The organism is Ralstonia psammae (genome assembly GCF_958405935.1).
In the GTDB taxonomy this organism is placed as follows: domain Bacteria; phylum Pseudomonadota; class Gammaproteobacteria; order Burkholderiales; family Burkholderiaceae; genus Ralstonia; species Ralstonia psammae.
Genome location: NZ_CATZBU010000001.1, coordinates 336,023 through 393,693, shown reverse-complemented (window position 1 = coordinate 393,693; position 57,671 = coordinate 336,023). Strand labels below are relative to the sequence as shown.

Below are 57,671 nucleotides of genomic sequence, written 5' to 3'. Positions count from 1 at the left end.
AACACGGTGACGATGCCAGCGGCCATGAAGGTGAGCGTGGCCACCAGCGAGCGCACCGAGCCGCGCGACAACCCGCACACACCATGGCCGCTTGTGCAGCCGCCCGCGTAGCGCGTTCCGATGCCGACCAGGAACCCCGCCGCCAGCACTTCGCCCCAGCTGGCGGCAATGTCCGGCACCACGGGGTGGCCAAGCAGTGCGGCAATCACCGGTGCCCCCATCAGGCCGATCAGGAACGCGATGCGCCAGTCCATATCGCCGCGCGGGCGCAGCAGCAGGCCGCCGACGATGCCGCTGATGCCGGCAATGCGGCCGGTGCCCAGCACCAGCACGGCCGCCGCCAGTCCGATGATCAGGCCGCCAACGAGGGCAATGCCTGGAGTGAAATGTGCGAAGTCGATCGACATGGCGAAGGGGCGGAGCTGAGAATAATTAAGGTCCGAATAATATATAAATTTATAGATTGTTTGTCATGTGCCGAGGCAAAGAAGTGTCAAGCCACGGTGCGTGGCGCCATGGAGGCCGTGGCCTCAAAGTTGGATGACCTAGCCAGCGCCCAAGACGTAGACAGGCGAGATGGAGCGGCAGCGCCTGCTCGTCCTGGCGGCGACGCCTGACGTGGCTTGATGCTGCGGCATGAGAAATGGTGTTGCCCGATGGGGACACGCGCGTTCAAACAGGGGTGTGAACCGATTGTCCGGGCGGCGCGTCCTCGCTAGGCTGGGACTTTGCTGTGGAGGGTTGCGCGATGAGCTGGCAGAACTGGGTCGTCTCAAGGATGGTGCGCAACCAGGTCAAGAAGCCGACCGAGCGGGAGCCCTTCGACCCCATCGCCACGCGCCTGCATGCCGAGAAGCGCAAGATGCCTTCGCCGGTAGCGCTGCCACCGGATTGGCGCATCGTGCCGGCCAATGGTGTCAACGGCGACGGCCTCACCGGCGAATGGATCGAACCCGCCGATCCCGACCTCCATGACGATGCGCCCGTCGTCCTTTATCTGCATGGCGGCGGCTATTTTTTCTGCAGCCCCCGCACACATCGCCCGATCACCATTGGCCTCGCCACACATGCGAGGGCGCGCGTGTGCGTGCCCGACTACCGGCTGGCACCTGAGCATCCGTTCCCGGCACCCGTGGAAGATGCGCTCTTTACGTATCGCACGCTGGTGGCACAGGGCGTGGCGCCATCGCGCATTGTGGTGGCGGGCGATTCTGCGGGCGGGGGGCTGGCGTTGGCGCTGCTGGTGGCCTTGCGTGATGCGTCTGACCCGCTGCCGGCCGGCGCGGTACTGTATTCGCCTTGGACGGACCTGGCGGCCACCGGCCAGAGCCTCATCGACAACGATGAATCCGACGTGATGTTTCGCGGCGCGTGGATGGCGCACGGTGCAGCGCTGTACCTGGGCGATTCGGGCGCACCGACGGACCATCCGCTCGCCTCCCCGCTGTATGCCGATTTCACGGGCCTGCCGACGCTGCACTGCTATGTCAGCACCAGCGAAGTGCTGCTTGACGATACCCTCCGAATGGCCGAGCGCGCGCGGGCCGCCGGGGTATCCGTTTCGGTAGAAATGGGGCGACGGCTTCCGCACGTCTGGCCGATCTTCTATCCTTTCCTTCCAGAGGCGCGCGTAGCGCTCAAACGATCGGGCGAGCAGATCAGACGACTGGTTGCCGCCCAGCATGAGAACCGAGAACCGGTGGAACTGACACCGGCATGACGTGACCGGCGGCGCCCTGCGTAGCCTGGTCAGGATGCGCAAACGGGGAGCCCAGCATGCGTCGGGTGGTGGTATTGGGTGTGGTGCTGGCCGTGGCGGTCGGCGCCTGGCATTGGAGTCGGCTGCATCGGCTGAGGCTGGCAGATGTGCGTTTTGCGCCGATCGAAAACGTAGCCGCCGCGACCGGCACGGCGGGCGCCACGGGGCTCAATGCCAACAAATCGCACTGGCTCAAGGCGTGCGACCAAGCCCTCGGCCCGATGCGCGTGGAGGTGCGTGCCACCGAAACGCCGCTGTCCTTCTCCAACGACCGCTCGGTCGATCAACTCACTGCCGAGGCGCCGCCCTACGACCGCTCCGCGCGCGTGCTGGGCAAGACGTATGCGACGCTGCTGGCGCGCTTCGACGTCAACAGCCGCTACATGGCCATCGCCACACAGCCGCCCACGACGTGTCTGCGGCCGTCCATCTCAGTGGAGCTGGTGCTGAACAATTTTCGGGTCACGGTGGCGCGCGAATTTGCGCCAGGCACTTGCGCGTACAACGCCATCCGCGAGCATGAGTTGCGGCATGTGGCCGTCAACCGAGCGGTGCTGCCGCACGCCGCCGAGGTGATCCGCAAGGAGATCGAGAGCGAATACGGTGGCCGGCTCTACTTTGGAGATCCGGACCGCATTGCCGCCGATTTGCAGGCGGCGCTCACGCGCCATTGGCTGCCGCGTGCGCAATCGCTGATCGAACTGGGGTTGCAGGCGCACGAGCAGATCGATACGCCGCGTGAACAGGAACGCATGAGCCGCGTGTGCAACGGGGAGGTGCAAGCCGTGTTGCAGCAACTCACACACAGCTAGCGCTTGAACAGAGGCGAGTTCAGGCCGCCGGGCGGTGCGCGGCGCGTGCCTGCAGTTGCGTGACAGCCTCATCCACGATGGCGTCGGGCGGCAGCGCGATGTCGACGATGACGGCGTCGGTCGGCTCTTCCAGCGCGTCGAACTGGCTGCGCAGCAGGTTCGGGTTGAAGAAGTGGTCTTTCCGTGCGGCGAGGCGGCCTTGCAGCAGATCGAAATCGCCCTTCAGGTAGACGAATTCGGCGTTGCCTGCCGGACCGCGCAGCACATCGCGGTAGCGCTGCTTGAGGGCGGAGCAGGCAACCACCAGCGATTGCCCGTTGCTCGTCTTCTCGTCCATGTAGGCGCGAATGGATTCGAGCCAGGGTTTGCGGTCGTCGTCGTTCAGAGGGATGCCGGCGTGCATCTTGGCGCGGTTGGCGTCGGAGTGGAACTCGTCGCCATCACGGAAGGCGCAGCCCAGCCGCTCGGCAATCTTCTGGCCCACCGTGGATTTGCCGCAACCCGAAACACCCATCACTACTACGATCATCGTCATTCCCTACGTGCAAGAAAGCGGAAAACGTCAGGCCGGCATGTTAGCGCGTTGACGAGCGCGGCCGCCGATTTTTGCTGCTGCAGCGCAGCAATTGTTCCGCGTCATTGTTCGTCCGGGAACGGATTGCCAAATACGTCAAGCTGCGTCAAATTGCGGTGGAAGCAGTGGTTACAAATCATTCAGAACAAGGCCCCAAAAAGGCCAACGTTGATTGGAGGAGACATCCATGGCTGGTGAGGTTTTCGACGCGCGACCGCGCAACGGTGCGTCGTATGTGGTGGGCGATACGGCGGTGCCGCTGGCACACGTGACGGTCTCGGCGTTGCTGGCGGACACGGTGCGCCGCTGTCCCGACGACGAGGCGGTCGTGTTCCGCGAGCAGAACGTGCGCTGGACGTGGCGTGCCTTTGCTGAGCAGGTCGATGCGCTGGCCGCCGGCCTGCACGCGTTGGGGCTGGTACGGGGCGACCGCATCGGCATCTGGTCGCCCAACCGCGTCGAATGGATACTCACGCAGTTCGCGACTGCTCGCCTGGGGCTCATCCTCGTCAACATCAATCCGGCGTATCGGCTATCGGAACTGGAATACGCGCTCAACAAGGTCGGCTGCAAGGCCATCGTCGCGGCCGAGGCCTTCAAGACCTCGCGCTACCTGGAGATGCTGCAGACGCTCGCGCCAGAACTGGCGACCGCGCAGCCCGGTGCGCTGAACGCCGCCAAGCTGCCGGCGCTGCGCTGGGTCATCCGGATGGGCGAGGCCAATACGCCTGGCATGCTCAACTTTGCAGACGTCGTTGCGCGTGGAAAAAGCGTACCCGTTGATGCGCTGGATGCCATCACGGCCACGCTGTCGCCCGACGACGCGATCAACATTCAGTTCACCAGCGGCACGACCGGCGCGCCCAAAGGCGCCACGCTCACGCACGTGAACGTGGTCAACAATGCGCGCTTCGTTGCCATGGCGATGAACCTGCGGGGCGGCGACCGGCTGTGCATTCCCGTGCCGCTGTACCACTGCTTCGGCATGGTCATGTCGGTGCTCACTTGCACGGCCACCGGCGCGTGCATGGTGTTCCCGGGCGAGGCGTTTGATCCGCTGGCCACCCTGCGCGCGGTGGCAGAAGAGCGTTGCACGCAACTGCACGGCGTGCCGACGATGTTCATCGCACAGCTCGACCATCCGGATTTCAAGCGCTTTGACGTATCGACCTTGCGCGGCGGCATCATGGCCGGATCGCCGTGCCCCATCGAGGTGATGAAGCGCGTCGTGTCGGAACTGAACCTGCGCGAAGTCACCATCGCGTACGGCATGACCGAGACGAGCCCGGTGTCATTCCAGAGCGCCGTGACAGACCCGCTGGACAAGCGCGTGACCACGGTCGGCCGCATCCAGCCGCATCTGCAGGTCAAGCTGGTGGACGGCGCAGGCGATGTGGTGCCGGTGGGCGAGAAGGGCGAGCTGTGCACCAAGGGCTATTCGGTCATGCTCGGCTACTGGGACGACGAAGCCAAGACCGCCGAGTCCATTCAAGACGGCTGGATGCGCACGGGCGATCTGGCAACGTTCGATGCCGAGGGCTACTGCAACATCGTCGGCCGCGTGAAGGACATGCTTATCCGCGGCGGCGAGAATGTCTACCCGCGCGAGATCGAAGAATTCCTCTTCCGGCATCCGAAGGTGCAGGCCGTCAACGTGTTTGGCGTGCCAGACCCGAAGTACGGCGAGGAGGTCTGCGCGTGGATCGTCCTCAAGCCCGGCCAGCAGGCGACGGAAGACGAGATCCGCACGTTCTGCCAGGGCCAGATCGCGCACTACAAGATCCCGCGCTACATCCGCTTCGTCACCGAGATGCCGATGACGGTGACGGGCAAGGTGCAGAAGTTCGTCATGCGCGACCGCATGATCGAAGAGCTCAAGCTTACGGTGACTGCCACGGCTTGAGCCTGCGGTTTCGCGGTTGAAATGCGAATGGGTTGCGCGCGGTTTGTCATTGCCATGACGATGCTTGCCGCGTGCGGTTCCGTTCGCCTTCCTGTGCGACGCCCAAGGTAGAAACCGAGACACGTTTCCCGCATGTGTCTTGCCGATAGGGAGCACTCGCAGTCAAGCGATCACGCAAGGCCGCGTGCTCGCGATGCGCACATCATCGAAGCGCTGAACCCGATACGACGTGCGCCACGGGATGCTCACCCGCTGGCGGGCAACCGCTCAAGCAATGTGAGCGCCGATGCGTCGATGTATCACGCCTGAAACACCCAGCCAATCGCTCGTCTCAAACACCCAGGCTGCCCGCATGCGTGCGCGTGGCTGGCGTCTTCGCGCGACGGTCATGCATCTGCTAGCTGCCATCCGTGCTCTGGCGGTGTATCAGCGCTGCAACCGACAAGGCTCAAACGGGCCCAAAAAAATGCACCTTTCGACACGATGACGCGGCATGGTGCGCGCCCATGTAGGCGCGTGCCGGTGAAACTCTCGCGTTTTCAATCGCTTAGAACGGCCGCGTAAAGCGTGCCCGGAAGTTGGCACCGATTATGCAAACGAGCCGCCCCGGGGTGGGTCATGTTTTTCCCACAGGCAGAGCGCGCCGGCCCTACTGGCTGCGTTTCCAGCCGTCCCTCTCACCTTTATGGAGTGCGTTATGAAGAAGACCTTACTGGCCACCGCGATCGCCATGGGATTGGGGGTCTCTGGCGTTGCATTGGCCGACATCGGGAATACGGCGTCCGGGGCGGGTGATAAGACCCAAACCAACACCTCGACCATCACCAGAACGAACACCACCACAGACACGAGCACCGCAACAACGACAACCACAACGGCAACCGATAACTCGAATCAGCACAACAACCAAAGCCAGGGCAGCAACCGCGACAACAGCGGATGGGCCAACGCAGACGGCTATGGCACCGCTGCCGCCAACAATGGCGGCACGGCAACGGCCACATTCACCAACTCCTTCAACACCAGCAAGGCGATTGCCGTCTCCAAGCTGGATGGCACCGTCACCAACATCAGCGTGTCGGGCATCGGCAATGTGGCCACCAACAATGGCGGCACGGCCAATGGCGGCAGCGGCGGGCGTGGCGGATACGGCTACGGCGGCGCGGGCGCTGGCGGCAACGGTGGCGCTGGCGGTGCTGGCGGCAGCGGTGGCGCGGGTGGCAGCTCGGGTAGCGTCACGCACGGCAGCGCCACCAACGGCGGCGCGGTGGCCGGTAATGGCGGCAATGGCGGTGCCGCCGGCGGCAGCGCGGGCGGCGGCGGTAATGGCGGCAGCTCCGGTACGCTCTCGGCCAGCCTGGGCGCGGGCCTTGGCGGCGCAGCGGGCAGCACAAGTGCAGCCGGCGGCGGTGGCGGCGGTGCAGGTGGCGCGTCCAGCGCCAACGGTGGCGATGCGAATGGCCATGGCGGCGCCGGCGCGGCCACGGGCGGCGGCAGTGCCTCGGCAGGCGGTGCAGGCGGGGCTGGAGGCGCCACCACCAGCGGCTCGTCAACGGCATCGGCGGGTGCTGGCACGGGCACGAGCGCTGCCACCGGCACCAGCACGGGCGGCGCGGGAGCTGCAGGCGGTGCGGCGACCAACGTGGCCGGCAACGGCGGTGCAGGCGGCAGCGCGACCAACGGCAGCGCGACCAACGGCGCAGCGTCGTCCACGGCGGGCAATGGTGCGGTCGGTGCAGTCGGTGCGGCCGGCGGCGCGGGCGGTGTTGGCAATGGCGGTGTCGGCAATGGTGCGGTGGGTGGTACGGGCGGTGCAGGCGGCACGGTCATGGTGGACGCCGGCACGTTCAACATGTCCAACGCCATGACGAGCGTCGGCCAATCCGCAGCAGGCGTGATGGTGGCGAACCAGAACAGCGGCTTCGCTTCCCTCATCCAGCAAAGCATCAACGTGCAGGCCAACCTGAATGTCGGCAAGTAGCCCGGTATCAGGGATGAGCGGGGAAGTGCCGCCGCGCGTGCGGTGACGTTGCGCGCATGGCGGTGGAGAAGGCCGGACTGCATGCGTGGTCCGGCCCGCAGTTGGAGCGTGTAGGAGACATTCGATGCGATCCGACAGTAGAACCACAGCAGGATGGGCGGCATGGTTGTTGGCATGCAGCCTGGCAGTGTGGCCAGCGGCAGCAGCGATGGCGGCGGACGACGCGCTCATCGCAGACGGTGCGCAGACAACCCACACGGAAGCGGTGCGTCCCCCGGTCGCCGCGGCCGTGTCGGTGCCTGGGCTCGGTCATGCGGTGAGTGCAGATCGGCTCGATGGCTATCGCGGCGGCACGCAGGATCTCTACCAGACCGTCAATGACGCACGCCTGTCGGGAACCGTGAGCGACAACGCCGCTGTGAACGTGGCGACGGGGTCGAACATCGTGCGCGACGGCTCGTTTGCCAATGCCAGCGGGATCCCCACGGTCATCCAGAACAGCGGTGCGAACGTGCTGATCCAGAACGCCACCATCGTCAACGTGCAGTTCCGGCCCTGATTTTGTGAGGGGCGGAATGATGCGCAAGACGTCGGGTGCGGTGCTGATGGCGCTGGTGTGCGGGCCTGCGTTGGCGGGCACGGTCGACATGCTCGGCACGGGCGGCGGCACGTATGCCGTGCCGGTGACGAGCATGAAGGCCGCGCGCTACCTGCGTACCGTGCATCAGCGTTTCGACTTCAGTTGCGGGTCGGCCGCGGTAGCGACGCTGCTCACGTATCAGTACGGCTATCCGGTGAGCGAGCAGTCGGTGTTCCAGGCCATGTACGAGCATGGCAACCAGGAGAAGATCCGGCGAGAAGGGTTTTCGCTGCTCGACATCAAACGCTATCTGGAGTCGCAAGGTTTTGAGGCCGATGGTTTCGAGCAGCCGCTGGATGCATTGCAGGACGCCCACTTGCCGGCCATCGTGCTGTTGAGCGAGAACGGCTATCACCACTTTGTGGTGGTCAAGGGCGTGCAGCAAGGGCGTGTGCTGGTGGGCGACCCCGCCATGGGTACGCGCGCGATTGCGCGTGCGAGTTTCGAGAGCATGTGGGACAACCATTTGCTGTTCGTCGTGCACAACCGCGAGGCGGGGGCGACGTTCAACGCAGCATCGGATTGGCGCGTGGCACCGCGTGCGCCGCTGGAGGAAGGGATGGAGCGCAGCGGCCTGGGAAACATCGTCGTTCCCAAGCATGGTCCGTCCGACTTCTAAGCGTCGTTTGTGCGTGGCAGTCCGGCAGGAGAACATCATGAAGCGGTTTGGCAAGGCGGCGCGGGTCGTTGGATGGTTCGCGCTGGCTGCGGCCGGGCATGCCTGTGCGGCCGGCATGGACAGCATCGACAACAATCCCGTCCATGCCTGGCAGGCCGTATCCGAAGACAAGCTCGACGACATGCGTGGCGGGTTTGATGTGCCCTCACTCTCAGGGTTGCACATCTCGTTCGGCATCGACCGTGCGGTCTACATCAACGGCGATCTGGTGGCGAGCGCATCGGTCAACATCCCCGATGTGGCACGCATGACAGCCACGCAGGCGCAGCAACTGGCCTCGGTGGTCAACACGGTCAACCTCGTGCAGAACGGGCCGAACAATGTTGCGCCGCCTGATGTGGCGGCGGGTGCGGCAGCGGCGGCTACGGTCATCCAGAACAGCCTGAACAACCAGACGCTGCAAGCGGTGACGACCATCAACGCAGCGGTCAACAGCCTGCCGCAGTTCCGTCAGATGAATCTCGCCAACGTGTTGCAAGGCGCGTTGGCCAACGTCGTCACCATGCTGCACTGAGCTAGAACTGGATCGGCAGGCGCAGCGTGACGGTCAGGTCCGGCGTGTCGCGCGTCAGGCCCGCACCCACCGACAGGTTCAGCGTCATCTTGGGCGAGAGCCGGTACGAATAGCCGACCAGCAAGGTGCCCAGGATCGTGCGCACCGAGCCCGGCACACGTTGGCCGTTCTGCGTGGTCGGCGCGATGATGCTCTGGTCGTAGCCGATGGAGAACGATGCCTTCTCGTTCAGCGCCAGCCCCATGCCGAAATTCAGGCCGATGATGTCGCCCGCCTTCACGTTGCCCAGGAACTGCTTCGAGCCATCCACCAGGTTCAGGCTCACGTCCTTGCGCTCGAAGTTGTGCAAGTAGCTGATGCTGCCGAAGAACACTGCCGGGTCCGTTGGGAACAACCACGTCAAGCCCGGCTGAACGGCAAAGAAGCCCGATCCCGTCGGCTGTTGCAGGGGCAGGCCGGTGCCCGTGGTATTGCTCACGCAGCGCGTCACGCAATCGGTGGTGACGTCAAACGGATCCTTGCCGGTGCGTGTCTTGAAGCGCAGCCAGCCGATGTAGAACGGCTTGTCGACGCCGCCCGCGTTGATCTGGTAGCGCGCGGTCAGTTCCACATCGCCGATGCCGCGCCCGTGCGAGCTGAAGGCGTTGTCCGTCGCCGTGCCGGTGAACAACTCGCGGCTGACGGTGTCGCTCGCGCTGTAGACATAGGGCACGCGGGCCTCCAGTTCCCAGCGCCTGGCCAGTCCGTAGCGCAGTGCCACCGTGCCGGTGAGCGTGGTGGTCTTCACTTGCCGCACGTCGATCAGGCCGATCAGCAGCGCGGGGATGATGGTGTAGCCCACCAGCGCCACGCGGTCCGACGACGAGTACGCCATCTGCAATGACGGCTCGACGACAACCTTGCCCGGCGGTGTGAGCGCGCTGGGCTCGTCGAAGATCTGCGCGATGCGTGGTGGCCGGTCAGGAGGCTCCGGCGGTTTGCCCACAGGCGTGGCGCCGGGCTCGTCGCCCTGCGCAATCTGCGATGCGTCGCCCGCCGCGCCGGGAGCGCCGGCGCCGCGCACGGTGTCGAGTCGGCCCTCGCTCATGCCGAGCGCGCGCCGCATGCGCCGCAGATGGGTTTCCTGTTGCTGGATCGAGCGCTTGAGTTCCTGCAGGCGCGCCTGCGTATCGGCAAGCTCGCGCTGCAGCGCTTCCAGGCTGGGTGGTTTGTCGTCCACCGGCTCGTTGGTCTGCGCAACGACCGTCCCACTGCAGAGCAGCAGGCATGCGCACGTAACCGCATGGGTGGTCTCACCTTGCGGCCACCATGGCGTCTTCGTCATGGCAATGTCCCCCGTCGAGAGTGCCTTGTCCGCGAACAGCGGACGGACCCTTCACGATTCCCCCGGGTGGCTTACTGCGGATATCACTATAGGCGAGCGCGCGTGAAACGATAGGGCGTTGGCGTCCCCAAAACGGACGAGGCCGGAATGCCCGTTTGGCGGATCGCTCAGGCAAGAAAAAAGGCGCCCCGAGGCGCCCTGCGTGGATTGCGTAGTGTCAGCGCTTACTGACGCGCATTCCTCAAGTGGTCCGGCCACGGCGTGTTGTAGTTCGTGCGGAACGGGTTGATGTCCAGCCCGCCGCGCCGCGTGTAGCGCGCATACACCGCCAGCTTGACCGGCCGGCACTGGCGCAGGATGTCGGTAAAGATCCGCTCCACGCACTGCTCGTGAAACTCGTTGTGTTCGCGGAACGAGATCAAATACTTGAGCAGCGCTTCCTGGTTGATCGGCGCGCCCACGTAGCGGATCTGCACGCTGCCCCAGTCCGGCTGACCCGTTACAAGGCAGTTGGACTTCAGCAGGTGCGAAACCAGGGTCTCTTCCACCGGGCTTTCTTCCTCATCGGCATACAGCAGCTCGGGCGCGGGCTGGTAGATGTCGGTTTCGATGTCCAGGCGATCGAGCAGCACGCCATCGAGTTCGCCCATCTTCTGCCGCCCAAATTCCTCCTGCGGCACGATGCGCACCTGCACCGGCGCACCGCATGCTTCCGACAGATCGTGGTGGATCAACTGCTGCAGCGCTTCGTGCGACGCCACCTTCGTCTGGTTGAACGAATTCAGATACAGCTTGAACGACTTCGATTCAACGATGTTGGGCGAATCCGCCGGCACGATGACGGTACCCAGCGCCACCTGCGGCTTGCCGCGCAGGTTCAGCCACGACAGCTCGTACAGGTTCCACAGGTCGACGCCGAAGAAGGGCAGGGGCGTGCCGGCGCTCAGGCCGATCTCGTCGCGCTTGCCCTGGCGCGGAATCGGAAACAGCAGGCTCGGGTCGTACTCCGTCTTGTAGGCGGAAGTCTTGCCCAGCGGCGAATGTTCGGGTTGGTTGCTCATCACAAAAACAGGCTGTAGACGGGGTTCTCGCTTTCGTCCCAATAGGTATAGCCCAGCGTCGCGAGGAACGCCTTGAACTCGCGCTTCTCGTTCTTCGGTACCTGGATGCCGACGAGGATGTTGCTCGAGTCCGCGCCCTGATTACGGTAGTGGAACAGGCTGATGTTCCAGTTCGGGCTCATGCTCGAGAGGAACTTCATCAGCGCGCCCGGCCGTTCGGGAAACTCGAAGCGGTACAGATGTTCGTTCTCGGCCAGCGGAGAACGCCCACCCACCATATAGCGGATGTGCTGTTTGGCGAGTTCATCGTTCGACAGGTCCAGCGTCGGGAAGCCGTGCTTGCGGAAGTTCTCGGCGATCTTGTCACCCTCTGCGCGCGACGCAATTTGCACACCCACAAAGATGTGCGCAGCGTCCTTGCTGGCAATGCGGTAGTTGAACTCCGTCACGTTGCGCGACCAGCCGACCAGCTCGCAGAAGCGCTTGAAGCTGCCGCGCTCTTCCGGAATCGTCACGGCAAACACGGCCTCGCGCGCCTCGCCCACCTCGGCGCGTTCGGCCACGAAGCGCAGGCGGTCGAAGTTCATGTTGGCGCCGCTGGCCACGGCCACCAGCGAGTGGTTCTTCAGCTTGTTTTGTTCGGCATACTGTTTGAGGCCGGCCACCGCCAGCGCGCCCGACGGCTCCAGCAGGCTGCGCGTGTCCTGGAACACATCCTTGAGCGCCGCGCAGATGGCATCCGTATCCACGGTGATGATCTCGTCGACCAGCTCGCGCGTGATGCGGAAGGTTTCCTTGCCCACCAGCTTGACCGCCGTGCCGTCGGCAAACAGGCCCACGTCCTTCAGTTCGACGCGCTTGCCGGCGGCCACCGAACGCGCCATTGCGTCGGAATCCACGCTCTGCACGCCGATCACCTTGACGTCTGGGCGCACGGCCTTGACGTATGCCGCCACGCCGGAGATCAGCCCGCCGCCGCCGATCGAGCAGAAGATGGCGTGAAGGGGTTGCGGATGCTGGCGCAGGATCTCCATGGCGATGGTGCCCTGGCCGGCAATCACTTCCGGGTCATCAAACGGGTGCACGAAGGTGTAGCCGTGCTTCTCCTGCAGCTTGGCGGCGTGGTTGTAGGCGTCGGAATAGCTTTCACCGTGCAGCACGACGTCGACCCATTCGCCGCCGCGCGAGCGCACGCCGTCGATCTTCAACTGCGGCGTCGTCACCGGCATGCAGACCACGGCCTTGCATTCCATTCGGGCAGCGCTGAACGCCACGCCCTGCGCGTGGTTGCCCGCCGACGCCGTAATCACCCCGCGCTTGCGCTCGGCCGGCGTGAGCGAGGCCATCTTGTTGTAGGCGCCGCGCAGCTTGAACGAGAACACCGGCTGGTCATCCTCGCGCTTGAGAAAGACGCGGTTGCCGGTGCGCGCCGACAGGTTGGGCGCGAACTTCAGCTCGGTTTCCAGCGCGACGTCATAGACCTTCGCAGTCAGGATTTTCTTGAGGTAATCGATGGCCATGGGGCGGACCGGGTTGGACGTGAACAGAGCCCGTAAGCCTATCACGCGGCGCCTTGCCCGCCTTGCCCGCCTTGCCGGACGGGCGTGCCGGTCGGTACACTGCCCCGGCCGTACCCGGGCGGGCGCGGCGCATCATCGGCGAGAGGCCTCCATGAACACCCCGTCGTCTTCCTCCGCGCGTGCCGGGCGTGCACGCCGGGGCCGCAAAGTCTGGTCCGGCACGCAGCACGTCATTGCCTACGGCATGCCCCCGCTGGGCTGGCGCGACCTCTATCACCACGCGCTGGAGGTCAACTGGCCGACCTTCTTCGCGCTGCTGGCCACGATGTTCCTGGCGCTCAATGCGGTGTTCGCGGGGCTGTATTCGCTGGGCGAGGCGTCCATCGCGAACCAATCGCCGCCGGGGTTCGTGGGGGCATTCTTCTTCAGTGTCGAGACGCTGGCCACCGTCGGCTACGGCGACATGCACCCGCAAACGCTCTACGCCCACGTCATCGCCACGCTGGAGATCTTCATCGGCATGTCGGGGATTGCCATGGCGACGGGGCTGGTGTTTGCGCGGTTCTCGCGCCCGCGCGCCAAGATCATGTTTGCGCGCAACGTTGTCGTGCGGCCGCTCAACGGCAAATCCACGCTGATGCTGCGTGCCGCCAATGCGCGCCAGAACGTCATCGCCGAGGCCACCGCCCGGCTGCGCCTGATGCAGGACGAGGTCTCGCCCGAGGGCTACTCGATCTACAAGATTCACGACCTGAAGCTTGAGCGCAGCGAGCACCCGATCTTCCTGCTGGGCTGGGTGATGATGCACGTCATCGACGAATCCAGCCCGCTGCATGGCGCCACCGCAGAATCGCTCGCCGCGGGTGACGCCTTGCTGCTGCTCACCATCGAGGGCGCCGACGAGACCGCTGCGCAGACCGTGCAGGCGCGCTATTCCTGGCGGCACGATGAGATCCGCTGGAATCATCGCTATGTCGACCTCATTCGCGACGAAGGCGGCGTCACCTCGGTCGACTATGACAACTTCCACCGGATCGACCCGATCGAGACGCCGCCGCAGGCACAATGACCGGCTTATCCGACTCCAACGCGCAACCCCCGTGGCCCTGAACCTCGTCTGGCTCGCCTTCTTCCTCGTTGCCTTCGTCACCGCATGCGTGCAGGTGGTGCAGGGCGACATGGAGGTCTTCTCTCGCATGCTGACCGGCATGTTCGATGCCGCGCGCACCGGCTTTGAAATCGCGATCGGCCTGACCGGCATGATGGCGCTGTGGCTGGGCATCATGCGCGTGGGCGAGCGCGCCGGCGTGGTCGATCTGTTCGCGCGGCTCGTGAACCCGCTGATGCGGCATCTGTTTCCCTCCGTGCCTGCCGGCCACCCGGCCAATGGCGCGATGATGATGAACGTGTCCGCCAACGTGCTCGGCCTGGATAACGCGGCTACGCCGCTGGGCCTGCAGGCCATGCGCGAGTTGCAGCAGATCAACCCGCAGCCGCAGCGCGCCAGCGATGCGCAGTTGATGTTCGTGGTGCTCAACACGGCGGGCGTGACACTGGTGCCCACGTCCGTCATCGCCATCCGTCAGGCGATGGCGGTCAAGCAGGGCCTGGTCGGTTTCAACGCGGCAGACATCTTCCTGCCGACCTTGCTGTCCACGTTCATCGGCTTCTGCGCGGGCATTGCGGCGGTGGCGTGGTATCAGCGCATCAACCTGTTCAAGCCTGCGCTGCTGGCGTATTTCGGCGGCTTTGTCGCGGCCATGGGGCTGCTGTTTGCGTGGCTGCGCCAGTTTCCGCCGCAGCAGATGGCCGCGTGGATCGGTCTGATCGGAGCGGGCGCCATCCTCACCATCGTCGTGGCGTTCCTGGTGTGCGGGGCCATTCGCCGCATCAACGTGTACGAGACCTTCGTCGACGGCGCCAAGGACGGCTTTCAGGTGGCCATCGGCATCGTCCCGTACCTGGTCGCGGTGCTGGTGGGCATCGCCGTGTTTCGCGCGGCGGGGTGCATGGATGTTTTGATGCAAGGCCTTTCCGCGCTGTTCGCGCACCTGGGCATCGACACGCGCTTTGTGCCGGCGCTGCCCGTGGGGCTGATGAAGACGTTGTCGGGCGCAGGCGCCCGCGGCCTGATGGTCGACGTCATGACCACCTACGGCGTCGATTCCTTCCAGGGCAAGCTGGCCGCCATCATCCAGGGCTCGACCGAAACCACGTTCTACGTGCTGGCCGTGTATTTCGGCAGCGTCGGCATCAAGGACACGCGTTACGCCCTGGCCTGCGGGCTCTGGGCCGACCTGATCGGGCTGATCGGCGCCGTGCTCGTCGCCTACCTGTTCTTCGCCTGAGCGGCTAGGGCGGCCCCCAGGCGACGCCGCGGCCGCCCGCCCTCTACAATCGATCGCATGGAACAGTGGATCGACACGCTTTTTGCCACGCTCGCCCTGCCCAAGGTCGGGCTGCCTGCCATCTTCGTCGTCAGTTTCATCTCGGCGACGCTTTTGCCGCTGGGCTCAGAGCCCGCCGTGTTCGCTTACATCAAGCTCAATCCGGAGATGTTCTGGCCGGCCATCATCGTGGCCACGCTCGGCAACACGCTGGGCGGCGTGGTCGATTGGTGGATGGGCTATGCGGCCAAGCTGGCGCTGGTGCGCTACCACCTCGCCCGCCGTCGCCGTCAGCACACGGCCGAGCACGCCCAGCACGTGCCGCACCCCAAGCACCACCGCGAGCCCCCGCTCGACAAGAAGTACTTCCGCTGGATGCGCCGCATCGGGCCGGTGTCGCTGCTGGTGTCGTGGCTGCCGGGCATTGGCGACCCGCTCTGCACGCTGGCCGGCTGGCTGCGCCTGAAGTTCTGGCCCAGCGTCATGTATATGGCCATCGGCAAATTCTTGCGCTATCTGGCCATGACCACCGCCCTCATGACCCTGCCCGACGGCTTCTGGCACGGCATCCTGGGCTGGGTCAAGGGCGTGATGATGTGACGTTTGCGTGGTGTTCACTCCACTTTGGCAGCCCTGTTCTTTTCGCAAGCCATTGAAAACGCGACAGTTTTACCGCCCATGTCACCGGCAGGGATACCGTTGCTGCAATGCATCAACGGCGCGCGTTGCAGTACAATCGCCCTTTAAAGACCGCGCGGCGTATGCCCTCTTTGCCGCGCCCCTCCCCAGCGGCACGCCATGAATGCCCCACTTCTGATCGACGCCAAACTCACGGCGCAGGACGCTGCGCCCCGGCTGCGCGAGATTCCCTACAACTACACCTCGTTCTCGGATCGGGAAATCGTCATCCGTTTGCTGGGCGAGTCTGCGTGGCAGATCCTGGACGTGCTGCGCGCCGAGCGCCGCACCGGCCGTTCGGCACGCATGCTGTATGAAGTGCTGGGCGATATCTGGGTGGTACGCCGCAATCCGTATCTGCAGGACGACCTGCTCGACAACCCGAAGCGCCGGCAGATGTTGATCGACGCCCTCAATCACCGCCTGGCGGAGATAGAGAAGCGCCGCGTGGCCGACCACGATTCGCACCATGACCCCGTGGGCGACGAGCGTGCCAGCAAGGTCGAGCAATTGGTCGTGCATGCCCGCCGCGCCGTCAAGGCGTTCCAGGAAGAATTCGCCCAGGTGTACGACCTGCGCCGCCGCGCTCAGAAAGTGCTCGGCCGCGTCACGGCGAAGGACAACATCAAGTTCGACGGCCTGTCGCGCGTGTCTCACGTGACCGACGCCACCGATTGGCGCGTCGAATATCCGTTCGTTGTGCTGACACCCGATACGGAAGAAGAGATCGCCGGCATCGTCAAGGGCTGCTTCGAGCTGGGTCTGACCATCATCCCGCGCGGAGGCGGCACCGGCTACACCGGCGGCGCCGTGCCGCTCACGCCGTTCTCGGCGGTCATCAATACTGAAAAGCTGGAGCGCCTGGATGCGGTCGAGATGACCGACCTGCCCGGCGTTGACCACCCCGTGGCAACCATCTATTCGGGCGCCGGCGTGGTCACGCGTCGCGTGGCCGATGCGGCGGACAAGGCCGGCCTCGTCTTCGCCGTGGACCCGACCTCGATCGACGCGTCGTGCATCGGCGGCAACGTCGCGATGAACGCGGGCGGCAAGAAAGCAGTGCTGTGGGGCACCGCGCTGGACAACCTCGCCTGGTGGCGCATGGTTGACCCGGACGGCAACTGGCTGGAAGTCCAGCGCCTCAATCACAACCTCGGCAAGATTCACGACGCGCCGGTCGTCACGTTCGAGCTGAAGTGGTTCGACGGCAACGCGCCGGTCGGAGCCAAGCTGCTGCGCACCGAGACGCTCACCATCGAAGGCCGCAAGTTCCGCAAGGAAGGCCTCGGCAAGGACGTCACCGACAAGTTCCTGGCCGGCCTGCCCGGCGTGCAGAAGGAAGGTTGCGACGGCATCATTACCAGCGCGCGCTGGATTCTGCACCGCATGCCCAAGTCGATCCGCACCGTGTGCCTGGAGTTCTTCGGCCAGGCGCGTGACGCGATTCCGAGCATCGTCGAGATCAAGGACTACCTCGACGCCGAGACCAAGAAGCCCGGCGGCGCGATCCTCGCGGGTCTGGAACATCTGGACGAGCGCTACCTGCGCGCGGTGGGCTACGCCACCAAGAGCAAGCGCAACGCGTTTCCGAAGATGGTGCTGATCGGTGACATCGTCGGCGACGATGATGACGCCGTGGCGCGCGCGACCTCGGAAGTGATTCGTCTTGCCAACGGCAAGAGCGGCGAAGGTTTCGTGGCCGTGAGCCCCGAGGCACGCAAGAAGTTCTGGCTCGACCGCTCGCGCACGGCAGCGATTGCCAAGCACACCAACGCCTTCAAGATCAACGAAGACGTGGTGATCCCGCTCAATCGCATGGGCGAATACACCGACGGCATCGAGCGCATCAACATCGAGCTGTCGATCAAGAGCAAGCTCAAGCTGACCGACGCGCTGCTCGACTTCTTTGCCGGCAGCAACCTGCCGCTGGGCCGCACCGACGACGCCAACGAGATCCCCAGCGCCGAACTGCTGGAAGACCGCGTGCAACAGGCGCAGCAACTGCTGCGTGCCACGCGTGCACGTTGGCAATACCTGCTGGACCATCTCGACACGCCGGTCACCGCTGCGCGCGCCAGCCTCATCGGCCTCGGCCTGGGCTACCTCGCGCAGACCATCGATGATCGCCTGGTGAATCAGCCCGACGCCAACCTGTTCCACCTGCTGCAAGATCGCACGATCCGCGTGTCGTGGAAGTCGGAGATCCGCGCCGAGCTGCGCAAGATCTTCAACGGCGGCGAGTTCAAGCCGATCCTCGACGAGGCACAGGCGATCCACAAGAAGGTGCTGCGCGGCCGTGTGTTTGTGGCGCTGCACATGCATGCCGGCGACGGCAACGTGCACACCAACATCCCCGTCAACTCGGATGACTACGACATGCTGCAGGACGCCCACAAGGCGGTGGCCCGCATCATGAAGCTGGCACGTTCGCTGGACGGCGTGATCTCGGGTGAGCACGGCATCGGCATCACCAAGCTGGAATTCCTGACCGACGACGAGATCGCCGACTTTGCCGCCTACAAGCGCCGCGTCGATCCGAACGGCCGCTTCAACAAGGGCAAGCTGCTGCGCGACATCAACGACCCGCAAGGCTTGGCCGCTGACCTGCGCAACGCCTATACGCCGTCGTTCGGCTTGATGGGGCACGAGTCGATCATCATGCAGCAGAGCGACATCGGGGCCATCTCGGAGTCGATCAAGGACTGCTTGCGCTGCGGCAAGTGCAAGCCGGTGTGCGCCACGCACGTGCCGCGCGCCAACCTGCTGTACAGCCCGCGCAACAAGATTCTTGCCACCTCGTTGCTCATTGAGGCCTTCCTGTACGAGGAGCAGACGCGCCGCGGCGTGTCGGTCAAGCACTGGGAAGAGTTTGCCGACGTGGGGGACCACTGCACGGTCTGCCACAAGTGCGTGACGCCGTGCCCGGTCAAGATCGACTTCGGCGACGTGTCGATGAACATGCGCAACCTGCTGCGCAAGATGGGGCAGAAGAAATTCAACCCCGGCACCGCAGCGGCGATGTTCTACCTGAACGCGACCAACCCCGAGACCATCAACTTCACGCGCAAGGTGATGTTCGACTGGGGCTACAAGGCGCAGCGTCTGGGCAACGACATCCTGAAGAAATTCGCCAAGAAGCAGACCGCACGTCCGCCCGCTACGGTGGGCAAGCCGCCGGTGCGCGAGCAGGTGATTCACTTCATCAACAAGAAGATGCCGGGCAACCTGCCCAAGAAGACTGCGCGCGCGTTGTTGGACATCGAGGACAACGAGATCGTCCCGATCATCCGCAACCCGAAGGCGACCACGCCCGATAGCGAGGCGGTGTTCTACTTCCCAGGCTGCGGCTCGGAACGCCTGTTTTCGCAGGTGGGTCTGGCCACGCAGGCAATGCTGTGGCATGCCGGCGTGCAGACGGTGCTGCCGCCGGGCTACCTGTGCTGCGGTTATCCGCAGCGCGGCACTGGCCAGTTCGACAAGGCCGAGAAGATCGTCACCGACAACCGCGTGCTGTTCCACCGCGTGGCCAACACGCTCAACTACCTCGACATCAAGACCGTGGTGGTGAGCTGCGGCACCTGCTACGACCAGCTCGCCGGGTACGAATTCGACAAGATCTTTCCGGGCTGCCGGATCATCGACATTCACGAATACCTGCTGGAGAAGGGCGTGAAGATCGACGGTGTGCAGGGCACGCGGTACATGTACCACGACCCCTGCCACACGCCGATCAAGACCATGGACCCGACCAAGCTCGTCAACCAGCTCATGGGCGGCAACATCGGCGCCGATGGCCAGACCAGCGCGATCGAGAAGAACGACCGCTGCTGCGGTGAGTCGGGCACGCTGGCGATCTCGCGGCCGGACATCTCCACGCAGGTCCGCTTCCGCAAGGAAGAGGAGATGCAGAAGGGTGCCGACAAGCTGCGCAGCCTCGGCCAGACCAGCGGCCAGGGCGGCGAGGCGTTCAACGGTGACGTGAAGATCCTCACGAGCTGCCCGGCGTGTCTGCAGGGCCTGTCGCGCTACACCGAAGATGTCTCGGTGCAGGCCGACTACATCGTGGTCGAGATGGCGCGTCACGTGCTCGGCGAGACCTGGTTGCAGGACTATGTTGCACAGGCCAACGCCGGCGGTATCGAACGCGTGCTGGTGTGACGATGACCGAGCGGACGCCCGGCTGCGCGCTGTGCGAGGCGGACGGCGGCGAGCCCATCTGGCGCAATGCCAAGGCGCGCGTGGTGCTGGTCGAGCACGCGCGCTTTCCGGGCTTCTGCCGCGTCATCTGGAACGACCATGTGGCCGAGCAGACCGACTTGTCCGATGCCGATCGTCACTGGCTGATGGAAGTCGTTACCCATGTTGAGCGCGTGCTGCGCGCCGAGCTGGCGCCGGACAAGATCAACCTCGCCAGCTTCGGCAATTTCGTGCCGCATCTGCACTGGCACGTCATCCCGCGCTATCGGTGGGACACGCATTTTCCAGAAGCCGTGTGGGGCCCCGAGCAGCGCGCGCCCGATACCGCGCGCATGGCCGAGATCACGGCCAAGTTGCCGGCACTGTCGTACGCACTCCAAGCGGCGCTCGCTGACGCTTGAGCCCGGTCGGCGGTAACGCCTGGTAACGCATCGCCACGTCCTGCGTGGAACCCCAGTGGTGCGCAGGACGTCAGATTTTCTTTCTGTCGCGCCAAAGCCCTCGCCATGACGACACCGCGCACCGCCGCTACGCCCGATTCCCACAAGGATTCCATCTCCGAGTTGACCGTTCACCATGGGCGGCTGAATCTCTCGGAGACTTGGCAACTGATTCGTCCGTACTGGTTTTCGGAAGATCGCCACAAAGCCTGGGGGCTGCTTGCCCTGGTGATCGGCCTGAACCTGTTCCTTGTGTTCATGAACGTGCTGTTCACCGATTGGAACCGGCTTTTCTACAACGCGCTCGAGCAGAAAAACTACGGCGAGTTCTGGGCGCAGTTGCTGCGTTTTTCATGGATTGCCGCGCTGCTGATCATCGGTTCGATCATGCGGCTGTACTACTCGATGATGCTGCAGATGCGCTGGCGGACGTGGATTACCGGCAGCTTCCTCGACGACTGGCTCAGCAAGCAGGCGTTCTATCGACTGGAACAAACGCACAGCGCCGACAACCCCGACCAACGGATCGCCGACGACCTGCGCACCTTCACCGATGCGACGCTTACCTTGGCGCTGGGCTTCCTGAATTCGGCTGTGACGCTGGTGTCGTTCTTCGGCATCCTGTGGGCGGTGTCGGGGCCGCTGGCGTTCAGCCTGGGCGGCCACGACTTCGTGATTCCCGGCTACATGGTGTGGTTTGCGCTCCTGTACTCGATCGTGGGCTCGGTCCTCATCCACTTCGTGGGGCGGCCGCTGATCGGGCTCTCGTTCCAGCAGGAACGTTATGAGGCGTACTTCCGTTTCCTGCTCGTGCGCGTTCGCGAGAACAGCGAGAGCATCGCGCTGTATCGCGGCGAGCCGACCGAGAAAGCCATGCTGCGCGGCCGTTTCGAGCGCATCCGCACCAACTGGAACCAGTTGATGGACTACACGCGGCGCCTGACCTTCGCCAGCTCCGGCTATGCGCAGTTCGCCATCATCTTTCCGTTTCTGGTGTCGGCGCCGCGCTACTTTGGCGGCACGCTCACGCTGGGCGGGATGATGCAGGTCGCCACGGCCTTCGGGCAGGTGCAGGATGCGATGTCGTGGTTTGTCACCAACTACCGCACGCTGGTCACGTGGAAAGCCTCTACCAACCGTCTGATCGAATTCCAGCGCGCCATCCGCGCCGCCGAGCGTGAAGAGGAGCACCGCGCCGGCGTGCGCGATGTCGAGGTCGAAACGGCCGCCGTGCCCGCCATCCAAGCGCGCGGTCTCGCCCTGAACCTCCCGAACCGCAACCCCGAAGACTTGCTGGTCGAACCCTTCGACATGACGCTCGCGCGCGGTGAACGCGTGCTCGTCAACGGCCCGTCGGGCTGCGGCAAAAGCACGCTGGTACGTGCCGTGGCCGGCATCTGGCCGTACGGCAGGGGCCGCATCGAGGTGCCCGACGATGCCCGCGTGCTGTTCCTGCCGCAGCGCAGCTATCTGCCGTTGGGCACCCTGGCCGATGCGCTGTCATATCCGGATTTGGCCACCCAGTACTCCGCTGAGCGGCTGACCCAGGTGCTGATCGCGTGCCGGTTGCCGGCACTGGTCGACATGTTGGACGAGGTGAGCAACTGGAGCTTGCGTCTGTCTCCCGGCGAGCAGCAGCGCCTGGCGTTCGCACGTGCGTTGCTGCAGCGCCCCGATTACCTCTTCCTTGACGAGGCCACCAGCGCACTTGACGAAGACACCGAGGCGTTCATGTACAGCCTGATGCTCGAATGGATGCCTGATGTGACCATCGTCAGCGTGGCCCACCGCAGCACCGTGGCACGATTCCACCATCGGCGCCTGCGCTACATCCCCGAGGGCGATCCGTTGACTGCGGTAAGCTATCGGGTGGTGGAAGAGCCTGCGCACATGGCGCTGGCAGCTTCCTGAAACACAGTTCTTAGACTCCACGAGACGTTTTTCATGGCCGGACTTTCCGCCGATACCCCGCACCCGACCGGCATCACCGTGCACACGCAATCGCGCGTGCTGGAAATCGCCTTTGCCGATGGCAAGCAGTTCAGCCTGCCGTTCGAATACCTGCGCGTGCTGTCGCCGTCGGCCGAAGTGCAGGGGCATGGGCCCGGCCAGGAAGTGCTGCAGACCGGCAAGCGCGAGGTGGGCATCGTCGGCGTCGAGCCGGTGGGCAATTACGCGATCCGGCCGCTGTTCTCCGACGGCCATGATTCCGGCATCTTCGATTGGGCGTATCTGTACCGCCTCGGCATTGAGCACGACGCGCTGTGGCAGGCGTATCTCGATCGTCTGACCGCCGCCGGTGTCGACCGTGACGCCCCGATGGCGGCGAACGCCGGCCACGCCTGCGGCCACAGCCACTGATTCCCGATTCACTTCGCAGCGCCTGTGCGCTGCCTCCGTATTCCTTTTTGTCATGAGCCAAACCCACTTCGGATTCCAGCAGGTCGATGAGCAGGAGAAGGCCGGCAAGGTCGCCGGCGTGTTCCATTCCGTCGCCAGCAAGTACGACGTGATGAACGACCTGATGTCTGGCGGCCTGCACCGCGTGTGGAAGATGTTCACCATCGCCCAGGCAGCGGTGCGCCCGGGCTACAAGGTGCTCGATATTGCCGGCGGCACGGGTGATCTGGCCAAGGCCTTCGCGCGCCAGGCTGGTCCGACCGGCGAGGTGTGGCTGACCGACATCAACGAGTCGATGCTGCGCGTCGGCCGTGACCGCCTGCTCGATGCCGGCGTGCTCACGCCCACCGCGCTGTGCGACGCCGAGCACATTCCCTTTCCGAATGCTTACTTCGACGTGGTGACAGTGGCGTTTGGCTTGCGCAACATGACGCACAAGGATCGCGCGCTCGCTGAAATGCGCCGCGTGGTGAAGCCAGGGGGCAAGGTCATGGTGCTGGAGTTCTCCAAGGTATGGCAACCGCTGGAGAAGGCCTACGACGTGTACTCGTTCAAGGTGCTGCCGTGGTTGGGCAGCAAAGTGGCGGGCGACCCAGAGAGCTACCGCTACCTGGCCGAGTCCATCCGCATGCACCCGGATCAGGAAACGCTCAAGCATATGATGGAACAGGCCGGATTGGACTCGGTCGAATACTTCAATCTGACAGCGGGTGTCGTGGCCCTGCACGTTGGCCGTCGCCTCTAAGTGTTTCCGTTGTTCCACCGGATGGGCGATGTAGCGCGTTGCGACGATATGCCACGATCCTTCACATTGAATTTCGGCATTGACGTCTTCATCTAATGGCGTCACTGCCATTGGAGAGAAGACAGCGATGAGTTTGCATTGGGGTGGAAAATTGATGGCGGGCGCGCTGGTCGCGACGCTCGCACTGGGCACGGCGATGGATGCCAACGCCAAGCGCATGGGCGGCAGCCGCAGCATCGGCAAGCAGTCGTCCACCGTGACGCAACGCCAACAGACGCCGCCGGCCACAACGCCGTCGCCGACACAGCAGGCCGCACCGGCCGCACAACCTTCACCGGCTGCACCGGCTCCGGCCGCACCGGCCGCAAAGCCCGGACGTAACTGGGGCGGCATGCTGGGCGGCTTGGCTGCCGGTCTGGGCCTCGGTTATCTGCTGTCGAAGTTCGGTCTGGGCGCGGGCCTCGCCTCGGTGCTGTCGAACCTGATCCTGATCGCGCTCGTCGCATTCGTGGTGATGTGGATCATCCGCAAGGTGCGCGGCAGCCGTCCGCAAGGTCCGGCCTACGCTACGGGTGGCCCGTCGCTGGGCGGTGACCGTGAACCGTACGTGCCGCAACCTGCCGCACCTGCCCCGCAGGCTTCCGCTCCGGCAGCAGCAGCACTGAACGCCGGCAACACGTCGGGTCTGGGCGCTGGCGCGGCAACCGCTGCGCAGTCGTGGAACCTGGGTGGCCCGGACGCCTCGAGCGCGCAAGCCGTCAACGCACAACCTGCTGCCGCCGCACCGCAGCAGCCGTGGGGCGTGCCGGCCGATTTCGACACGCAAGCCTTCCTGCGCAACGCCAAGGTCTACTTCATCCGCCTGCAGGCGGCTTGGGACGCGGGCAATCTCAACGACATCCGCGAGTTCACCACGCCGGAGATGTTTGCCGAGATCAAAATGGACCTGGCCGACCGCGGCACTTCGCCCAACAAGACCGACGTAGTCTCGGTCGAAGCGGAAATGCTCGGCATCGAAACGCAGGCTGCCGAGTACCTCGCGAGCGTGCGTTTCTCGGGCATGATCCGCGAAGAAGCGAACGCGCCCGCACAGCCGTTTGCCGAGGTGTGGAACCTGACCAAGCCGACGCAGGGTGCGGGTGGCTGGGTGTTGGCGGGTATTCAGCAATTGCAGTGATGCTGTAGCAACTTGAAGCGGCGCAAAACGGCCGTTTCAACATTCCCCGTAAAATAGGGCCCGACCGTTTGGTTCGGGCCTTTTTTATCGCCCGCCGCCAGCTCGCTTTTTGCTGCTTTCTTGCTGTTTTTGCGCACCATCACCGCATGTCTTCGACAGCCACTTCGTCTCCATTTCCGCTTGTGCTGATGCAGCCGCTGCTGCTCGCGCTCAACCACCTGCTGCGCCAGGAGCCCTGGGCGCAGGAGACGCTGCGGCCGTTCGCGGGCCGCGTGGCGCGCTTTGACCTGGCGCCCATGTCGATGACGTTGCAGGTGGATGCCGCCGGCCTGGTGACGGCCCCCCAGCCTGAAGTGGAACCGGCCGTGACGGTTGTCGTGCCGCTCGTGGCCGCTGCCAGCGATTACGCTACAGGCGGGCAGGCCGCCGTGCTCAAGCACGTGCGCATCGAGGGCGAGGCAGAATTCGCCAACGTGCTGTCGACGCTGCTGCGCAACCTGCGCTGGGATGCGGCGGAAGATCTCTCGCGCGTGTTTGGCGACGTGATCGCGCAGCGCATGGTGAGCGGCGCCCAGTTCGCCCGCACCGAAGCCACGCGCGTCAGCCGTTCGCTGGCGGAATCGGTGGCGTCGTACCTGACCGATGAGCAACCTACGCTCGTGCGCCATGCACGCCTTGCGCAGTTCGCCGCCGATGTGGCTGCACTGCGTGATGCCGAAGCGCGTCTGGCCAAGCGGCTGGAGCGGCTCGAAAAGCCCCCGCGACCGGCCACCCGGACCGCACGTCAGGGTGAATCGGCATGACGCGTTTCTTCCGGTTGGGCAAGATCGTTTTCGTCATCCTGTATTACGGGCTGGATCAGCTCGCGTTGTCAGGTTTCAAGAGCCGCCGCATTCGCGCGCTGGTCTGGGTGCTGACGCTGGGTCGCAAGCCGAAGCTCCCGCGCGGCGAGCGCCTGCGCCGGGCGCTTGAGCAGTTGGGGCCCATCTTCGTGAAGTTTGGGCAGGTCCTGTCGACGCGGCGCGATCTGCTGCCGCCCGATGTTGCCGACGAACTGGCCAAGCTGCAGGATCGCGTGCCGCCGTTTGACCCGAAGTTGGCGGCGGCCATCGTGGAGAAATCGCTCGGCAAGCCGCTGTCGGCGCTGTTCCATCGTTTCGATCATCACCCGGTGGCGAGCGCGTCGATTGCGCAGGTGCATTTCGCCACGCTGCGCGGGGGCCCGGACGACGGCCGAGAGGTGGCGGTGAAGGTTCTGCGCCCGGGCATGCTGCCCGTCATCGACAGCGACCTCGCGCTCATGCGAGACCTCGCTACGTGGATGGAAAAGCTGTGGGCCGACGCTAAGCGCCTGAAGCCACGCGAGGTGGTCGCCGAGTTTGACAAGTACCTGCACGACGAGCTAGACCTGATGCGTGAGGCGGCCAACGCCAGCCAGTTGCGCCGCAATTTTGCCAAGTCGGATCTGTTGCTCGTGCCCGAGGTGTTCTGGGATTGGTGCACGTCTGAAGTGTTCGTGATGGAGCGCATGCACGGCATGCGGATCTCGCACACCGAAGAGCTGCGCGCCGCCGGCGTCGACATGCATAAACTCGCACGCGACGGCGTAGAGATCTTCTTCACGCAGGTTTTCCGCGACGGTTTTTTCCACGCCGACATGCACCCCGGCAACATCCTCGTGAGCGTGGCACCTGAGACGCTGGGCCGCTATATCGCGCTGGATTTCGGCATCGTTGGGGCGCTGTCGGAGTTCGACAAGAACTACCTCGCGCAGAACTTCCTGGCTTTTTTCCAGCGCGACTACCACCGCGTGGCGGTGCTGCACATCGAGTCAGGCTGGGCGCCGGAAGAGACGCGCGTGGAAGAGCTGGAAGGCGCCATCCGCGCGTGCTGCGAGCCCTATTTCGATCGGCCGCTGGGTGAGATCTCGCTGGGCCTGGTGCTGATGCGGCTGTTCCAGACCTCGCGCCGCTTCAACGTGGAGGTACAGCCGCAACTCGTGCTGCTGCAGAAGACCCTGCTCAACGTGGAAGGCCTGGGCCGCCAGCTCGATCCGGATCTGGACCTCTGGAAGACGGCCAAGCCCTTTCTCGAACGCTGGATGCACGAGCAGATCGGCTGGCGCGGTTTTGTCGAGCGTCTGAAGGTCGAAGGGCCGCAATGGGCAAATAAGTTGCCGGACCTCCCACGCCTGGTGCACCAGATTCTGGATCGCCACGCCCGCGAGGACGGCAATGCGCAGACCGCGGCGCTTACCGCGTTGCTTGCCGAGCAAAAGCGCACGAACCGACTCTTGTCCGCCGCTCTGCTGTTCGTCGGTGGCTTTGCGGTCGGCATTGTCGCGACGCATGTGCTGGCCTGGATGGCCCGCCACTGATCCGCTGTTCATCTTCCGAACGCCATGGCTCAACCGCCTGTCTTCCAATCCCGTGACGCCGCCGATCCCGCCTTCTGGGACGAGCGGTTCAGCCGCGAGCACACCCCGTGGGATGCGGCCGGTGTGCCCGCCGCGTTCCGGCAATTTTGCGAAGCGCAGCCTGCGCCGCTTTCCACGCTGATTCCCGGTTGCGGCAACGCCTACGAGGCCGGCTGGCTGGCCGAGCATGGCTGGCCGGTCACGGCCATCGACTTTGCGCCGAGTGCCGTGGCGTCGGCGAAGGCCGTGTTGGGCCCGCACGCCGACGTGGTGGAGTTGGCGGATTTTTTCCGTTTTTCGCCGCCGCGCCCGCTGCAATGGATCTACGAACGCGCCTTCCTGTGCGCCATGCCGCGTCGCCTGTGGCCCGACTACGCCGCACAGGTGGCGAAACTGCTGCCCCCGGGCGGGTTGCTCGCAGGCTTCTTTGCCGTGGTGGAGGGCCGGGAGCCGGTGCCCAAGGGGCCGCCGTTCGAGACCACGCAACCCGAACTGGATGCGCTGCTGTCGCCGGCTTTCGAGCGCATGAGCGACATGCCCATCGCCGAGGCCGAATCGATACCGGTGTTTGCCGGGCGTGAGCACTGGCAAGTCTGGCGCCGCCGGGCCGATTGAAACATCATTCGCGGCCAGTGTTGGTGCGAAGCAACATTGGGCGTGGTCAAGAAAAAGCCTGCCGACGCCCGTTGCGGGCCGTCGCCTAAAAATATGGCAAACAGGGCGGCATTCGTGGTCGCACCGATGCCCCGGCGCGCGGTCCCATCGCTATAATCCGGCCACTTTGCCCGGCGCCCCTGGGCCCAAAGCCGGGCCGCCATGGGGATTTCCAGCTTCTTTCCGCGCTGCCATGCTGATCTGGTTTGTCATTGTTTACTGGGTGATTTCGGTCGGGATCGGCCTGTGGGCTGCTCTGCGCGTGCGCAATACCGCCGATTTCGCCGTGGCTGGCCGCAGCCTGCCGTTCTACGTCGTGACGGCCACGGTGTTCGCCACCTGGTTCGGCTCCGAGGCGGTGCTCGGGATCCCCGCGGAATTCCTCAAGGATGGCCTGCACGGTGTGGTGGCCGATCCGTTCGGTTCGTCGCTGTGCTTGATCTTGGTGGGTCTGTTCTTCGCCAGGCCGCTGTACCGGATGAACCTGCTCACCATTGGTGACTTCTATCGCAACCGCTTTGGCCGCGTGGCCGAAACGCTGACCACCCTGTGCATCGTCGTGTCGTACCTGGGCTGGGTAGCAGCGCAGATCAAGGCATTGGGCCTGGTGTTCTACACCGTGTCTGACGGCGCGGTTTCGCAAGACCTCGGGATGATGATCGGCGCGGGCAGCGTACTCGTCTACACGCTGTTTGGCGGCATGTGGTCGGTGGCGGTGACGGACTTCATCCAGATGATCATCATCGTGATCGGCATGCTGTACATCGGCTGGGAAGTGTCGGGCCAGGCCGGTGGTGTGGGCACGGTGGTGGCGCACGCGGCGGCTTCGGGCAAATTCTCGTTTTGGCCGGCGTTCAACCCGATCGAGATCATCGGCTTTGTGACGGCGTGGATCACCATGATGCTCGGCTCGATTCCGCAGCAGGACGTGTTCCAGCGCGTGACGTCATCGCGCACCGAGCGCATTGCCGGGACAGCGTCGGTGCTGGGTGGCGTGCTCTACTTCATGTTTGCGTTCGTGCCGATGTTCCTGGCGTATTCCGCCACGCTCATCGACCCCGAGATGGTCGCGAAGTACATCAATACCGATTCGCAGATGATCTTGCCGAACCTGGTGCTGCAGCATGCGCCGATCTTCGCGCAGGTGATGTTCTTCGGCGCGCTGCTGTCGGCCATCAAGAGCTGCGCGAGCGCGACGCTGCTGGCGCCGTCTGTGACGTTTGCCGAAAATGTGCTGCGCCCGCTGTTGCCGAACATGGACGACAAGCGCTTCCTGCGTGTGATGCAGGCGGTGGTGCTGACTTTCACTGTCCTGGTGACGCTGTTTGCGCTGAACTCGCATCTGTCGATCTTCCACATGGTGGAGAGCGCCTACAAGGTGACGCTGGTGGCCGCGTTCGTGCCGCTGGCCTTCGGCCTGTTCTGGAAGCGCGCGACAAAGCAGGGCGGTCTGCTGGCCATCGTCCTTGGCCTCGGGGCATGGATCTGGTGTGAAGTGTTCCTGCCGGATGCGATGCTTCCGCCACAGTTGGTTGGCCTCCTGGCCAGCTTTGGCGCGATGGTCCTCGGCTCGCTCGGACCGCAGTGGATCGCGAACCGCGCGCCGACCACCAAGGCTGCCACGCAAGCCTGAGCGTCTCGTCGCGGGCGTGCGCGGTGTGCCACTTTCTCGGGTGCTGCCATCGCCCGCTCCGAATCTGCGGTCGGGAATTCCCCTAAAAGGGTTTATAATTCAAGGCTTTGCGCGCCCGCACTTGTATGGCGCGCGGCTGCCCCAATCTTTCGCGAGCCTGTGCGTATTTCTCGCACCGCGTTCGCGGCATGCGCGGGCAATCCAATTGCTTTCTTGTCATTTGTTTGTTCCAGGGTGAGGACACCATGCCGATCTATGCTTATCGATGCGACGCCTGCGGCCACGCCAAAGATGTGCTGCAGAAGATGAGCGACGCACCGCTGACGGATTGCCCCGCGTGCGGCGCGCCGGCGTTCAAGAAGCAGCTCACCGCTGCCGGTTTCCAGCTCAAGGGTTCGGGCTGGTACGTGACGGACTTCCGCGGTGGCTCGGGCGGTGCATCCGCTGCGGCGCCCGCAACCGGTACGGCGGCGGCCACGACGGAGGCCGCCGCGGCCGCGCCGGCTGCGTCGTCGGACGCCGCATCGTCCAGTGCCAGCACGCCGGCTGCGTCCGGTGGTTGCGGCACGTCGTGCGCTTGCCACTGATCGCATCGCTTACCTTTCGGCCCATCGCTCCATGAAACAGAAAACCAGCGCACTCAAGACATGGTTCCTGACCGGTCTTCTGGTGCTTGTCCCGCTTGCGATCACGCTGTGGGTGCTGTCGCTTGTCATCGGCACGATGGACCAGAGCCTGGCGCTGCTGCCGTCAGCGTGGCAGCCGGATCAACTGTTTGGCAGGCGCATTCCCGGCGTGGGCGCCATTCTCACGCTGGCGTTCATCCTGATCGTGGGCGTGCTGGCGCACAACTTCATCGGCCAGAAGCTGGTGCTGTGGTGGGAAGCGCTTGTGGGCCGCATTCCGGTGGTCGGGCCAATCTATTCGAGCGTGAAGCAGGTATCGGACACGCTGCTGTCGTCTAGCGGCAATGCGTTCCGCAAGGCGCTGCTGGTGCAGTACCCGCGCCAAGGCTCGTGGACGATCGCCTTCCTGACCGGTCGCCCAGGCGGTGATGTCGAGAACCACCTGCAGGGCGAGTACGTCAGCGTGTACGTGCCGACCACGCCCAATCCGACGTCGGGCTTCTTCCTCATGATGCCCAAGGCCGACACCATCGAGCTGGACATGACGGTGGATGCGGCGCTCAAGTACATCGTGTCGATGGGGGTGGTGGCGCCTGAAGCGCTGCCGCGCCGCATGGACCCGCCCGATGCCTCGCCACTTACGGAGGACCGGTCGCCGGCTCAAGGGCCGCGCGACCCCTCGAATCCGACCGCGCTGCCTGCAGAGGGCGGCGCCATCGCGGCACCCTGAGCTGGCGGCACGAACGAAGTCAAATCGACGCCGGCCCCCACCGATCAACTTTCACGCGCGACGCATTCTTGGCGACGCGCTTCGCGGAAAACCACAACATGCAAATGCGTACTCAATACTGCGGTCAGGTCACCGAACAACTGCTCGGCCAGAGCGTCACGCTGTCGGGCTGGGCCCATCGTCGTCGTGACCACGGTGGCGTGATCTTCATCGACCTGCGCGACCGTGAAGGCCTCGTGCAGGTCGTGTGCGACCCGGACCGCCCCGAGATGTTCAAGGTGGCCGAAGGTGTGCGCAACGAGTTCTGCCTGCAGGTGAAGGGCGTTGTGCGCGCCCGCCCGGAAGGCACCACCAACGCCAACCTGACCAGCGGCAAGGTTGAAGTGCTGTGCCACGAGCTGACGGTGCTCAACGCCTCGGTCACGCCGCCGTTCCAGCTGGACGACGACAACCTGTCGGAAACCACGCGCCTGACGCACCGCGTGCTGGATCTGCGCCGCCCGCAGATGCAATACAACCTGCGCCTGCGCTACAAGGTGGCGATGGAAGTGCGCAAGTACCTGGACGAAAAGGGCTTCATCGACATCGAAACGCCGATGCTGACCAAGAGCACGCCGGAAGGCGCGCGCGACTACCTCGTGCCCTCGCGTGTGAACGCCGGCCAGTTCTTCGCGCTGCCGCAATCGCCGCAGCTCTTCAAGCAGATGCTGATGGTGTCGGGCTTCGACCGCTACTACCAGATCACCAAGTGCTTCCGCGATGAAGACCTGCGTGCTGACCGCCAGCCCGAATTCACCCAGATCGACTGCGAAACGTCGTTCCTGACCGAACAGGAGATCCGCGACCTGTTTGAAGAGATGATCCGCACGGTGTTCAAGAACACCATGTCGGTGGAGCTGGATGCCAAGTTCCCGGTGATGGAGTTCCGCGAGGCGATGGCACGTTTCGGTTCGGACAAGCCGGACCTGCGCGTCAAGCTGGAATTCACCGAGTTGACCGACGCCATGAAGGACGTCGACTTCAAGGTGTTCTCGGGCCCGGCCAACGCTGAAGGCGGCCGTGTCGTGGCACTGCGGGTGCCGGGCGGTGCTTCCCTGTCGCGTGGCGATATCGACGCGTACACCAAGTTCGTCGAGATCTACGGCGCAAAGGGCCTGGCCTGGATCAAGGTCAACGAAGGGGCCAAGGGTCGCGACGGCCTGCAATCGCCGATCGTGAAGAACCTGCACGACGCGGCCATTGCCGAGATCCTCAAGCGCAGTGGCGCACAAGATGGCGACATCCTGTTCTTCGGCGCCGACCGCGCCAAGGTCGTCAACGATGCGATGGGTGCGCTGCGCCTGAAGGTCGGCCATTCGGACTTCGCCAAGAGCGCCGGCCTGTTCGAAGACGCCTGGAAGCCGCTGTGGGTGATCGACTTCCCGATGTTCGAGTACGACGAGGACGACGCGCGCTGGGTGGCCATGCACCACCCCTTCACGAGCCCGAAGGACGAGCACCTGGAATACCTGGAAACCGATCCGGGCAAGTGCATCGCCAAGGCTTACGACATGGTGCTCAACGGCTGGGAAATCGGCGGCGGTTCGGTGCGGATCTACCGTGAAGAAGTGCAGAGCAAGGTGTTCCGCGCGCTGAAGATCAACGATGAGGAAGCGCGTGCCAAGTTCGGCTTCCTGCTGGATGCACTGCAGTACGGTGCGCCTCCGCACGGTGGTATCGCGTTCGGTCTGGACCGCGTGGTCACGATGATGGCCGGTGCGGATTCGATCCGGGACGTGATCGCCTTCCCGAAGACGCAGCGTGCGCAGGACCTGCTCACGCAGGCACCGAGCCCGGTCGACGAAAAGCAATTGCGCGAGCTGCACATCCGCCTGCGTGCCGCTGAGGCCAAGGTTGCTGCTCCGACGGCTGCAACCACCGCTTAAGCGCTCGCGCTGACGCTGCCCAACCAACCGCGCCGCCTGACAAGGACGGCGCGGTTTGTTTTTTTTGGGGGGGCAGCAATCGGGAACATTGCGTGCTAAACCGACTCATTCGTTTCTGTCACGTTGGGTGACAACGAAGGAGGGTTGTTCAGATGGACTACATTGACTTTGCGCGCACATGGATCGTCGCTCACGCCGAGTTCCTGCTCACTTGGCTGATCGCCGCGCTGGTGGTGACGCTGGTGGCCGGGATCGAAATCCGCCGTGCCACGCGGCGTGCCGCCATGGCCATGACCGAGGCCGTGGCCACCACGGTTGCGGCTTGCGTGCCCGAAATTGCGGCAGCGGCGCAGAGCGCACATCCGGGTGTGCCCGCTTCGGCGGCGTCTCCGGGTTTGGTCGAGGCGATGCGCGCGCTCTGTCACCTCTCGGCGGAACGGATGCACTGGTTGCACGCGGTCGCCAACCTGCGTCTGCCAGAGACGGCGTTGCCGCCGGCCGCACCGGGCATGCCCGTGCATCCGCTCGTCTACGACACACCGCGCCCGCTGGCCGAAGCTCACTTGGCGGCAGAGCACTGCTTTGCCGACCGCGCGCGCGCTTTGCTGGCCGAACGCCGCGCCTTGCAAGCACTTGAAACCGCTGAGCGTGAGGGCACCAGCGAGCTGCATCGCATCGAGCGCGAAACCTCGGCCATCGTTGAGCGCTTCGACCAGGCCAACGCGCAATCGGAGCAGACCGATGTGCAGCGCTTCCTCATCCAGAAATTCAACACGCTCGGCAACCGCGAGCGCGAGTTGACCGCGCAGCTTGCTGCGCTGCGCCAACAACTCGGCGAGCGTACGGAAGCATTGTGGGCGCAATCGCAGCGCGCAGCCGACGACTATGCCGCGATGCTCGATCCGCTGCTTGCCGTGGCCCGCCGCGAGCTTGGCCACGAGACGGCGACGGATGAGACGGCGCTGTGGCTGGCCCGCACGCGCACCGGTCAGGGGCCGCTGCGCGCTGCCTGATTGCTGCCGCGGCATGGCAGCACGCTGAACGTCACGATGGCACGCTTCTGGCTGCGGTAAGCTATCGCCTTGCAGCGCACTCGCGCTGCCTACCGAAGCACGCAGCAACCCGCACCCATGCCGCACAAGATTCCCGTCTCCGTTCTCGTCGTCATTCACACGCCAGATCTGCATGTGTTGGTGATGGAGCGGGCAGATCATCCGGGCTTCTGGCAATCCGTGACGGGCAGTTGCGACGCGCTCGATGAGCCCCTGGCCGATACGGCCCGCCGGGAGGCGCTGGAAGAAACCGGCATCGACGCAGCCCAGCATCATCTGATCGACTGGGGCCATCACATCGAATACGAGATCTACCCGCGCTGGCGGCACCGTTACGCACCGGGCGTCACGCGCAATACCGAGCATTGGTTCGGCCTGCTGGTGAGCGGCAAGGTGCCGGTTCGGATGTCGCCGCGTGAGCATGTGCAGGCCGAATGGTTGCCCTACCAGGATGCCGCCGCGCGCTGCTTCTCACGCAGCAACGCCGAGGCCATCCTGCAGTTGCCCGAACGCCTTGCTGCCTATCGCGCGCGTCAAGCGGCACTGACAAAGGACCAGGCCTGACATGCTGCGTTTGCGCGTCGCCACCTACAACATCCACAAAGGCGTGACGGGCATTGCGCGTCGCGTGCGCGTGCATGATGTGCGCCAGGGCCTGCACACCATGGACGCCGATATCGTCTTCCTCCAAGAGGTGCAGGACCGCAACGATCGCCTGGTCGCCGCCGAGCTGTTCGACCCGAACTACACGCAATTGCGCTATCTGGCGACCGACGTCTATCCGCACACGGTCTATGGCCGCAACGCCGTGTACGACCACGGGCATCACGGCAACGCCATCCTGTCGCGGTTTCCGATCCTGCTGTCGGAAAACCTCGATATCTCCGACCACCGGTTCGAGCAGCGCGGCCTGCTGCACGCCGTGACCGATCTCGGGTTCGGTGAAGTGCATCTGCTGTGCGCGCACTTCGGCCTGTTTGCACGTAGCCGGCAGCGGCAGGCGGACGCGCTCATTGATCGCGTGCGTTCGGTCGTGCCAGCGGACGCGCCGCTCGTGGTGGCGGGTGATTTCAACGATTGGAACAACCGGCTCGATCGCATGATTTGCCAAGCGCTGGGTGCGACCGAAGTGGCCGATAAGGCCGCCAATGCGCGCCCGGTGCGTACCTTCCCCAGCCACATGCCGTGGTTGAGGCTGGACCGCATCTACGTGCGCGGTTTCGACATCGAACGTGCGCATGCGCTGACCGGCCGCGAGTGGGCGCAGCGCTCCGATCACGTGCCCCTGCTGGCTGAACTGGCACATCCATGAGGGTCGTGCGCGATGCCGGTCCGCTGCGCTCTGAGTGGCGGCGGGGTAAGCCCTTGCCGGGTAACGACGTCGACCTGCTGTGCGGCGGTGCCGAGTTTTTCCCGGCACTGATCGAAGCCATCGACGCCGCGCAACGCCGGGTCGCGCTCGAAACCTACATCTACACCGACGACGCCACCGCCCACAGCGTGACCGAAGCGCTCGCCCGCGCGGCACGCCGCGGCGTGGATGTCCACCTGACCATCGACGGCTTCGGCACCGGCCTGCTGCCTGCCAGCATCGCCGCGATGCTCGAAGCGGCGGGCGTGATCTTGCGCATCTATCGTCCGGTGCGCGGTTTCCGCCTGCAACGTCGCCACCTGCGAAGGCTGCATCGCAAGATCGCCGTCATCGATGACGACGTGGCGTTCGTGGGCGGCATCAATATCATCGACGACCTGAACCACGCGCCATTTCACGACGCTGCGCTGGGGCCACGTTACGACTTTGCCGTGCGGGTGCGCGGGCCGCTGGTCGCGCAGGTTGCGCTGACCGTCGACCGGCTCTGGTGGCAGATGGGCGTGCGTGCCGGTGTGCGTGAGGTGGGCGTAACGGGCGTTGCCGCCGAGTTTCCCGTGATGACGGATACGCCGCGGCCACGGCATCCCGGTGCATCCGGGCGAGAAAGCGCGCGCGCGCCGGGTACCGTGTTGGCTTCGCTGGTGCTGCGTGACAACGTCCGTAACCGCCGTGCGATCGAACGCGAATATCTGCGCGCGCTGGGCGCGGCGCGGCACGAAGTGATCATCGCCAACGCGTACTTCCTGCCGGGCGTGCGTTTCATGCGCGCACTGGCGGCATGCCGACGGCGCGGTGTGCGCGTGCGCCTGTTGCTGCAGGGGCAGGTCGAATACCGGTTGCAACACTACGCGACGCGCTCGCTGTACCACATGCTGCTGCGCGACGACGTCGAGATCCACGAATACACCGCCAGCTTCCTGCACGCCAAGGTCGCCGTGGTGGACGGCCGCTGGGCCACGGTCGGCTCCAGCAACATCGACCCGTTCAGCCTGCTGCTGGCACGCGAAGCCAACGTAGTCGCGTGGGATGCGACCGTGGCCAACGAACTGCATGCCGCACTCGAAGACGCCATCGACCGTCACGCATGCCGCGTTCTGGCCGATGCGCATGCCGCGCGCCGGTGGTGGTGGCGCCTGGCGGATTGGTGCGCCTACCGGCTCGTGCGCCTTGGCGTCGTCATCAGCGGGCGCGCAGCGCAGTATTAGCGGTACAGACATCCAGAAAACACAACAAGACGGAGGAGACATGCAAGTCATCACAGCCGATGAGGCCGCGCGGTTGGTGCAGCCGGGGTGGACGGTCGCATGCGCCGGGTTTGTCGGCGCGGGCCATGCCGAGGCCGTCACGCATGCGCTGGAGCGCCGCTTTCTGGCCACCGGCGAGCCGCGCGATCTCACGCTGGTCTACTCCGCAGGACAGGGCGATCGTGCCACGCGGGGCGTCAACCACTTCGGCAACCCCGGGATGACGCGCTGTGTGGTCGGTGGCCATTGGCGCTCTGCCACGCGGCTCGCGGACATGGCGCTTGCCGAGCAGTGCGACGCATTCAACCTGCCGCAGGGCGTGCTCACCCATCTGTACCGCGCTATCGCGGGCGGCAAGCCGGGCGTATTGACCAAGATGGGGCTGCACACCTTCGTCGACCCACGCACGGAGCTTGACGCGCGTTACCACGGCGGCGCCATCAACGCCCGCGCCAAGGCGGCGCGTGCCGCAGGCACGGCCTCGTGGGTCGAGTACGAGCACTTTCGTGGCGAAGACTATCTCTTCTACCCAAGCTTCCCGCTGCACTGTGTCTTCCTGCGCGGCACGGCCGCCGACCCACGCGGCAACATCAGCACGCATGAAGAAGCCTTTCACCACGAACTGCTAGCCATGGCGCAAGCCGCGCGCAACTCGGGCGGCATCGTCATCGCGCAGGTGCGTCGGCTCGTTGATCGGCATGACAACCTGCAGGCGATCCACGTGCCGGGCATCCTCGTCGATTACGTGGTCGTTGCTGACGATGAAGCCGAACATCAGATGACCTTCGGCGAGGCGTTCAACCCCACCTATATCCGCCCATGGCAAGGCGAGGCGATCCAATTGAAGGAAGACGCCGTCGAAGCGAGTGAGGCGCTGGAGATCAGCGGGCACGGCGCGCTCGACGCCCGCACGCTGGTGCAACGCCGCGCCGTGCTGGAACTGATGGCACAGCAACCGCGCGTCGTGAACCTGGGCGTGGGCATGCCCGCCGCCGTCGGGGCCCTGGCTGAACAGGAGGGCGCGCGAGGCTTCACCCTCACCGTGGAGGCCGGCCCCATCGGCGGCACGCCGGCAGATGGCCTCAGCTTCGGTGCCTCCGCCTATCCTGAAGCCGTGGTTGATCAGCCCGCGCAGTTCGACTTCTACGAAGGCGGTGGCATCGATCTCGCCATCCTCGGTCTGGCAGAACTGGACGGCGCGGGCAACGTCAACGTCAGCCTGTTCGGTGAAGGCGGCGACACCATCGTCGCAGGCGTCGGTGGCTTCATCAACATCACGCAGAGCGCACGCTCGATCGTGTTCATGGGCACGCTCACTGCAGGTGGCCTGCAGGTCGAAGCCGAAGACGGCAAGCTGCGCATCGTGCGCGAAGGACGTCTTAAGAAGATCGTGCCGGCCGTGTCGCACCTCACCTTCAACGGTGAGTATGCGGCGCGATCGGGCATTCCCGTGCGCTATGTGACCGAGCGCGCCGTTTTCGAGATGCGTGACGATGGCCATGGCACCCGGCGCCTCACGCTCACCGAAATTGCCCCTGGCATCGATCTGCAGCGTGATGTCCTGGACCAGTGTTCCGCAGAGGTTGCCGTGGCAGCCGACCTGCGTGAAATGGACGCGCGCATCTTTCGCCGTGGTGCCATGTGTGCGGGCATCACGCCGGTCTGATTTTCGGGCTGTTTATTTACTGATGGGTAGCACTAGAAAATCCATCCGCTATGCTGCGCCGCACGCGTTTTATGGGTGCGGCGCACACCCTGCAAAGCCTTTTATTTAAAGGGTTTGCCGGATTCTCGCTGCACCGCGAAAGGTGGCGATTCCGTGTCGCCATTTAGATGCCGCTTTCTAATAAAACACTTGCCGCTCCAAGGGCCCCTGTAAATAATTGAACGACCGTTCGATTTTGGGCTAGAGTGTTTGCGCAGGCTGGTTTACAGTCCTGCCCGGCACGCGAAAGGCGCCCTGCAACAAGCCAATTTTCTCGCGTGTCACGCCCCAGAAAAGAACGGAGAGAAATCATCATGCGTCACCCGACCGCTCGTCTCGAATCGAATCACGCAGCAACCACGCCGATGCGCAAGGGCGAGTTGACGCGTGCAGCGATTCTCGATGCCGCGCTGGAACTGGCCTCGCGCGACGGACTGGAAGGATTGACGATCGGTGTGCTCGCGGAGCGCATGCAGATGAGCAAGAGCGGGGTGTTCGCGCACTTCGGCTCGCGTGAGGATCTGCAGGTGGAAGTGGTTCGCGAGTATCACAAACGGTTCGAGCAGGAAGTCTTCTACCCGAGCTTGACGGAACCGCGCGGTCTGCCGCGCCTGTGGAGCATGGTGCGACGCTGGATGGAGCGCCGCATTCAGGAAGTGACCACAGGCTGCATCTATATCAGCGGCGCGGTGGAGTACGACGATCGTGCCGAAAGCCCGGTGCGCGACGAACTCGTCAAGAGCGTGACGATCTGGCGTGCAGCACTGGCCCGCGCGATCGCACAGGCAAAGGAAGAAGGCCACCTGCGTGCAGAAGCGGACCCGCAATTGATGCTCTTCGAGATGTACAGCCTGGAGCTGGGTCTGCATCACGATGCGCGTTTCCTGCGGTTGCCGAACAGCGCCGAGCTGGCCATGGTGGCGCTTAATAAACTCATTCAGTCTTACCGAACCTGACGCGGCCGTCGCACACCTAGCGGGTCGCGCAGCAACAACCAAGGAGCCCAAGATGGGTCAATACACCGCACCGTTGCGCGACATGCAGTTTGTCCTCCATGAGCTTCTCGGCGTCGAGAATCACCTGAAGGAGATGCCGCAGCACGCGGAGATCGATGCCGACACCATCAACCAGGTGATCGAGGAAGCCGGCAAGTTCTGCTCGGAAGTCATCTTCCCGATCAATCAGTCCGGCGATCGCGAGGGCTGCACGTACCACGGCGACGGTGTGGTGACTGCTCCGAAGGGCTTCAAGGAAGCGTACCAACAGTATGTTGAAGGTGGTTGGCCCTCACTGGGTTGCGATCCGGAATACGGCGGCCAGGGCCTGCCCATCCTGATCAACAACGCCGTGTACGAGATGCTGAACTCGGCCAACCAGGCGTGGACGATGTACCCCGGCCTGTCGCATGGCGCGTACGAAGCGCTGCACGCGCACGGTACCGACGAACTCAAGCAGCGCTACCTGCCCAAACTGGTGTCGGGTGTGTGGACCGGCACGATGTGTCTGACCGAGCCGCACTGCGGCACCGACCTCGGCATCCTGCGCACCAAGGCTGAGCCGCTGGCCGATGGGTCGTACGCCATCACCGGGACGAAGATCTTCATCTCGGCGGGCGAGCACGACCTGTCGGAAAACATCATCCATCTGGTGCTGGCACGTCTGCCGGATGCGCCGGGCGGCACCAAGGGCATCTCGCTGTTCGTGGTGCCGAAGTTCATTCCCGATGCCAACGGCAACCCGGGTGAGCGCAATACCGTGAAGTGCGGCTCCATCGAACACAAGATGGGCATCCACGGTAACGCCACCTGCGTGATCAATCTGGACGGTGCGCGCGGTTGGATGGTCGGTGAGCCGAACAAGGGCCTGAACGCCATGTTCGTGATGATGAACGCCGCCCGTCTGGGCGTCGGCATGCAGAGCCTGGGCCTGACCGAAGTTGCGTACCAAAACTCGGCTGCCTACGCCAAGGAACGACTGCAGATGCGCAGCCTGTCGGGCCCGAAGGCACCGGACAAGCCGGCTGACCCGATCATCGTGCACCCCGACGTGCGCCGCATGCTGCTGACCCAGCGCGCCTTTGCCGAAGGCGGCCGCGCATTCAGCTACTGGATCGCCCTGCAGATCGACCGCGAGCTGTCGCACTCGGACGAGTCTGCGCGCAAGGACGCCGCTGACCTCGTCGCACTGCTGACGCCGATCGCCAAGGCTTTCCTGAGCGACAACGCATTCATCTCCACCAACGAAGGCATGCAGGTCTTCGGCGGCCACGGCTACATCGCCGAGTGGGGCATGGAGCAGTACGTGCGCGACGCCCGCATCAACATGATCTACGAAGGCACGAATACCGTGCAGTCGCTGGACCTGCTGGGCCGCAAGATCCTGGGCGACATGGGCGCCAAGATGAAGAAGTTCGGCAAGCTGGTCCAGGACTTTGTGGAAGCCGAAGGCACCAATGAAGCCATGCAGGAGTTCATCAACCCGCTGGCCGACATCGGTGACAAGGTCCAGAAGCTGACCATGGAAATCGGTATGAAGGCCATGGCCAACCCGGACGAAGTCGGCGCCGCCGCTGTGCCGTACCTGCGTGTGGTCGGCCACCTGGTGTTCTCGTACTTCTGGGCCCGCATGGCCAAGATCGCCCTGGAAAAGCAAGACAGCGGCGACACGTTCTACAAGGTCAAGCTGGCAACGGCGCGCTTCTACTTCGCCAAGCTGCTGCCTGAGACGGCTTCGCAGATCCGCATGGCACGTGCCGGCGGCGCGACGCTGATGGCACTCGAAGCCGATCTGTTCTAAGGAAACCTGCCCACGATCCTACTGCGCGGTCCGATCTTGGCCCTGTGATGCTCGCCGTACCCATGTACGGCTGCGCTTCTCGGGCCAACCTCGAACCGCTCGCTACGGATCGTGAACAGGTTTCAACGCCTCTTTCTGTTGCTCCCGCTTGTGCGGGGGTGACAACTCCTCTTCATTCCGCGAGGACACTATGACCCGCACCGAACTCCCCGTCGCCCAGCCGCAAGCTGGCGCGCGTTCCAACTTTCTCGTCCGACGTGTGGCCGTCCTGGGCGCCGGCGTAATGGGTGCGCAGATTGCCGCGCATCTGGTCAACGCCAAGGTTCCCGTCACGCTGTTCGATCTTCCGGCAAAGGAAGGCCCGAAGAACGGCATCGTGCTCAAGGCCATTGAAAACCTGAAGAAGCTGTCGCCGGCGCCGCTGGGCATCAAGGACGACGCCAACCTGATCCAGGCTGCCAACTATGAGGACGACATCGAGAAGCTGCGCGACTGCGATCTCGTGATCGAAGCCATTGCCGAGCGCATGGACTGGAAGCACGACCTGTACAAGAAGGTCGCCCCGCACATCGCCCCGCACGCGATCTTCGCGTCGAACACGTCGGGTCTGTCGATCACCGAACTGTCCGATGGCTTTGATGCCGAGCTGAAGTCGCGCTTCTGTGGCGTGCACTTCTTCAACCCGCCGCGTTACATGCACCTGGTCGAGCTGATCCCGACCGCACACACGCGCGGCGACATCCTCGACAAGCTGGAAACGTTCCTGACCTCCGCGCTCGGCAAGGGCGTGGTGCGTGCCAAGGACACGCCGAACTTCATCGCGAACCGCGTCGGCATCTTCTCGATCCTGGCGGTGTTTGCAGAATCGGCCAAGTACGGCATTCCGTTTGACGTGGTCGATGACCTGACGGGCTCGAAGCTGGGTCGCGCCAAGTCGGCGACCTTCCGCACGGCCGACGTGGTGGGCCTGGACACCATGGCGCACGTCATCAAGACGATGCAGGACAACCTGAAGGACGATCCGTTCGCCCCGGTCTATGCCACGCCGCCCGTGCTGGCCAAGCTGGTGGAAGCAGGCGCCCTGGGTCAGAAGGCCGGCGCCGGCTTCTACAAGAAGGAAGGCAAGGAAATCAAGGTGCTCGACCCGCAAAGCGGTCAGTACGGCCCGAGCGGCAAGAAGGCAGACGACATTGTCGTGCGCATCCTGAAGAAGGAGCCCGCCGAGCGTCTGAAGCTGCTGCGTGAATCGACGAACCCGCAGGCGCAGTTCCTGTGGGCCGTCTTCCGCGACGTGTTCCATTACATCGCTGTATACCTTGAGCAGATTGCCGACTCTGCGGCGGAAGTCGATCTGGCGATCCGCTGGGGCTTTGGCTGGAACAGCGGCCCGTTCGAAGACTGGCAAGAGGCCGGCTGGAAGCAGGTGGCCGAGTGGGTGAAGGAAGACATTGAAGCGGGCAAGGCGCTGTCGAACGCAGCCCTGCCGCAGTGGGTGTTCTCCGGCCCGGTGGCAGACAACGGCGGTGTGCATTCGGCACAGGGTTCGTGGTCGGCCAACCAGGGCGCGTTCCTGTCGCGCAGCACGCTGCCGGTGTACGGCCGCCAGGTGTTTCGCGCACCGATCAAGGGCGCGACGACGGTCAACCCGCTCACGTATGGCAAGACCATCGAAGAGACCGACGCCGTGCGTATCTGGGTGGACGACGCAGCAGGGCAGGACGACGTGCTGATCGTCTCGTTCAAGAGCAAGATGAACACGATCGGGCCGAGCGTCATCGACGGTCTGACGCGTGCGGTTGATCTGGCTGAAGCCGGCTACAAGGGGCTGGTCGTGTGGCAGCCGACGTCGCTCAAGCTGGGCGCGCCGGGCGGCCCGTTCTCCGCCGGTGCGAACCTCGAAGAAGCCATGCCTGCCTTCATGATGGGTGGCGCCAAGGGCATCGAGCCGTTCGTCAAGAAGTTCCAGGACGGCATGATGCGCGTGAAGTACGCCGGCGTGCCGGTCGTGTCCGCCGCGTCGGGCATCGCACTGGGCGGCGGCTGCGAACTGCTGCTGCACTCGGCCAAGCGTGTGGCTGCGCTGGAAACGTACATCGGTCTGGTGGAAGTGGGCGTGGGTCTGGTGCCGGCAGGCGGTGGCCTCAAGGAAGCGGCGCTAGCCGCTGCCAAGGCCGCGCAGGCGGCAGGGAGCACCAACATCCTGCAGTTCCTGACCAACCGCTTCCAGGCGGCGGCTATGGCCAAGGTGTCGTCGTCTGCGCTGGACGCGCAGAAGATCGGCTACCTGCAGCCGACCGACACCATCGTCTTCAACGTGCACGAGTTGCTGCACGTGGCACGCAACGAAGTGCGTGCGCTGGCCGATTCCGGCTACCGTGCGCCGCTGCGCCCGGTGGGCATTCCGGTGGCGGGCCGTTCGGGCATCGCAACGATCAAGGCCTCGCTGGTGAACATGCGTGACGGCGGTTTCATCTCGCAGCACGACTTCACGATCGCCTCGCGCATCGCTGAAGCTGTGTGCGGCGGCGACGTCGAAGCCGGCGCGCTGGTGGACGAAGAATGGCTGTTGGCGCTGGAGCGCAAGGCCTTCGTGGATCTGCTCGGCAGCTCCAAGACCCAGGAACGCATCATGGGCATGCTGCAGACCGGCAAGCCCGTTCGTAACTGACCGCGCGACCTGTAGACGAACACGAGAACAGGAATTTCATCATGACCAAGCAACTGCAAGACGCCTACATCGTCGCCGCAACGCGTTCCCCGATCGGCAAGGCACCCAAGGGCACGCTCAAGAACCTGCGCCCCGACGACCTGCTGGCGACCATCCTTAAGAGCGCCGTCGCCCAGGTGCCGAACCTGGACCCGGCGCTGATCGAAGACGCCATCGTCGGCTGTGCGATTCCGGAAGCGCAGCAGGGCCTGAACGTGGCGCGTATCGGCGCGCTGCTTGCCGGCCTGCCCAATACCGTGGGCGGCGTGACCGTCAACCGCTTCTGCGCCTCGGGCCTGACTGCCGTGGCCATGGCGGCCGACCGCATCCGCGTGGGTGAATCCGATGTGATGATTGCCGCCGGTGTCGAATCGATGAGCATGGTGCCGATGATGGGCAACTCGCCGTCGATGTCGCCGGAGATCTTCACGCGCGACGAGAACGTCGGTATCGCCTACGGCATGGGCCTGACCGCGGAGAAAGTCGCCCAGCAATGGAAGATCTCGCGCGAGGCGCAGGATGCCTTCTCGCTGGCCTCGCACCAGAAGGCACTGGCCGCGCAGCAAGCCGGCGAGTTCAAGGACGAGATCACCCCGATCGAAATCATCGAGAAGTTCCCGAACCTGGGCACGGGCGCCATCGACATCAAGACGCGCACGATGTCGCTGGATGAAGGCCCGCGTGCCGATACGTCGGTTGAGGGCCTGGGCAAGCTGCGCGCCGTATTCGCCAACAAGGGCAGCGTGACGGCCGGCAACAGCTCGCAGACGTCGGACGGTTCGGGCGCGCTGATCCTGGTGTCGGAAAAGATCCTGAAGCAGTTCAACCTGGTGCCGCTGGCGCGCTTCGTATCGTTTGCGGTGCGCGGTGTGCCGCCGGAAATCATGGGCATCGGCCCGAAGGAAGCGATTCCTGCCGCGCTGAAGGCTGGCGGCCTGACGCAAGACCAGATCGACTGGATCGAGCTGAACGAAGCGTTTGCCGCGCAGTCGCTGGCCGTGATCCAGGACCTGGGCCTGGACACCAGCAAGATCAACCCGCTGGGCGGCGCGATTGCGCTGGGCCACCCGCTGGGCGCCACCGGTGCCATTCGTGCGGCCACGGTTGTGCACGGCCTGCGTCGTCGCAACCAGAAGTACGGCATGGTGACGATGTGCGTCGGCACCGGCATGGGCGCCGCGGGCATTTTCGAACGCATGTGACCCCACGCAAGGGGGAAGGATTAAGGCCTTCCCCCTGCTTGCTAATCGCCCGTCTCACCACGCATAGTTGCGCAGGCGCGCAGTCGTCCAGAACAAGCGCGCCGAAGAATGCGGCCGGTACCCAGCCGGTATCGCAATAGAAGCGGAGCCACGATTCCGCAACAGAGGAGACACACCACCGGGCCACCGGCGGTGCACCAAGAGGAGGGCGCGCGATGGGCAACACTGTCGGCGACACAATCGTATTGACCGATGCGGCATGCGACATGCCGCGCTCGATGATCGATCAACTGGGGTTGGGCGTGGTGCCGTTCCGCATTCGTGCGGGCGAATTGTTTGTAGAAGACCGCCGCGACGAGGTAGCGCTGCCGCAGCTCTATCGCAAGTACCTCGTCGACAAGCAGGATCACTATGCCGAATCGATCCCCCTGCTCGAACGCGAGATCGAAGACTTCCTGCTCAAGCACGTGGTTACGCAGCACGACCGCGCCTTGTTGCTGACGATCGCCAGTTCGCGCAGCCATTTCTACAGCCACGCAACCGGCGCGGTGGTGGGCACCACGGCCAAGAGTTTCAAGCCGCGCAAGGATGCCGGCCGCTCGGGCTTGTTCGAGTTGACGGTGGTGGACACTGGCGCCATCGGCCCCGGCCAGGCGCTGATGGTGCACGAGGCCGCGCGCATGCTGCGCGAAGGCGCCGAGGTGCGTGACGTCGTGCACGTGATCGAGAACCGCCTGCGCGATGCCTCGCACGTCTACCTCGTGCCCGATGAGTTGCTGTACATGTACACGCGCGCCAAGCAGAAGGGCGAGAAGAGCATCACATGGGGCCGCTACATGATGGGCACGGCGTTCAACGTGCGTCCGCTCATCCATATGCACCGCGGTGACACAGAAGCCATCGCCAAGGTACGCGGCTCCGACGAAGGGATTCGCCGCCTGCTTGCGCATACCGAAACCATGATCGCCGAGGAGCGTCTGGCCACGCCCGTGGTGGCGATCACGTATTCCGGTTCGCTCGACACCGTGCGCCGCATGGAGCCCGTGCAGGCGTTGATGCGAACCGCACAGGACCATGGCGTGGAGGTACTGCTCGCGCCGATGAGCCTGACCGTGGCGTTGAACGTGGGGGCCAACGCGTTCTCCGTCGGTTATCTATCTGACTCGCCTGCGCCGATTTAGCGGCGCAGGTCTCACCTGGAGTTTTCATGTCGATTCGTACCGAGACCGCAGACGGCGTCCTGACGCTCACCTTTGACCGTCTGGACCGCAAGAACGCCATCACGGCCGCGATGTACCAAACGCTGGCCGATGCACTGGTGGCCGCCGAAACCGATCCCGCCATCCGCGTGATCGTGCTGGCGGGCCACGAGAGCGTGTTCACGGCGGGCAACGATCTCGAAGACTTCATGAAGAATCCGCCCAAGGACGAGAGCGCTCCCGTGCACCAGTTCCTGAAGGCGATCAGCACCGCGACCAAGCCGCTGATCGCCTCGGTGAGCGGCGCGGCTGTCGGCGTGGGTACGACGATGCTGCTGCATTGCGACCTCGTCTACGCATCCGAGACGGCCAAGCTGTCGATGCCGTTCGCACAACTGGGGCTCTGTCCGGAAGCCGCATCAAGCTTGCTGCTGCCGCAACTGGCCGGCTACCACCGCGCGGCCGACAAGCTGCTCTTCGGTGAGCCGTTTGACGCGAACGAGGCGCGCGAGCTGGGCCTGGTCAACCGCGTGCTGCCCGCCGGCGAGCTGGATGCCTTCGTGCGTACGCAGGCGCGCAAGCTGACGCTGCTGCCGCCCGCATCGCTGCGCGCCACCAAGCGGCTGATGAAGGAGGGCGCCACGCCGCAGATCGCCGAGCGCATGTCGGTGGAAGGCAAGCAGTTTGGCGAGATGCTGCGTGCGCCGGAAGCGCGCGAGGCGTTCACGGCGTTCTTCGAAAAGCGCCGCCCGGACTTCTCCAGGTTCAACTGAGCGAGGCGTTCGCACGCAAAAGAAAACCCGGCCGAGGCCGGGTTTTTTGTTGACCGTTGCCGGTTCAGAGCGGCGGCAGCACGCGCGGCTTGCGGGTCTCGTCGGTGGCCACGTAGGTGAGGGTGGCTTCCGTGACCTTGACGGTGGCGTGGCGGCCGTTGGCGTGCATGCGTTGTGCATAGACTTCCACGTCCACGGTGATCGACGTGCGCCCCGTCTTGACCACGCTCGCGTAGAAGCTCACCAGATCGCCCACGTACACCGGTTGCTTGAAGACGAACGAGTTGACCGCAATGGTGGCGACGCGGCCGTTGGCGCGCACCACGGCAGGAATCGACCCGGCGATGTCCACCTGCGACATGATCCAGCCGCCAAAGACATCGCCGTGGACGTTGGCGTCGGAGGGCATGGGCATCACGCGCACGGCGGGCTGCTTGTCGGCGGGCAGCGTGACGGATTCAGTGGTGGCTTGGGTGTCGGACATGATGATGCAGGGCAGCATTGAAGCGGAGGGAGGGCCCACCAGCGAGCCCCGGGGCGCGCGCAGGTGATCGGTGGGAGAATACACAATCCGTCATTTTATTGCACCGCACATGCGCCGCTCTCCCGCTTCCTCCGAACCGCCTCCGCCGGGGGCTGCCCGCGGCGACTGGCGCACCATCAAGAGCCTGCTGCCATACCTGTTGGCCTACAAGTGGCGTGTGGCGCTGGCGCTGTCGTTTCTGATCGCGGCCAAGGTGGCAAACCTTGGTGTGCCGATGGTCATGAAGCGGTTGATCGATGCCATGAACGTGTCGCCATCCGACCCCCGCGCGCTGCTGGTTGTGCCGGTGGGCATCATCATCGGTTACGGGCTGCTACGGCTATCGACGTCGCTGTTCTCGGAGCTGCGCGAAATCCTGTTCGCGAAGGTGACGGAGAGTTCGGTGCGCACGCTCGCACTGCAGGTGTTCCGGCATCTGCATGCGCTCTCTCTGCGCTTTCACCTGGAGCGCCAGACCGGCGGCATGAGCCGCGACATCGAGCGCGGCACGCGTGGCATCCAGTCGCTCATCTCGTATTCGCTGTACAGCATCCTGCCGACGCTGGTGGAAGTTGGCCTCGTCATCACGTATTTCTTCGTGAAGTACGACGTGTGGTTTGCCCTCATCACGTTCTGCGCGCTGGTCAGCTACATCGTCTTTACGGTGACGGTGACGAACTGGCGCACGCACTTTCGCCGCAAGATGAACGAGCTGGATTCGCGCGCCAACCAGAAGGCAGTCGATTCGCTGCTCAACTTCGAGACGGTCAAGTACTTCGGCAACGAAGACTACGAAGCACGTCGCTACGATGAGAACCTGAAACACTATCGCGCCGCGGCCATCCGCTCGCAGAACTCGTTGTCGGTGCTCAACTTCGGCCAGCAGTTCATTGTGGCCACGGCGCTCATCCTGATCCTGTATCGCGCCACGCAGGGGGTGGCGGCGGGGCACATGACGCTGGGAGATCTCGTGCTGGTCAACACGCTGATGCTGCAGATCTACATTCCGCTCAACTTCCTGGGCGTGATCTACCGCGAGCTGAAGCAGGCGGTGATCGACATGGACCGCATGTTCAACCTGCTGCAGACCCATCGCGAAGTGGCCGACAAGCCCGACGCCCCACCGCTGGCGGTGCACGCTGGCGAAGTGCGCTTCGCGCATGTCGACTTCAGCTACGAGGCCAAGCGCCAGATCCTGTTCGATGTGGATTTCACGATTCCTGCCGGCACGACCACGGCGGTGGTGGGGCAGAGCGGCTCGGGCAAATCGACGCTGGCGCGCTTGCTGTTCCGCTTCTATGACGTGAAGTCCGGCGCGATCCAGATCGACGGTCAGGACCTGCGCGACGTCACGCAATCCAGCGTGCGTGCCGCCATTGGCATCGTTCCGCAAGACACGGTCCTCTTCAACGACAGCATCTACTACAACATCGCCTACGGCCGTCCCGACGCAAGCCGCGAAGAGGTGATCGAAGCCGCCCGCGCGGCCCAGATCCACCACTTTGTCGAATCGCTGCCCGACGGCTACGAGACGCAAGTCGGCGAGCGCGGCCTGAAGCTCTCCGGCGGCGAGAAGCAGCGTGTGGCGATTGCGCGCACGCTGCTCAAGCGCCCGCCGATTCTCGTGTTTGATGAGGCGACGTCCGCACTCGACTCGCGTACCGAGCACGCCATCCAGGAAGAGTTGATGCGCCTGGCGCAGAACCACACCACGCTGGTCGTTGCACACCGGTTGTCGACCATCGTGCGTGCGCACCAGATTCTGGTGATGGAGCACGGCCGCATCATTGAGCGCGGCACGCATGAATCGTTGTTGCGCGCAGAAGGCCGTTACGCGCAGATGTGGCGCATGCAGGCGCGCGAACCCGAGCGCACGGCCGAAGAAACAGAAGACGCCCGAGCAGGTTGAGGGAGAGACAACGCGATGGAACTCAAATGGCTGGAAGACTTCATCAGCCTGGCCGAGACGCGCAGCTTTTCGCGCTCGGCCGAATTGCGGCACGTGACGCAGCCGGCGTTTTCGCGGCGCATTCAATCCCTTGAGGCATGGCTCGGCAATGAGCTGATCGACCGATCGAGCTACCCCACACGCCTGACCCCAGCCGGAGAGGTCTTCTACGAGCAGGCGTTGGCGATGCTCGCCCAGGTGAGCGAGACGCGCGCGCTGATGCGCGGCCAGCGTCCGGCCAGCGCGTCGACGATCGACTTTGCCGTGCCGCATACGTTATCGCTCACGTTCTTTCCCGGCTGGCTCGCTCAGGTGGAAGAGAAGATCGGCAAGCTGCAATGCCGGCTGCGCGCACTCAACGTGCACGATGCGGTGATGACGCTGGTGGAAGGCGGCTGCGATCTCGTGATGGTCTATCACCACGCGCGGCAGATGATCCAGCTCGACCCCACGCGCTACGACATGCTGGTGCTGGGCACCGAGCGGCTATCGCCGTTTTCCAAGCCCGATGCGAGCGGGCGGCCGATCTATCGGCTCGTTCCCACTGCACGCAAGCCGATCGCCTACCTGAGCTATACGCCCAATGCCTTCCTGGGGCGCATGGTGGACGTGCTGCTGGAAAACTCGCCGGTGGCACCCTTGCTCGACAAATGCTACGAGACCGACATGGCCGAGGCGCTCAAGGTGATGGCGCTGGCGGGCCATGGTGTGGCATTCCTACCCGAGAGTGCGGTGCGCGAGGACGTGGCAGCTGGTCGCCTGGTGCGCGCGGAAGGCAAGGGCGGCGGCACGTTGTCGATCGAGATGGAAATCCGGCTCTATCGTGAGCACCCGCAGAGCGGTGCACACGACCGTCGGCACCCTCAGTCCAAGCGCAAACGCGAGCTGATCGACACGTTGTGGAGCGCGCTGGCGGGCTGAAGGGACTATCGAAGTCGACCCTGGGGTTATGCGTTCAATGCATAACCCGATGTAAAAACGGCATTGGATTTCGTTCTGGGCGGTCCCTAAGCTGGCGGGCATTTTGTGGGACAGCATGTTCCCAAACCAGGGGCCTTACCGAGGTTCAAAAGAGGAAGACAACCATGTCCAATGTCGCATCGCCGTCGACACTCCAGCACGCCATCCCGTCCTATCTGCCGGCCGACAATCTCGGCCCGTGGGGCATCTATCTGCAGCAGGTCGATCGGGTCACCCCCTATCTGGGCTCGCTCGCACGTTGGGTTGAAACGCTCAAGCGCCCCAAGCGCGCGCTGATCGTCGATGTGCCCATCCAGATGGATGACGGCCGCATCGCCCACTTCGAGGGCTACCGCGTGCAGCACAACACGTCGCGCGGCCCGGGCAAGGGCGGCGTGCGTTTCCACCAGGACGTGACCCTGTCGGAAGTGATGGCGCTGTCCGCATGGATGTCGGTGAAGAACGCGGCCGTGAACGTGCCGTACGGCGGTGCCAAGGGCGGTATTCGTGTCGACCCGCGCAAGCTGTCCTCGGGTGAACTCGAACGCCTGACCCGCCGCTACACCAGCGAGATCGGCATCATCATCGGCCCGAACAAGGACATTCCGGCCCCGGACGTGAACACCAACGCGCAGATCATGGCGTGGATGATGGACACGTACTCCATGAACGAAGGCTCCACCGCCACCGGCGTGGTGACCGGCAAGCCGATCGCACTGGGCGGCAGCCTGGGCCGCCGCGAAGCCACCGGCCGCGGCGTGTTCGTGGTCGGCAGCGAGGCCGCACGCAACCTCGGCATCGACGTCAAGGGCTCGCGCGTCGTGGTGCAGGGCTTCGGCAACGTGGGTAGCGTGGCCGCCAAGCTGTTCCACGACGCCGGTGCCAAGGTCATTGCCGTGCAAGACCACAAGGGCATCGTGTTCAACGGCAACGGCCTGGATGTCGACGCGCTCATCAAGCACGTTGACCACCATGGCAGCGTGGCCGGCTTTGCTGCAGAGACCGTCTCGCAAGACGACTTCTGGGCATTGGACTGCGAATTCCTGATTCCGGCCGCGCTGGAAGGCCAGATCACCGCCAAGAACGCGCCCCATATCAAGGCAAAGATTGTCGTGGAAGGTGCAAACGGCCCGACGACGCCCGAGGCGGACGACATCCTGCGCGACCGTGGCATCCTGGTCTGCCCGGACGTGATCGCCAACGCCGGCGGCGTGACGGTCAGCTATTTCGAATGGGTGCAGGATTTCTCGAGCTTCTTCTGGACCGAAGACGAGATCAACCAGCGCCTGGTACGGATCATGCAAGATGCCTTCCGTGGCGTCTGGCAAGTGGCGCAGGACAACAAGGTTACTCTGCGTACGGCGGCATTCATCATCGCCTGTACGCGGATTCTGCAGGCGCGCCAAGAGCGCGGTCTGTACCCCTGATCGGCAACGCGCTGGTCAATACCGGCACGGTGCTCCAACAGGGCGCTGCACTGGTCTATCGCGTTGCTGCCGATCAGGCGGCCATGCGCGACGGTTGAAGAAAGCCGGTGTTCATGGGGCGAACCATAACGTTCCGGAGCACCGCACCATGAGAAGGGCGATGGCATCATCGTCGTCCTTCCCATCTCCAAGTCGGGTTCGTTAAGCGACAGAGAGCGCACATCGGGCGGGCTTTATTTCCCCTGGTTTTCCTTAGCAATTGGCGGCCATCCCGCTCAAGCAATCGGGCCTGCGTGCCGAAGTTGCAAAGCGTTGCCGTGTCGGGCGCTGCGCGTCTTTTCCGGTTTTCCGGAAAAAGCACAACGTAAGGTATCCGGTTGCTCGGAAAACACGGTTGCGGCAGGGTCCGCGCCAGAGGAAAAACTCCGTTGGATTCAACGATTTAGTGGCAACACCAATACTGTCGCCAAACGTTTTTTGGTACAGTCCCGTCTTTCTCTTTCATGGTCAAAAGGAGACTTTCATGAACCTCGCCAAGCTGGCAACCGTGGTTGCCGCCATTGGTGTCGCCGTTGGTACCTTCGGCAGCGCTGCCCACGCAGAAGAGCTGACCGGTACGCTCAAGAAGATCAAAGACACCGGCACCATCACGCTGGGCGTGCGCGATTCGTCGATTCCGTTCAGCTACAACGTCGGCGGTGTCCGCACGATCGGCTATTCGTACGACGTCGCCACCAAGATTGCCGAGGACGTGAAGAAGCAGCTCGGCCTGAAGGACCTGAAGATCAACGAGATCCCGGTCACTTCCCAGAACCGCATCACGCTGCTGCAGAACGGCACCATCGATCTGGAGTGCGGTTCGACCACGAACAACCTCGAGCGCCAGAAGCAGGCATCGTTCACGAACACCATCTTCATCATCGGCACGCGCATCATGGTGAAGAAGGATTCGGGCATCACCGACTGGGCACAGCTCAAGGGCAAGAACGTCGTGACCACCGCCGGCACGACGTCGGAGCGCCTGCTGCGCAAGATGAACGATGACAAGCAGATGGGCATGAACATCATCAGCACGAAGGACCACGGCCAGTCGTTCCTGACGCTGGAATCGGGCCGCGCTGTTGCGTTCATGATGGACGACGCCCTGCTGTACGGCGAGCGCGCCAAGGCCAAGAACCCGGCTGACTGGGTGGTCGTGGCCAAGCCGCAGTCGCGCGAAGCCTACGGCTGTATGGTTCGCAAGGACGACAAGCCGTTCAAGACCCTGGCCGACAAGACCATCTCCGGCATGATGAAGGACGGCTCGATCGCCGCCGAGTACAAGAAATGGTTCGAGCAGCCGGTTCCGCCCAAGGGCGTGAACATGGAGTTCCCGCTGTCGGACGACATGAAGGCGCTGATCAAGAACCCCAACGACAAGGCTCTTGACTGATCGGCTCCCTCAACGGGCCTGATACAAGCGTCACCGAAACGGAAGGCAAAGGCCGGTTAACAGGTCTTCTCCCTTCCGTTTCTTTTTGAGGGAACCATCATGAATTACCACTGGAACTGGGGCGTCTTCTTTACGGAAGCCGCCCAGAATCAGACCTATCTGGACTGGCTGCTGGCGGGGTTGAAGACCACCGTCGTACTCGGCCTTTCCTCCTGGATCATCGCGCTCGCCATCGGCTCCGTGCTGGGCGTGCTGCGCACGGTGCCGAACAAGTGGCTGTCGGGTCTTGCCGCAGCGTACGTGGAACTGTTCCGCAATATTCCGCTGATCGTGCAGCTCTTCATCTGGTACTTCGTCATGCCCGAACTCGTGCCGGGTGGCGACTACATCAAGCAGATGAACCCCAATACGTCGATGTTCCTGTCTGCGATGCTGTGTCTCGGTACCTTTACCGCGGCGCGTGTGTGCGAGCAGGTGCGTTCGGGTATCAACTCGCTGCCACGTGGCCAGCGCAACGCCGGTCTGGCAATGGGCTTCACGCTGGCGCAGACGTATCGCTATGTGATGCTGCCGATGTCGTTCCGCATCATCGTGCCGCCGCTCACGTCGGAGTTTCTGAACATCTTCAAGAACTCGGCCGTGGCGTCGACGATCGGCTTGCTCGAGCTTGCCGCCCAAGGCCGCCAGCTGGTTGACTACACCGCGCAGCCGTACGAGTCGTTCATCGCCGTGACGCTGATGTACATGCTGATCAACCTGACCGTAATGGGCCTGATGCGCTGGGTGGAAGCACGCTCCCGGCTGCCTGGCTTCATCGGTGGCAAGTAATCGGGCGAGGACTCTTCATGGCTTATCAATTCGATTTCTCGTCCATCAACGCCGACAACATGCGTGTGCTCGGCGAGGGGATGCTCCTCTCGCTGGAGATCACTGGCACGGCCATCCTGGTCGGCATCGTCTGGGGCACGCTGCTCGCGATGATGCGCCTCTCGGGCATCAAGCCGCTGCAGTGGTTCGGCCAGACGTACGTGAACCTCTTCCGGTCCATCCCGCTGGTGATGGTGCTGCTGTGGTTCTTCCTGATCGTGCCGCAGGTGTTGCAGAGGATCTTCGATCTGTCGCCGGCCACCGACATGCGCATGACGTCCGCACTGGTCGCCTTCGCGCTGTTTGAAGCCGCGTACTACTCGGAGATCATCCGCGCCGGTATCCAGAGCGTGTCGCGTGGGCAGATGTTCGCGGCCTACGCGGTGGGCATGACGTACGGCCAGGCCATGCGTCTGGTGATCCTGCCGCAGGCATTCCGCAACATGATTCCGCTGCTGCTCACCCAGGCCATCGTCCTGTTCCAGGATACGTCGCTGGTGTATGTGAGCGCGCTGTCGGACTTCTTTACGCAGGCATACAACATCGGTGAGCGCGACGGCCGTATCGTCGAGTTGCTGCTGTTTGCCGGCTTGTGCTATTTCGTGATCTGCTTCGGCGCCTCCGTGCTGGTGAAGCGGCTTCAGAAGAAGGTGACCCAATGATCGAGATCAAGAACGTTTCCAAGTGGTACGGCAGCTTCCAGGTGCTGACCGACTGCACCACCAGCGTGAAGAAGAGCGAGGTGGTGGTGGTGTGCGGCCCGTCGGGTTCGGGCAAGTCCACGCTCATCAAGACCGTCAACGCGCTGGAGCCGTTCCAGAAGGGCGAGATTCTGGTCGACGGCACTTCGGTGGGCGCCAAGGGCACCAACCTGCCGAAGCTGCGTTCGCGCGTGGGCATGGTGTTCCAGAACTTCGAGCTGTTCCCGCACCTGTCGATTACCGAGAACCTGACGATCGCTCAGCAGAAGGTGCTGGGCCGCTCCAAGGAAGAGGCGATGGCCAAGGGCCTGAAGTATCTGGATCGCGTGGGCCTGAAGGCGCAGGCGGCCAAGTTCCCGGGCCAACTGTCGGGCGGTCAGCAGCAGCGTGTGGCGATCGCCCGTGCGCTGTCGATGGACCCGATCTGCATGCTGTTTGACGAGCCGACCTCCGCGCTGGACCCGGAAATGGTGAACGAAGTGCTCGACGTGATGGTGGAACTGGCCAAGGAAGGTATGACCATGATGTGCGTGACCCACGAAATGGGCTTCGCTCGGAAGGTCGCCAACCGCGTGATCTTCATGGATCAGGGCCGCATCGTCGAAGACTGCGAGAAGGAAGAGTTCTTCGGCAACATCGAGAACCGCTCGGATCGCGCCAAGCAGTTCCTCTCCAAGATCCTGTCGCATTGAACGACGGGTTCCCGGCAGCAAAAAGCCGCTCTTTCGAGAGCGGCTTTTTTCTGGGCGAAGGCGGCGTCAGGTGCAGGCGGTGTTGGCAGCGTTGGCGATCTGCACGGCTTCCGGAATGGGCACCTTGGTCGCCATCGTGGCTTGGCCCGACTCGAACATCAGCAGCTCGCCCGGCACGAATTGCGTCCAGACTTCGTTGTCGGTGAGCGGCGCGGTAGCGATGACGGCCACGCGGTCGGCAGGCGTCGTGTATTTGGCGAAGTCGATCGTCATGTCGGCATCGATCAAGTGCGCCGTCGAGAACGGCCACTGCCGCACGATGTAATACAGCCGCGTCGAGCAATGCGCAAACTGCGCCTGGCCGTTGCACAGCAAGAAGTTGAACACGCCGTAGCGGGTGATTTCCTTGGTGATGTCGGACAGCGCGTAGAACAGCTCGTTGAGCGGCGGCTGCGAGCCCGGAAAGCGCTTGCGCAGCGACTGCATGATGAAGCAGAAGGCGAGTTCGCTGTCGGTATCGCCCACGGGCTGGTAGACGCCCGAGAGGAACGGCGAGAAGTTCTTCAAGTCGCCATTGTGGGCAAAGATCCAGTGCCGGCCCCACAGCTCGCGCATGAACGGGTGGCAGTTTTCCAGCCGCACGGTGCCCTGCGTCGCCTTGCGGATGTGCGAGATGACGTTTTTCGACTTGATCGGATAGCGCTTGACCAGCTCCGCCACCGGCGAGGTGCCGGCCGACTGGTTGTCGATGAAGAGGCGGCAGGCCTTGTCTTCAAAGAAGGCGACGCCGAAGCCGTCGGCATGGTGGTCGGTCACACCACCGCGCGCGGCGAACCCGGTGAACGAGAACGTCACATCGGTCGGTTCAGCGCAGTTCATGCCCAGCAGCTGGCACATGGCAGGGGAAAAGTCGGATGCAATAAAATAACCATTATCCCGCCGGCCGCCGGGGGTGCCAAGCGCCATCTTCCTCACGGCGCCGCGCCTGGCTGCCGGGCGTTGCGCACATGCCGCACGCCGCCTGCATCCCGTCTGCCTTAACTGGAAGCCAATCCCATGAAGCTCGACCGCACCGCCGCCCGCGCCCTCCTGCTGGAGAGCTACGCCGCCGCCGTGGGCGCGGCCGATCCGCTGAAGATCGTCGCTGATTTCCTCCCGCCACCGCATGCTGGCGGCAAGACACTGGTGGTCGGTGCCGGCAAGGCGGCTGCGTCGATGGCGCTGGCTGTCGAGCAGGCCTATGCCGGCCGCGCACACATCGAAGGGCTTGTCGTCACGCGTTATGCGCATGGCCTGCCGACCGAGCGCATCCGCGTCATCGAAGCCGGGCACCCGGTCCCGGATGAGGCGGGCGAACAGGCGGCGCAGGAAATCCTGGATCGCGTCTGCGCGCTCACCGAAAACGACCGCTTGATCGTGCTCGTTTCGGGCGGTGGCTCCAGTCTGCTGTCGCTGCCTGCCGAGGGCATCCCGATGGCCGATCTGAAAGCCGTGACGCGCGAGTTGCTGCGCTGCGGCGCCCCGATCACCGACATGAACATCGTGCGCAAGCATCTGTCGCGCATTCAAGGCGGGCGGCTTGCCGCCGCATCGCGGGCGCCGGTCACGACGCTGATCGTCTCCGACGTGGCCGGCGACGATCCGAGCGCCATTGCCAGCGGCCCGACCGTGCCGGATGCGAGCACCTACGCCAATGCACTTGCCATCTTCACACGCTGGGGCGCCCACATGCCCGATACCGTGCGCGCACACCTGGAGCGTGGCGTGCGCGGTGAGGTTGCCGAAACGCCCAAACCGGGCGACGCCTGCTTTGCCCGCGTGACCAATCACGTCATTGCCACCGCACAACAGAGCCTTCAGGCCGGCGCGCAGGTGTTTGCGGCGCGCGGCATCCACACGGCCATCCTCGGCGACACGGTGACCGGCGAGGCGCGCGAGGTCGCCCAGGTGTACGGTGCACTGGCGCGGCAGGTGCGCCAGCACGGCACGCCGTTTGTGGCGCCGGTGGCACTCATCTCCGGCGGCGAGTGCACGGTAACGATGCCGCCGGGCCTGACCGGCGGCCGCGGCGGGCGCTGCGCGGAGTTCCTGCTCTCGCTCGGCGTGACGCTCGAAGACATGGGCGATGTCTACGCGCTCGCTGCCGATACAGACGGCATCGACGGATCGGAGGACAATGCGGGTGCGCTGCTTGACCCCGACTCCATCGCCCGCGCCGCCGGCAAGGGCGTCGCCGCCCGCGCCGCGCTCGACGCGCACGACGCCTACGGTTTCTTTGCCGCCGCCGATGACCTGA

General features: G+C 64.2%; 49 protein-coding genes (2 of these 49 running past the window's edge). 42 read left to right on the top strand and 7 right to left on the bottom strand.

Annotated features, from left to right (window positions below; all coding sequences use genetic code 11):
- Positions 1-407, bottom strand: partial view of a YeeE/YedE family protein gene (locus R2N16_RS01860; protein WP_316663852.1) — the 5' portion only. 28 nt of this gene lie to the left of the window's left edge; the window shows 407 of its 435 coding nt (coding positions 1-407); it begins with the start codon at positions 405-407; its stop codon lies beyond the left edge, outside the window.
- A gap of 341 nt (positions 408-748) precedes the next feature.
- Here R2N16_RS01860 and R2N16_RS01855 point away from each other — a divergent pair, with 341 nt between their 5' ends.
- Together R2N16_RS01855 and R2N16_RS01850 are read left to right on the top strand one after the other, a co-directional pair.
- Positions 749-1,720, top strand: a complete 972-nt coding sequence (locus R2N16_RS01855; protein ID WP_316663851.1) for an alpha/beta hydrolase — start codon at positions 749-751, stop codon at positions 1,718-1,720.
- 56 nt (positions 1,721-1,776) lie between these two features.
- Positions 1,777-2,571: a hypothetical protein gene (locus R2N16_RS01850; RefSeq protein WP_316663850.1), complete on the top strand. Its 795-nt coding sequence runs from the start codon at positions 1,777-1,779 to the stop codon at positions 2,569-2,571.
- Between the two features lie 19 nt (positions 2,572-2,590).
- Here the strand turns inward: R2N16_RS01850 and R2N16_RS01845 are convergent, their stop codons facing one another.
- The gene (locus R2N16_RS01845; protein WP_316664211.1) at positions 2,591-3,100 is read right to left on the bottom strand and encodes a gluconokinase; all 510 of its coding nucleotides are present in this window, start codon (positions 3,098-3,100) and stop codon (positions 2,591-2,593) included.
- Positions 3,101-3,332: 232 nt separating this feature from the next.
- Here R2N16_RS01845 and R2N16_RS01840 point away from each other — a divergent pair, with 232 nt between their 5' ends.
- From R2N16_RS01840 to R2N16_RS01820, 5 genes are all read left to right on the top strand, one after another.
- Positions 3,333-5,048, top strand: coding sequence for an AMP-binding protein (locus R2N16_RS01840; RefSeq protein WP_316663848.1), 1,716 nt, complete (start codon positions 3,333-3,335; stop codon positions 5,046-5,048).
- 697 nt (positions 5,049-5,745) lie between these two features.
- Positions 5,746-7,029: a hypothetical protein gene (locus tag R2N16_RS01835; RefSeq protein WP_316663846.1), complete on the top strand. Its 1,284-nt coding sequence runs from the start codon at positions 5,746-5,748 to the stop codon at positions 7,027-7,029.
- A 124-nt stretch (positions 7,030-7,153) separates the two neighbouring features.
- Entirely contained in the window at positions 7,154-7,588 is a 435-nt protein-coding gene (locus R2N16_RS01830) for a hypothetical protein (protein WP_316663845.1), read from the top strand.
- Positions 7,589-7,604: 16 nt separating this feature from the next.
- Complete coding sequence (locus R2N16_RS01825) at positions 7,605-8,288, top strand: C39 family peptidase (protein WP_316663844.1); 684 nt, start codon at positions 7,605-7,607, stop codon at positions 8,286-8,288.
- Positions 8,289-8,325: 37 nt separating this feature from the next.
- Positions 8,326-8,862, top strand: a complete 537-nt coding sequence (locus R2N16_RS01820; RefSeq protein ID WP_316663843.1) for a hypothetical protein — start codon at positions 8,326-8,328, stop codon at positions 8,860-8,862.
- 1 nt (position 8,863) lies between these two features.
- Here the strand turns inward: R2N16_RS01820 and R2N16_RS01815 are convergent, their stop codons facing one another.
- The 3 genes from R2N16_RS01815 to ilvA all read right to left on the bottom strand — a co-directional run bounded on the left by R2N16_RS01815 (position 8,864) and on the right by ilvA (position 12,767).
- Complete coding sequence (locus R2N16_RS01815) at positions 8,864-10,186, bottom strand: transporter (RefSeq protein WP_316663842.1); 1,323 nt, start codon at positions 10,184-10,186, stop codon at positions 8,864-8,866.
- A 224-nt stretch (positions 10,187-10,410) separates the two neighbouring features.
- Positions 10,411-11,247 carry an NADPH-dependent 7-cyano-7-deazaguanine reductase QueF gene (gene queF, locus R2N16_RS01810; RefSeq protein WP_316663841.1) on the bottom strand — a complete coding sequence of 279 codons (837 nt, stop codon included), beginning with the start codon at positions 11,245-11,247 and terminating at the stop codon, positions 10,411-10,413.
- Complete coding sequence (gene ilvA / locus R2N16_RS01805; protein WP_316663839.1) at positions 11,247-12,767, bottom strand: threonine ammonia-lyase, biosynthetic; 1,521 nt, start codon at positions 12,765-12,767, stop codon at positions 11,247-11,249. Before ilvA ends, queF begins: the two co-directional genes overlap by 1 nt.
- A gap of 151 nt (positions 12,768-12,918) precedes the next feature.
- On the opposite strand from ilvA, the gene R2N16_RS01800 reads away from it, so the two are divergent.
- From R2N16_RS01800 to R2N16_RS01670, 27 genes are all read left to right on the top strand, one after another.
- Positions 12,919-13,836, top strand: a complete 918-nt coding sequence (locus R2N16_RS01800; RefSeq protein WP_316663838.1) for an ion channel — start codon at positions 12,919-12,921, stop codon at positions 13,834-13,836.
- Between the two features lie 31 nt (positions 13,837-13,867).
- Positions 13,868-15,115 (top strand): nucleoside recognition domain-containing protein, encoded by a 1,248-nt coding sequence (locus R2N16_RS01795; RefSeq protein WP_316663837.1) that lies wholly within the window; start codon positions 13,868-13,870, stop codon positions 15,113-15,115.
- Positions 15,116-15,172: 57 nt separating this feature from the next.
- Entirely contained in the window at positions 15,173-15,754 is a 582-nt protein-coding gene (locus R2N16_RS01790) for a YqaA family protein (RefSeq protein ID WP_316663835.1), read from the top strand.
- A 198-nt stretch (positions 15,755-15,952) separates the two neighbouring features.
- Positions 15,953-19,990, top strand: coding sequence for a DUF3683 domain-containing protein (locus R2N16_RS01785; protein WP_316663834.1), 4,038 nt, complete (start codon positions 15,953-15,955; stop codon positions 19,988-19,990).
- Positions 19,991-19,992: 2 nt separating this feature from the next.
- Entirely contained in the window at positions 19,993-20,430 is a 438-nt protein-coding gene (locus tag R2N16_RS01780; protein ID WP_316663832.1) for an HIT family protein, read from the top strand.
- A 105-nt stretch (positions 20,431-20,535) separates the two neighbouring features.
- Entirely contained in the window at positions 20,536-22,380 is a 1,845-nt protein-coding gene (locus R2N16_RS01775; RefSeq protein WP_316663830.1) for an ABC transporter ATP-binding protein/permease, read from the top strand.
- A gap of 33 nt (positions 22,381-22,413) precedes the next feature.
- Positions 22,414-22,830 carry a gamma-butyrobetaine hydroxylase family protein gene (locus R2N16_RS01770; protein ID WP_316663828.1) on the top strand — a complete coding sequence of 139 codons (417 nt, stop codon included), beginning with the start codon at positions 22,414-22,416 and terminating at the stop codon, positions 22,828-22,830.
- Positions 22,831-22,882: 52 nt separating this feature from the next.
- Entirely contained in the window at positions 22,883-23,614 is a 732-nt protein-coding gene (gene ubiE / locus R2N16_RS01765; RefSeq protein WP_316663827.1) for a bifunctional demethylmenaquinone methyltransferase/2-methoxy-6-polyprenyl-1,4-benzoquinol methylase UbiE, read from the top strand.
- A gap of 127 nt (positions 23,615-23,741) precedes the next feature.
- Positions 23,742-24,791, top strand: a complete 1,050-nt coding sequence (locus tag R2N16_RS01760) for a Tim44 domain-containing protein (protein ID WP_316663826.1) — start codon at positions 23,742-23,744, stop codon at positions 24,789-24,791.
- Positions 24,792-24,937: 146 nt separating this feature from the next.
- The gene (locus R2N16_RS01755) at positions 24,938-25,594 is read left to right on the top strand and encodes a ubiquinone biosynthesis accessory factor UbiJ (RefSeq protein ID WP_316663825.1); all 657 of its coding nucleotides are present in this window, start codon (positions 24,938-24,940) and stop codon (positions 25,592-25,594) included.
- Positions 25,591-27,168, top strand: a complete 1,578-nt coding sequence (gene ubiB / locus R2N16_RS01750) for a ubiquinone biosynthesis regulatory protein kinase UbiB (protein ID WP_316663823.1) — start codon at positions 25,591-25,593, stop codon at positions 27,166-27,168. The genes R2N16_RS01755 and ubiB overlap by 4 nt, the downstream gene beginning before the upstream one ends.
- Positions 27,169-27,192: 24 nt before the next feature.
- Entirely contained in the window at positions 27,193-27,822 is a 630-nt protein-coding gene (locus R2N16_RS01745; RefSeq protein ID WP_316663822.1) for a class I SAM-dependent methyltransferase, read from the top strand.
- A gap of 232 nt (positions 27,823-28,054) precedes the next feature.
- On the top strand, positions 28,055-29,494 hold the full coding sequence (locus R2N16_RS01740; RefSeq protein ID WP_316663818.1) for a high affinity choline transporter 1: 1,440 nt from the start codon (positions 28,055-28,057) through the stop codon (positions 29,492-29,494).
- 245 nt (positions 29,495-29,739) lie between these two features.
- Positions 29,740-30,081 (top strand): FmdB family zinc ribbon protein, encoded by a 342-nt coding sequence (locus tag R2N16_RS01735; protein WP_316663816.1) that lies wholly within the window; start codon positions 29,740-29,742, stop codon positions 30,079-30,081.
- 31 nt (positions 30,082-30,112) lie between these two features.
- Positions 30,113-30,850 carry a DUF502 domain-containing protein gene (locus R2N16_RS01730; RefSeq protein WP_316663815.1) on the top strand — a complete coding sequence of 246 codons (738 nt, stop codon included), beginning with the start codon at positions 30,113-30,115 and terminating at the stop codon, positions 30,848-30,850.
- 98 nt (positions 30,851-30,948) lie between these two features.
- Positions 30,949-32,775 (top strand): aspartate--tRNA ligase, encoded by a 1,827-nt coding sequence (gene aspS, locus R2N16_RS01725; RefSeq protein ID WP_316663814.1) that lies wholly within the window; start codon positions 30,949-30,951, stop codon positions 32,773-32,775.
- A 152-nt stretch (positions 32,776-32,927) separates the two neighbouring features.
- On the top strand, positions 32,928-33,788 hold the full coding sequence (locus tag R2N16_RS01720; RefSeq protein ID WP_316663812.1) for a hypothetical protein: 861 nt from the start codon (positions 32,928-32,930) through the stop codon (positions 33,786-33,788).
- Between the two features lie 117 nt (positions 33,789-33,905).
- A complete protein-coding gene (gene nudB, locus R2N16_RS01715) occupies positions 33,906-34,391 on the top strand; it encodes a dihydroneopterin triphosphate diphosphatase (RefSeq protein WP_316663811.1) in 486 nt (161 codons plus the stop codon).
- A 1-nt stretch (position 34,392) separates the two neighbouring features.
- The gene (locus R2N16_RS01710) at positions 34,393-35,139 is read left to right on the top strand and encodes an endonuclease/exonuclease/phosphatase family protein (RefSeq protein ID WP_316663810.1); all 747 of its coding nucleotides are present in this window, start codon (positions 34,393-34,395) and stop codon (positions 35,137-35,139) included.
- A complete protein-coding gene (gene clsB / locus R2N16_RS01705) occupies positions 35,136-36,404 on the top strand; it encodes a cardiolipin synthase ClsB (RefSeq protein WP_316663809.1) in 1,269 nt (422 codons plus the stop codon). Before R2N16_RS01710 ends, clsB begins: the two co-directional genes overlap by 4 nt.
- A gap of 40 nt (positions 36,405-36,444) precedes the next feature.
- Complete coding sequence (locus tag R2N16_RS01700) at positions 36,445-38,109, top strand: acyl CoA:acetate/3-ketoacid CoA transferase (protein WP_316663807.1); 1,665 nt, start codon at positions 36,445-36,447, stop codon at positions 38,107-38,109.
- Positions 38,110-38,513: 404 nt separating this feature from the next.
- Positions 38,514-39,104 (top strand): TetR/AcrR family transcriptional regulator, encoded by a 591-nt coding sequence (locus R2N16_RS01695; RefSeq protein WP_021196492.1) that lies wholly within the window; start codon positions 38,514-38,516, stop codon positions 39,102-39,104.
- Positions 39,105-39,156: 52 nt separating this feature from the next.
- Positions 39,157-40,944 (top strand): acyl-CoA dehydrogenase C-terminal domain-containing protein, encoded by a 1,788-nt coding sequence (locus R2N16_RS01690; RefSeq protein WP_316663806.1) that lies wholly within the window; start codon positions 39,157-39,159, stop codon positions 40,942-40,944.
- Between the two features lie 190 nt (positions 40,945-41,134).
- Positions 41,135-43,612: a 3-hydroxyacyl-CoA dehydrogenase/enoyl-CoA hydratase family protein gene (locus R2N16_RS01685; protein WP_316663805.1), complete on the top strand. Its 2,478-nt coding sequence runs from the start codon at positions 41,135-41,137 to the stop codon at positions 43,610-43,612.
- Between the two features lie 41 nt (positions 43,613-43,653).
- Complete coding sequence (locus R2N16_RS01680) at positions 43,654-44,853, top strand: acetyl-CoA C-acyltransferase (protein ID WP_092973292.1); 1,200 nt, start codon at positions 43,654-43,656, stop codon at positions 44,851-44,853.
- 215 nt (positions 44,854-45,068) lie between these two features.
- Positions 45,069-46,034 (top strand): DegV family protein, encoded by a 966-nt coding sequence (locus R2N16_RS01675; RefSeq protein WP_316663804.1) that lies wholly within the window; start codon positions 45,069-45,071, stop codon positions 46,032-46,034.
- A gap of 26 nt (positions 46,035-46,060) precedes the next feature.
- Complete coding sequence (locus tag R2N16_RS01670; RefSeq protein WP_316663803.1) at positions 46,061-46,825, top strand: enoyl-CoA hydratase; 765 nt, start codon at positions 46,061-46,063, stop codon at positions 46,823-46,825.
- A 64-nt stretch (positions 46,826-46,889) separates the two neighbouring features.
- Here R2N16_RS01670 and R2N16_RS01665 read toward each other — a convergent pair whose 3' ends face one another.
- Positions 46,890-47,327 carry an acyl-CoA thioesterase gene (locus tag R2N16_RS01665; RefSeq protein WP_316663802.1) on the bottom strand — a complete coding sequence of 146 codons (438 nt, stop codon included), beginning with the start codon at positions 47,325-47,327 and terminating at the stop codon, positions 46,890-46,892.
- Positions 47,328-47,418: 91 nt separating this feature from the next.
- Here R2N16_RS01665 and R2N16_RS01660 point away from each other — a divergent pair, with 91 nt between their 5' ends.
- From R2N16_RS01660 to R2N16_RS01630, 7 genes are all read left to right on the top strand, one after another.
- On the top strand, positions 47,419-49,257 hold the full coding sequence (locus tag R2N16_RS01660; RefSeq protein ID WP_316663801.1) for an ABCB family ABC transporter ATP-binding protein/permease: 1,839 nt from the start codon (positions 47,419-47,421) through the stop codon (positions 49,255-49,257).
- 15 nt (positions 49,258-49,272) lie between these two features.
- A complete protein-coding gene (locus R2N16_RS01655; protein WP_004633215.1) occupies positions 49,273-50,217 on the top strand; it encodes a LysR substrate-binding domain-containing protein in 945 nt (314 codons plus the stop codon).
- 164 nt (positions 50,218-50,381) lie between these two features.
- Positions 50,382-51,683: a Glu/Leu/Phe/Val family dehydrogenase gene (locus R2N16_RS01650; protein WP_316663800.1), complete on the top strand. Its 1,302-nt coding sequence runs from the start codon at positions 50,382-50,384 to the stop codon at positions 51,681-51,683.
- Positions 51,684-52,206: 523 nt separating this feature from the next.
- Positions 52,207-53,115: a glutamate/aspartate ABC transporter substrate-binding protein gene (locus R2N16_RS01645; protein WP_316663799.1), complete on the top strand. Its 909-nt coding sequence runs from the start codon at positions 52,207-52,209 to the stop codon at positions 53,113-53,115.
- Between the two features lie 99 nt (positions 53,116-53,214).
- The gene (locus R2N16_RS01640) at positions 53,215-53,943 is read left to right on the top strand and encodes an amino acid ABC transporter permease (protein ID WP_316663798.1); all 729 of its coding nucleotides are present in this window, start codon (positions 53,215-53,217) and stop codon (positions 53,941-53,943) included.
- Positions 53,944-53,960: 17 nt separating this feature from the next.
- Positions 53,961-54,644, top strand: a complete 684-nt coding sequence (gene gltK, locus R2N16_RS01635; RefSeq protein ID WP_316663797.1) for a glutamate/aspartate ABC transporter permease GltK — start codon at positions 53,961-53,963, stop codon at positions 54,642-54,644.
- Positions 54,641-55,375 carry an amino acid ABC transporter ATP-binding protein gene (locus tag R2N16_RS01630; protein ID WP_316663796.1) on the top strand — a complete coding sequence of 245 codons (735 nt, stop codon included), beginning with the start codon at positions 54,641-54,643 and terminating at the stop codon, positions 55,373-55,375. Before gltK ends, R2N16_RS01630 begins: the two co-directional genes overlap by 4 nt.
- 66 nt (positions 55,376-55,441) lie before the next feature.
- Here R2N16_RS01630 and R2N16_RS01625 read toward each other — a convergent pair whose 3' ends face one another.
- Complete coding sequence (locus R2N16_RS01625; RefSeq protein ID WP_316663795.1) at positions 55,442-56,272, bottom strand: class II glutamine amidotransferase; 831 nt, start codon at positions 56,270-56,272, stop codon at positions 55,442-55,444.
- A 159-nt stretch (positions 56,273-56,431) separates the two neighbouring features.
- Here R2N16_RS01625 and R2N16_RS01620 point away from each other — a divergent pair, with 159 nt between their 5' ends.
- Positions 56,432-57,671: the 5' portion of a glycerate kinase type-2 family protein gene (locus tag R2N16_RS01620; protein ID WP_316663793.1), read on the top strand. The gene runs 59 nt beyond the window's last position; 1,240 of the gene's 1,299 nt are visible here — the first part of the coding sequence; its start codon is at positions 56,432-56,434; the stop codon falls past the right edge of the window.

Excerpts from the sequence above, each read along its gene's own strand:
- clsB (WP_316663809.1), top strand. The coding sequence starts at position 35,136 with ATGAGGGTCGTGCGCGATGCCGGTCCGCTGCGCTCTGAGTGGCGGCGG.
- R2N16_RS01755 (WP_316663825.1), top strand. The coding sequence starts at position 24,938 with ATGTCTTCGACAGCCACTTCGTCTCCATTTCCGCTTGTGCTGATGCAG.
- aspS (WP_316663814.1), top strand. The coding sequence starts at position 30,949 with ATGCAAATGCGTACTCAATACTGCGGTCAGGTCACCGAACAACTGCTC.
- R2N16_RS01665 (WP_316663802.1), bottom strand. The coding sequence starts at position 47,327 with ATGCTGCCCTGCATCATCATGTCCGACACCCAAGCCACCACTGAATCC.
- ubiE (WP_316663827.1), top strand. The coding sequence starts at position 22,883 with ATGAGCCAAACCCACTTCGGATTCCAGCAGGTCGATGAGCAGGAGAAG.
- R2N16_RS01845 (WP_316664211.1), bottom strand. The coding sequence starts at position 3,100 with ATGATCGTAGTAGTGATGGGTGTTTCGGGTTGCGGCAAATCCACGGTG.
- R2N16_RS01720 (WP_316663812.1), top strand. The coding sequence starts at position 32,928 with ATGGACTACATTGACTTTGCGCGCACATGGATCGTCGCTCACGCCGAG.
- R2N16_RS01700 (WP_316663807.1), top strand. The coding sequence starts at position 36,445 with ATGCAAGTCATCACAGCCGATGAGGCCGCGCGGTTGGTGCAGCCGGGG.
- R2N16_RS01825 (WP_316663844.1), top strand. The coding sequence starts at position 7,605 with ATGATGCGCAAGACGTCGGGTGCGGTGCTGATGGCGCTGGTGTGCGGG.
- R2N16_RS01645 (WP_316663799.1), top strand. The coding sequence starts at position 52,207 with ATGAACCTCGCCAAGCTGGCAACCGTGGTTGCCGCCATTGGTGTCGCC.
- R2N16_RS01680 (WP_092973292.1), top strand. The coding sequence starts at position 43,654 with ATGACCAAGCAACTGCAAGACGCCTACATCGTCGCCGCAACGCGTTCC.
- R2N16_RS01815 (WP_316663842.1), bottom strand. The coding sequence starts at position 10,186 with ATGACGAAGACGCCATGGTGGCCGCAAGGTGAGACCACCCATGCGGTT.
- R2N16_RS01780 (WP_316663832.1), top strand. The coding sequence starts at position 19,993 with ATGACCGAGCGGACGCCCGGCTGCGCGCTGTGCGAGGCGGACGGCGGC.
- R2N16_RS01790 (WP_316663835.1), top strand. The coding sequence starts at position 15,173 with ATGGAACAGTGGATCGACACGCTTTTTGCCACGCTCGCCCTGCCCAAG.
- R2N16_RS01785 (WP_316663834.1), top strand. The coding sequence starts at position 15,953 with ATGAATGCCCCACTTCTGATCGACGCCAAACTCACGGCGCAGGACGCT.
- R2N16_RS01690 (WP_316663806.1), top strand. The coding sequence starts at position 39,157 with ATGGGTCAATACACCGCACCGTTGCGCGACATGCAGTTTGTCCTCCAT.
- R2N16_RS01855 (WP_316663851.1), top strand. The coding sequence starts at position 749 with ATGAGCTGGCAGAACTGGGTCGTCTCAAGGATGGTGCGCAACCAGGTC.
- R2N16_RS01625 (WP_316663795.1), bottom strand. The coding sequence starts at position 56,272 with ATGTGCCAGCTGCTGGGCATGAACTGCGCTGAACCGACCGATGTGACG.
- ubiB (WP_316663823.1), top strand. The coding sequence starts at position 25,591 with ATGACGCGTTTCTTCCGGTTGGGCAAGATCGTTTTCGTCATCCTGTAT.
- R2N16_RS01655 (WP_004633215.1), top strand. The coding sequence starts at position 49,273 with ATGGAACTCAAATGGCTGGAAGACTTCATCAGCCTGGCCGAGACGCGC.
- R2N16_RS01800 (WP_316663838.1), top strand. The coding sequence starts at position 12,919 with ATGAACACCCCGTCGTCTTCCTCCGCGCGTGCCGGGCGTGCACGCCGG.
- R2N16_RS01745 (WP_316663822.1), top strand. The coding sequence starts at position 27,193 with ATGGCTCAACCGCCTGTCTTCCAATCCCGTGACGCCGCCGATCCCGCC.
- R2N16_RS01775 (WP_316663830.1), top strand. The coding sequence starts at position 20,536 with ATGACGACACCGCGCACCGCCGCTACGCCCGATTCCCACAAGGATTCC.
- R2N16_RS01650 (WP_316663800.1), top strand. The coding sequence starts at position 50,382 with ATGTCCAATGTCGCATCGCCGTCGACACTCCAGCACGCCATCCCGTCC.
- R2N16_RS01850 (WP_316663850.1), top strand. The coding sequence starts at position 1,777 with ATGCGTCGGGTGGTGGTATTGGGTGTGGTGCTGGCCGTGGCGGTCGGC.
- ilvA (WP_316663839.1), bottom strand. The coding sequence starts at position 12,767 with ATGGCCATCGATTACCTCAAGAAAATCCTGACTGCGAAGGTCTATGAC.
- R2N16_RS01840 (WP_316663848.1), top strand. The coding sequence starts at position 3,333 with ATGGCTGGTGAGGTTTTCGACGCGCGACCGCGCAACGGTGCGTCGTAT.
- R2N16_RS01660 (WP_316663801.1), top strand. The coding sequence starts at position 47,419 with ATGCGCCGCTCTCCCGCTTCCTCCGAACCGCCTCCGCCGGGGGCTGCC.
- R2N16_RS01730 (WP_316663815.1), top strand. The coding sequence starts at position 30,113 with ATGAAACAGAAAACCAGCGCACTCAAGACATGGTTCCTGACCGGTCTT.
- R2N16_RS01835 (WP_316663846.1), top strand. The coding sequence starts at position 5,746 with ATGAAGAAGACCTTACTGGCCACCGCGATCGCCATGGGATTGGGGGTC.
- gltK (WP_316663797.1), top strand. The coding sequence starts at position 53,961 with ATGGCTTATCAATTCGATTTCTCGTCCATCAACGCCGACAACATGCGT.
- R2N16_RS01640 (WP_316663798.1), top strand. The coding sequence starts at position 53,215 with ATGAATTACCACTGGAACTGGGGCGTCTTCTTTACGGAAGCCGCCCAG.
- R2N16_RS01710 (WP_316663810.1), top strand. The coding sequence starts at position 34,393 with ATGCTGCGTTTGCGCGTCGCCACCTACAACATCCACAAAGGCGTGACG.
- R2N16_RS01630 (WP_316663796.1), top strand. The coding sequence starts at position 54,641 with ATGATCGAGATCAAGAACGTTTCCAAGTGGTACGGCAGCTTCCAGGTG.
- R2N16_RS01675 (WP_316663804.1), top strand. The coding sequence starts at position 45,069 with ATGGGCAACACTGTCGGCGACACAATCGTATTGACCGATGCGGCATGC.
- R2N16_RS01735 (WP_316663816.1), top strand. The coding sequence starts at position 29,740 with ATGCCGATCTATGCTTATCGATGCGACGCCTGCGGCCACGCCAAAGAT.
- R2N16_RS01670 (WP_316663803.1), top strand. The coding sequence starts at position 46,061 with ATGTCGATTCGTACCGAGACCGCAGACGGCGTCCTGACGCTCACCTTT.
- nudB (WP_316663811.1), top strand. The coding sequence starts at position 33,906 with ATGCCGCACAAGATTCCCGTCTCCGTTCTCGTCGTCATTCACACGCCA.
- R2N16_RS01685 (WP_316663805.1), top strand. The coding sequence starts at position 41,135 with ATGACCCGCACCGAACTCCCCGTCGCCCAGCCGCAAGCTGGCGCGCGT.
- R2N16_RS01830 (WP_316663845.1), top strand. The coding sequence starts at position 7,154 with ATGCGATCCGACAGTAGAACCACAGCAGGATGGGCGGCATGGTTGTTG.
- R2N16_RS01820 (WP_316663843.1), top strand. The coding sequence starts at position 8,326 with ATGAAGCGGTTTGGCAAGGCGGCGCGGGTCGTTGGATGGTTCGCGCTG.
- R2N16_RS01740 (WP_316663818.1), top strand. The coding sequence starts at position 28,055 with ATGCTGATCTGGTTTGTCATTGTTTACTGGGTGATTTCGGTCGGGATC.
- R2N16_RS01770 (WP_316663828.1), top strand. The coding sequence starts at position 22,414 with ATGGCCGGACTTTCCGCCGATACCCCGCACCCGACCGGCATCACCGTG.
- R2N16_RS01695 (WP_021196492.1), top strand. The coding sequence starts at position 38,514 with ATGCGCAAGGGCGAGTTGACGCGTGCAGCGATTCTCGATGCCGCGCTG.
- R2N16_RS01760 (WP_316663826.1), top strand. The coding sequence starts at position 23,742 with ATGAGTTTGCATTGGGGTGGAAAATTGATGGCGGGCGCGCTGGTCGCG.
- queF (WP_316663841.1), bottom strand. The coding sequence starts at position 11,247 with ATGAGCAACCAACCCGAACATTCGCCGCTGGGCAAGACTTCCGCCTAC.